This window comes from Pseudomonas sp. BE134 (assembly GCF_031456105.1).
GTDB lineage: Bacteria > Pseudomonadota > Gammaproteobacteria > Pseudomonadales > Pseudomonadaceae > Aquipseudomonas.
On record NZ_JAVDUA010000014.1, the window covers coordinates 1 to 57671 of the forward strand.

A 57671-nucleotide genomic window follows, 5' to 3' on the forward strand; every position below is an offset into this window, starting at 1 on the left:
AAGTCTCCCACGGTCCGTACTGGCTAGAGTCGGAATCGAGCTTTTAGTCCCGCCCACCCCTTCAAGTCTAAACATACAAGCGAGCCTGCTCGCGAAGAGGCCGGTAAAGGCAATACAAATCCAAGGCTTAACGCCCACCACCCAGATCCACGAAAGTCCCGGTCGCATAGGAAGCCTTGTCCGACAGCAACCATACAATCGCCTCCGCCACTTCATCCGGCCGCCCGCCGCGCGCCATTGGTATTGCCGACTCAAGCTTGCTGACCCGGTCCGGATCCCCGCTCAGCGCATGGAAGTCGGTGAAAATAAACCCCGGCCGCACCGCGTTGACACGGATGCCCTCACCCGCCACTTCCTTGGAAAGCCCAATGGTGAAGCTGTCCAGTGCCCCTTTTGACGCGGCGTAATCCACGTATTCATTAGGCGAGCCCAAACGCGAAGCCACCGAAGACACGTTGACAATGCTGCCACCCTGCCCGCCGTGTTTGGGCGACATGCGCAGGATCGCGTGCTTGGCACAGAGAATCGGCGCCAGCACGTTGGTTTTAAGGATTTTGAGAATGCGGAATTCAGACATTTCATCGACCCGGGACTTGTGCCCGACGGTGCCGGCGTTGTTCACCAGCGCCGTGACCCTCCCCAACTCGGTGTCCACGCGGTGGAACAGCGCAATCACTTCATCTTCGATGCTGACATCGGCGCGCACTGCGATGGCTTGAGCGCCCATTGCACGAACTTGATCCAGCACACTTTGCGCGGCGGACTCGTCAGACTGGTAGTTGATACAGATCCGATAACCCCGTTCGGCGGCCAACAAGGCGGTGGCGGCACCAATACCGCGGCCGCCACCGGTGATGACGATGACTTTGTCCATACGAGCATTCCCCATTCCAAGCGTAAGCTGTCTGGGTCAAGAATAACTGCCATTGCCGGCTTTTGCATGGACACACATCAACTGTTACGACTAACACCCTGCGCACCACGGTCCGCCGTAGCAGCTGTCGAGCTTGCAAGGCTGCGTTCGGCTGCGAAGCAGTCGTAAAACCTGCCACACGCGGTCTGTCTGAATTATCAGGCCGTCTGATTTCACGACAGCTTCGCTGCCGGACGCAGCCTCGCGTTGCTCGGCAGCTTCTACGGAGTCCGGCGGGATCTTCAGGCTGTCGCCAATTGTTCTGCGCGATGGATGTCCACCATGAAACGCGCGGCCGGCAGTGGGTGCCCCAGCAGATAACCCTGCAATGAATCACACCCCAGTTTGGTCAGGAAGTCCTGCTGCACACCGGTTTCGACGCCTTCGGCGACGATTCGCAAGCCCAGCGCCTGACCCAGTGCGACGATTGCCGAGACAATGGCGGCGTCGTCGCTGTCGTGTTCCAGGTCGCGAACGAACCCCCGGTCGATCTTCAACTCATTGGCCGGCAGGCGCTTGAGGTACATCAAGCTCGAATAGCCCGTCCCGAAGTCATCAATGGACAGGTCGACGCCCATGGCCGAGAGTTCCTGCAGCACTGTCATGCTTGCATCGGCATCGTTCATGGCGGTGGTTTCGGTGATTTCCAGGGTCAGGCTGTTGGCCGGCAGCCGATGGGTGCTCAGGGCCTTGGCCACGCTTTTAACCAGACCGGCATGGCAAAACTGCAACGCCGAGAGGTTCACCGCGATCCGCCAATCGGTGTAGCCCTGCGCATACCATTCGCGCATCTGCCGGCAGGCTTCGTTGAGCACCCACTCGCCGATAGGAATGATCAGCCCGGTTTTTTCCGCGATGTCGATAAACGTGTCCGGCAGCATCATGCCCCGCGTTGGGTGCTCCCAACGCAGCAGCGCTTCGGCGCCTACCGGGCGGCCATTATTCGCATCGAACTTGGGCTGGTAATAGAGACTGAACTGGTCCTGATCGAGCGCATTGCGCAGGTCTTGCAGCAATTGCAGCTGCCTGCGCGCGTTGCTGTTCATCGAGGCGTCGAAGAAGCTGTAGCCGTTTTTCCCGGAACCCTTGGCGTGGTACATCGCAGCGTCAGCGTTCATCAGGAGGTCTTGGGCAGTCTGTCCATTGCCTGGGTACAGCGCGATGCCGACGCTGGCGGAAATCTGCAAGTCATGTTCAGTCACCCGGAACGAGCGAGCAATCAAACCGACCTGACGCGCCGCCAGGCCCAGCGCGTCATCCGGCTCGGCGAGCCGCACCAGCAGGACAAACTCATCCCCCCCGATGCGCGCCAACGTGTCTTGACAGCGCAAATCCTCTCGCAGGCGCACCGCGACTTCACGCAACAACTGGTCGCCCATGTGGTGGCCAAAGGCGTCATTGACCGGTTTGAAACCGTCCAGATCGATGAACATCAGCGCAAAACAGCCGCCCTGTTCCTGCACATTGGACATTGCCTGTTCGATGCGATCGGCCAGCAACACGCGATTGGGCAAACCGGTCAGGGGATCGTGCAAGGCCAGTTGGGTCAGTTCGCGGTTGGCCTCGGTCAGCGAGCGCGCGAGGTCAGCGGTGCGTGCTTCCAGACGCGCATCGAGCACTGACGTCAGCAAGGCGATGCTCAGCACCGCCAGCGTGGTGATCAGCACCAGATTGTCCAGGCCTTTGCCGCTCAAGCCGCTGACCACCGCCCCACAGAAACTGCCGTCCGGGAAGCGCGCAGCCGCCATACCGGTGTAGTGCATGCCGACAATGGCGATGCCCATGATCACTGCAGCACCGCACCGGAACAGGGTGACATGAGGCGAGTGCTGTCGCAGGCGGAAGGCGATCCAGAGTGCCGCACCCGATGCGCCCACCGCTATCAGCAGCGAGGTGCCGAACAGCGTCGGGTCGTAATCGATACCCGGCTGCATGCGCAGGGCGGCCATGCCGGTGTAATGCATCGCACTGATCCCGGCGCCCATCACCAGCGCGCCAAACACCAATTGCCAGGCCGGCAGCCGTGGCTGGCTGACCAACCACAGCGCAAAGCCGCAGGAGAGGATTGCGGTCAGCAGCGATAGCAACGTGATGGTGAGGTCGTACCCCAGGTCCATCGGCAATTTGAATGCGAGCATGCCGATGAAGTGCATCGACCACACGCCAATGCCCATGGCAAGGGCGCCACCCGCCGTCCACAAATGCACCGCCCGGCCTTTGGCCGTGGCAATACGTCCGGTCAGGTCGAGCGCGGTATAGGAGGCGAGAATCGCGACACAGAGTGAAATGATAACCAGGGTGGGTGAATAGCTACCGATCAGCATGAGACTTCTCACGAGCGCCCGCCGTACTGCGTCCTTTCTCAGGGGGCAAATGCCGGCGATTGTACTGATTGCGCTGAAGAACGCACTGACAAAATAACCAAAACGCCATCAAGCCGATGAAACGCTTGTTTGATCCCCTGCGACCAGCACATTCCCGTGTAGCAGCTGCCGAGCAGCGCGAGGCTGCGCAGCAGGCGTAAAAACCTGAAAACGCGGTCCTCCTGAAAGACCAAGTCGCCTGATTTCACGACAGCTTCGCTGCCGAACGCTGCCTCGCGCTGCTCGTCAGCTGCTACAGGGCACCGTCCCAGCCGCCACCCAGCGCGGCGATCAATTGCACACTGGCAATCAACCGGCTCTGCTGAAGATCCAGCACGTTGCGTTCGTTACTCAACGCCGTGGCCTGGACCACCACCACATCCAGATACGCAATCAAACCGGCCTTGTACTGGTTCTGGGTCAGGCGCAACGAGATACGTGCGGCGTCCAGTGCTTCCTGGCGCACGCCGGCTTCGTCTTCCAGCACCTTGAGCTGCACCAGGTAGTTTTCCACTTCACGGAAACCGTCGAGCACGGTCTGGCGGTACTTGGCCACCGTCTCATCGTAAGCCGCTTCGCTGCGATCGACTTCTGCCGAGCGCTGGCCGCCATCAAACAAGGTCATGGCCAGTTGTGGCCCGACCGACCAGAAGCGGTTGGGCACGCTGATCCAGTTGGACGAGCTGCTGCTGCTATATCCGCCGTTCAGGCTCAAGGTGAAATCCGGGTAATAGGCGGCCTTGGCCACGCCAATGTTGGCGTTGGCCGCCATCACCGAACGCTCGGCGGAGGCGATGTCCGGACGACGCTCCAGCAATTGCGAAGGCAGACCCACCGGCACTTCGGGCAAGGTCGGGATGGTGTTGGTTTCCGCCAGGCTGAACTCGGCCGGGGGCAGCCCGATCAACACGGCGATGGCGTTCTCGAACTGGGCGCGCTGCCAGATCAGGTCAACCATGTCGGCCTGGGTGCTTTTGAGTTGAGTCTGCGCCTGGGCCACCGCGTCTCGCCCGGAAACACCGGCGCGGTATTGGTTTTCGGTCATGGTCAGCGAGCGCTGATAGGCCACGACCGTCGCTTCCAGCAAGCGTTTCTGTCCGTCGATCACGCGCAATTGCAGGTAGTTCTGCACCAGTTCGGACTGCTGACTCAAACGCATCGCGGCCAGGTCGGCAAAGCTTGCCTGGGCGTTGGCGGTGTCGGCTTCAAGGCCACGGCGCAATTTGCCCCACACATCCGCTTCCCAACTGACCCCGGCCTGGGCAGTGTAAGTGTCACGAATACCGCTGGAGGAACTGGTCAGGCTCGAACTGCTGCTGCCGGTGCCCTGGCTGGAGCGGTTTTTGCCGACGGTCAAATCCACCGTGGGGAAAAACGCCCCACGCGCACTGCGCACCAACGCCTGAGCCTGACGGTATTGCGCCTCGGACTGGGCGACAGTCTGGTTGGACCGGTTCAGTAGTTCGATCAGGCCGTTGAGCTGCTGATCGCCATACAACTCCCACCAGGCACCGCGCGCCAGGGAATCACTCGGGCTCGCCTGACGCCAGCCTGCCGCTTCCTTGTATTGCACCGGCGCGGCCGCTTGCGGGCGCTGATAGTCCGGGCCGACAGCGCAAGCGCTGAGCATCGCCACGCACAGCGCCAGGCTCAGCAGGCGCGGGCCTCGTACGGCGGCCAGCGGGACGGCCAGATGGGTAAGCGAACGGTCAGTCATAGCGGAGTTTCCAGAGCAACATCAGTGCGCACCCCACGCCATTTATTGAAACGATGGCGCAGGTTGTCGAGATAGAGGTAAACCACCGGAGTGGTGTAAAGGGTCAACACCTGGCTGAAGATCAGCCCGCCAATGATGGTCAAACCCAGAGGCTGGCGCATTTCCGCACCTTCGGCACGGCTCAGCAGCAACGGCAGGGCTCCAAGGATCGCTGCCAGGGTGGTCATCAGAATGGGACGCAAACGTTGCAAGCAGGCACTGCGAATCGACTCCAGCGGTACCAGGCCTTGGTGCCGTTCGAGTTGCAGCGCAAGGTCGATCATCAGGATGGCGTTTTTCTTCACCACGCCGATCAGCAAAAACAGGCCCAGCAACGAGATCAGGCTGAACTCGCCGCCCAACACATAGATCGACAGCAAGGCGCCGACCCCGGCCGATGGCAACGTCGACAGGATGGTCAACGGATGGATGTAGCTTTCATACAGCACACCCAGCACCAGATAGACCGCCAGCAGCGCGCCGAGAATCATCCATGGCTGGCTCTTTTGCATCGCGGCGAACGCATCGGCGGTGCCGGCCATTTTCGCGATCACTTCTTCGGGCAAGCCGAGTTTGGCAATCGCCCGTTCGATGGCCGCAGTGCCCTGCTCCACGGTCACCCCTTCGGCCATGTCAAAGGACAGGCTTTCAGAGGCAAACTGGCCTTCGTGGCTGACCCGATCGTTTTCCAGGCTGGCTTCGTAATGGGCGATGGTCGACAACGGAATCCGTGCACCGTCGGCAGTGATCACTTGTACTTGCTTGAGCGTAATCGGGTCCTGGGCGTATTTCGGGTCGACTTCCATTACCACCTGATACTGGTTGAGGCTGTCGTAAATCGTCGAAATCTGCCGCTGGCTGTAGGCGTTGTTCAGCACCGAGGTGACCATGGCCATGTCCACCCCCAGTCGCTTGGCCTGATCGCGATCGACAATCAGTGTCACCTGCTGGGCACCCCGGCCTTCCCGGGCGTCAACCGCCGTCAATTCCGGCAACGCCTTGAGCGCGGTGACCACTTTCGGGTACCACTCACGCAAGGCACCCAGATCACCGCTTTGCAGGATGTAGGAATACTGCGACGAGGTCTGTTCGCGACCCCCGCCAAATTGCAGGTCCTGGTCCGCCATCAGCATCAGCTGTGCGCCGGGAACCTTGGGCATTTCCTTGCGCAAGCGTTCGATGACTTTCTGCGCGGAAATGTTGCGCTCCTTGATCGGTTTCAGGCGAACCAGCATGAAGGCATTGTTGGTGCCGTTGGTACCACCGATGAACCCCGCAACGCTCTCCACCGCGTCGTCCTTGAGGGCGGCACGGCGGAAGATTTCCATTTTCGGCTGCATCACGTTGAACGACAGACCGTCGTCCCCGCGCACGAAACCAATCAGCTGACCGGTATCTTGCTGAGGTAAAAACGTTTTAGGAACAACCACATACAGCGCAATGTTCACGCCAATCGTCACGAGGAGGCTGAGCAAGGTCAGACGACGGTGACGCAATACCCAGTCGAGGCTGGTCGCGTATTTGCCCACCATCCAGTCGTTGGCGCGCCGACTCCAGCGCTGCAAACGGTTTTCCTGACCCGGCGTGTGCGGCTTCAGCCAACGGGCGCAGAGCATCGGCGTCAGGGTCAGCGAGACCACCAGCGAGACCACGATGGATGCGGCCAGGGTGATGGAAAACTCGCGGAACAGGCTTTCGATGATCCCGCCCATGAACAGGATCGACAGGAACACCGCCACCAGCGAGACGTTCATCGACAGCAAGGTAAAGCCGACTTCCTGCGCACCGAGGTACGCGGCTTTCATCGGCGGCACGCCTTCGTCGATGTGCCGGGAGATGTTCTCCAGCACCACGATGGCGTCGTCGACCACCAACCCGGTGGCCAGGATCAGCGCCATCAGCGACAGGTTGTTCAGCGAGAACCCGTAGAGGTACATCACCGCAAAGGTGCCCACCAGCGACACCGGCACCGCCAGCGTCGGAATCAGCGAGGCGCGGAAGTTACCGAGGAACAGGAACACCACCAGAATCACCAGCGTCACCGCGATCAGCAGGGTCATTTCCGCTTCATGCAGGGTCGCCTTGATCACCGGCGAACGGTCCATCGCCAGGTTCAGCTTGACGCTGGCCGGCAGCACCGCCTGCAACGCCGGCAACTGTGCCTTGATTTCATTGACCGTCTCGATGATGTTGGCGCCGGCCGCCCGGTTGATCACCAGCAACACCGCCGAGTCGTCGTTGAAGAAACCGCTGTTGTAGCGGTCTTCGACACCGTCGCTGACCTTGGCCACATCCTTGAGGCGCAGGGCTGCACCACCGTTGTAGTGGATGATCAGCGACTCGTAATCCTTGGCCTTTTCCAGTTGATCGTTGGCCTGGACCTGCCACAACCGTTCGCCGTCTTCGACCGAGCCCTTGGGCCGGCGCACGTTGGCATTGGCGATGGTGTTGCGCACGTCGTCCAGGGCCACGCCGTACTGATTGAGGGCTTGCGGCTCAAGCTCGATACGCACCGCCGGCAACGAACTGCCGCCGATCTGCACTTCGCCCACGCCCTGCACTTGCGACAGGCTCTGGGACAGGATCGTCGAGGCCAGATCGTAGAGCTGGCCTTTTTCCAGCACGTCCGAGGTCAGCGACAACACCATGATCGGCGCCTGGGACGGGTTGACCTTTTTGTAGGTCGGCATGCTGCGCATCCCGCTCGGCAGCAGGTTGCGCGAGGCGTTGATCGCGGCTTGCACTTCCCGGGCGGCGCCGTTGATATCGCGGTCGAGGTCAAATTGCAGGATCACCCGGGTCGAGCCCTGGCTGGAGCGGCTGCTCATGGTGTTGACCCCGGCGATGGTGCCGAAGGATCGCTCCAGCGGCGTGGCCACGGTCGAGGCCATGACTTCCGGGCTCGCACCGGGCAGGCTGGCCTGCACCACGATCACCGGGAAATCCATCTGCGGCAGCGGCGACACCGGCAACAGGCCGAAGCTCACGCCGCCCAGCAGCATGATTGCCAGGCTCAGCAACATTGTTGCGACCGGGCGTTTGATGAAAGGTCCGGAGAGGTTCATGACTGTTCTACCGCATCCACGGCTTCAGACTTGTGGCCCCAACGCCGACCGAGACGGTCGAAGTACAGGTAGATGACGGGCGTTGTGAAAAGCGTCAGCACCTGACTCAGGAGCAAGCCACCGACCATCACCAGCCCCAGCGGTTGACGCAATTCCGCGCCGGAACCGGTGGCCAGCATCAGCGGCACGGCGCCAAACAACGCGGCCAGGGTGGTCATCAGGATCGGCCGGAAGCGCAGCAGGGCCGCCTGATAGATCGCCGTCTCCGGGTCCACGCCCTGATTGCGCTCAGCGTCGAGAGCGAAGTCGATCATCATGATCGCGTTCTTTTTCACGATACCGATCAGCAAAATGATGCCGATGATCGCGATCATGCCCAGGTCATTACCGCTCAGGATCAACGCCAGCAACGCGCCGACCGCCGCCGAGGGCAAGGTCGAGAGGATGGTGATCGGGTGGATGTAGCTCTCGTACAGCACGCCAAGCACGATGTACATGGTCACCACCGCCGCCAGAATCAGCAGCAAGGTGCTCGACAGCGACGCCTGGAACGCCTCCGCCGCGCCTTGGAACTGGGTCTGCACACCCAATGGCATGCCAATGTCTTTCTGCACTTGGTCGATGATCTCGACCGCATGCCCCAGCGCCACACCCGGTGCCAGGTTGAACGACATCATCACCGCCGGAAACTGGCCGATGTGGGTGATCGCCAGTTGCGCCTGACGCTCTTCGATGTGTGCCAGGCTCGACAGGCGTACCTGCCCGCCGTCAGTGGTTTTCACGTGAATCTGGTTGAGAGCATCCGGGCCGATCTTCTCCCCGGACTGCGATTGCAGGACCACGCGGTACTGGCTGGCCTGGGTGTAAATGGTCGAAATCTGGCGCTGACCGAAGGCGTCGTACAGCGCATCGGTGATGTTTGCCACCGACACCCCGACCCGTGAAGCGGCATCGCGGTCGATCACCAGATAGACCTGCAAACCCTTGTCCTGCAAATCGCTGGCTACATCGGTCAGTTCAGGTCGCTGGACCAGCGCTTCGACAAGACGGTTGCTCCACAGGCTCAGCAACTCGGCATCTGGCGACGACATGCTGAACTGGTATTGCGTGCGGCTGACGCGGTCTTCGATGGTCAGGTCCTGCACCGGCTGCATGAACAGGCGGATGCCGACCAGCTTGTCCAGCTCCGGTTGCAGGCGGGCAATGACTTCGGTGGCGCTCAGGTCACGGTTGCTGTGGGACTTGAGGTTGATCAGCAGGCGACCACTGTTCAGCGTCGAGTTGTCACCGTCGACACCGATATAGGACGACAGGCTTTCCACCGCCGGGTCGGCGAGGATCACCTTGGCCAGCTCCTGCTGACGCGCGCTCATCGCCGCGAAGGAAATCGACTGCGGCGCCTCGGAAATGCCCTGGATCACCCCGGTGTCCTGCACCGGAAAGAAGCCCTTGGGCACCGCCATGTAAAGCACCACGGTCAACGCCAGCGTGCCGACCGCCACCAGCAATGTCAGCGGCTGGTGCTTGAGCACCCACTGCAATTTGCGTCCGTAGGCGGTGATCATCCAGTCAATCCACGCGCCGCTGGCACGGTAGAAACGACCCTGCTCTGCTTCCTTGGGTTCACGCTTGAGCAAACGCGCGCACATCATCGGCGTCAGGGTCAGGGACACCACCAGCGAAATCAGAATCGCCACTGCCAGCGTGATCGCGAACTCGCGGAACAGTCGCCCGACCACGTCAGCCATGAACAGCAGCGGAATCAGCACCGCGATCAGCGACAGGGTCAGGGAAATCAAGGTGAAACCGATCTGCCTGGCGCCCTTGAGCGCCGCGTTCAGGGGGCTGTCCCCTTCTTCGATAAACCGGGAAATGTTCTCCAGCATGACGATCGCATCGTCCACCACAAAACCGGTGGCGATGGTCAGGGCCATCAGGGTCAGGTTATTCACCGAGAAGCCGGCGAGGTACATCACGCCGAACGTGCCGATCAACGACAACGGCACGGCAATCGACGGAATGATCGTGGCGCTGGCGCGGCGTAGAAACAGAAACGTGACCATCACCACCAATGCGATGGCGATCAGCAATTCATGCTGCACATCCTTGACCGAGGCACGAATGGTCTGAGTGCGGTCGGTGAGTACCGTGACATCGAGGCCGGCCGGCAGGTTGTCGGTGATGCTCGGCAGCAACGCCTTGATCCGGTCGACCACCTCAATCACGTTGGCCCCCGGTTGACGCTGTATGTTCAGCAACACCGCCTGGTTTTCATTGGCCCATGCCGCCAGACGTTCGTTCTCGGCACCGTCGACGATTTCCGCGACATCCTTGAGCCGCAACGGCGCTCCGTTGGCGTAGGCCAGAATCAGGTTGGCGTAGTCTTTGGGGGAGGTCAGTTGATCGTTTGCGTCGAGCATCGACACCCGGGTGGGGCCATCGAAGTTGCCTTTGGGCTGGTTGACGTTGGAGGCCCCGATCAGTGTGCGCACATCCGACAGGTTCAGACCGTTGGCCGCCAGGGCCTCGGGATTGACCTTGATCCGCACCGCCTGACGCTGGCCACCGGCAATGCTGACCATGCCGACGCCGCTGATCTGGGCGATTTTCTGCGCCATGCGCGTGTCGACCAAATCATTGAGTTTGGGCAGCAACATGGTTTTCGAGGTAATCGCCAGGGTCAGCACCGGGGTGTCCGCCGGGTTGACCTTGTTGTACACCGGTGGCGCCGGCAGGTCCTTGGGCAGCAAATTGGTCGCCGCGTTGATGGCGGCTTGCACCTGCTGCTCGGCGACGTCCATGTTGATGTCGAGGCTGAAGCGCAGGGTCAGCACCGACGCGCCGCCGGAACTGGTCGAGGCCATCTGGGTCAGGCCGGGCATTTGCCCGAACTGACGCTCCAGTGGCGCCGTGACCGCGCTGGTCATGACATCCGGGCTGGCGCCGGGATAGAGCGTCATGACGCGAATCGTCGGGTAATCGACCTGAGGCAACGCCGACACCGGCAGCAACCGATAGGCGATCAAACCGGCCAATACAATGGCCAGCATGCTCAGGGTCGTGGCGACCGGGCGAAGGATGAACAGCCGCGAGATGTTCATGCGCCGCCCTTTTTCGCCTTGTCGGCGGCCGCCGGCTGTGTGGAATCCGCCGCCGATTTACCTTGCAGGTGCCCGGTCGGGGTGGACGGCACGTCCTTTGGGTCATTGACCACTTCGACTTCGCTGCCCTCCTTCAAGCGGTCGGTGCCTTCCAGCACCACACGGTCCCCGGGGGCCAGGCCTTCGGTAACCACGGTGTTGAGCCCGTCGCTGGCGCCGACTTTCAACTGACGGATCGTGACCTTCTTGTCGCCGTCCAGCGCATAGACGAAGGTACCGTTGGTGCCAAACTGAATCGCCGCCGACGGTGCGAGCACCACACCCTTGAGGGTGTCAGCCAGCAAGTGGACGTTGACGAACTGATTGGGGAACAGCGCTTGATCGCGATTCTCGTAGCGCGCCTTGAATTTCAGGGTGCCGGTGGTGACGTCAATCTGGTTGTCCAGGCTCTGCAACACGCCAGTGGCTTGCAATTGGGTGTCGCTACGGTCCCAGGCTTCGGCGGGCAGTTTGGCGCCTGTGCGATAGCGGGCCAGCACCACGTCGAGGCTGTTTTCCGGCAAGGTGAAGGCGACGCTGATCGGCTGGGTCTGGGTGATGATCGCCAGCGCCGTGGTGTCGTTGGCGGCGACCAGGTTGCCGACGTCGAGCTGGCGCAGGCCGACACGCCCGGTAATCGGTGCACGGATCTTGGTGAATTCGAGATTGAGCCTGGCGTCGTTGACCGCCGCCTGATTGGTCTTGACCGTGCCCAAGTACTGACCGACCAGCGCTTCGGCGGTGTCCAGGGTTTGCTTGGCGATACTGTCTTCCTTGAACAGCCCGCGATAACGTTCGACATCAACCTGGGCGTTTTTCAGTTGCGCCTGATTCTGCAACAAGGTGCCCTCGGCCTGGAGCAAGGCGTTCTGGTACGGACGCGGGTCGATTTCAGCCAGCAGATCGCCAGCCTTGACCATCTGCCCTTCTTCAAAGGATATCTTGATCAGCTCACCGCCCACCCGGCTGCGCACATTGATGGTGTTGAGCGCGGTGACAGTACCGAGTGCCTTGTAGTACAGCGGGAAGTCACCCTTGACCGCAGGCGCCACACGCACCGGCACCGGGCCGGTCGCCCCGCCGAAACCCGGACGCATCCCCCCCGCCTTGCCGGCACGCCCGGCCACGGCTTTCTGCCCGGCACCCTCCGTGTGAGCAGCACCGGTGGGCCAGAATTTCCAGCACACGCCAGCGATGACCAACAGGACTAGCAGGCCGAGCAGCCAGCGACGAGGACTACGAGAAGCGGAGGATTGCATTGAATGATCAACCATTGGGCGCGTGGGCTTGTTTTACATGAGGCTGAACGATAAGCACTGGCGGGCATTAAGCAAAGCGGCTTTACCGGCAATTTACCTTGGGCTTACGTATCAGGAGTTCTATCTAAGACACTGAAGCACAAATGAAAACGGCCTGGACAGGGCCAGGCCGTTAACAATTGTAAAGGCTGTGCTTATTTCAGAACGGAAAGCGCCGCGTCGTAATTCGGCTCCTGGCCGATTTCGCTGACCAGTTCGCTGTGCAGCACGTTGTCGTTTTCGTCCAGTACCACGACAGCACGGGCGGTCAGGCCTTTGAGCGGGCCGTCAGCGATGGCAACGCCGTAGTTCTCGATGAACTCGGCACCGCGCAGGGTCGACAGGTTCTGCACGTTTTCCAGACCTTCGGCGCCACAGAAACGTGCCTGGGCGAACGGCAGGTCAGCGGAGATGCACAGCACGACGGTGTTGGCGACATCGTTGGCCTGGGCGTTGAACGTGCGAACCGAAGTCGCGCAGGTCGGGGTGTCGATGCTTGGGAAGATGTTCAGCACTTTGCGCTTGCCGGCGAAGTTCGCCAGGGTCACGTCAGACAGATTGCCGGCAACCAGGGAAAAGGCTGGCGCCTTGGAACCGGCTTGTGGCAGTTGGCCGTTGACTTGAACCGGGTTGCCTTTAAGAGTGACTTGAGCCATGAACGGAGTCCTTCTGAACGTTGTGGTAAAGAATCTCGAAGAGCTGGAAGTTAACCACGAAATGGCCCGGCGACCTATGGCCAGATACAAATCGTGAAGTGTTGTCGATTTGGCCTGTCGCCATTCGACCATGTAGTGAATCCCCCACCTCCAACGGAGATAACACCATGCGATTCATGATCATCGTCAAAGCCAGCCAGGATTCCGAAGCCGGTGTGATGCCAAACGAAGAACTGCTGCGCGCCATGGGCAACTACAACGAAGAACTGGTCAAGGCCGGCATCATGATCGACGGCGAAGGCCTGCACCCCACCAGCAAAGGCACGCGTGTGCGTTTTTCCGGGGACAAACGCACCGTCATCGACGGCCCGTTTGCCGAAACCAAGGAACTGATCGCCGGTTACTGGATATGGCAAGTGAAGTCGAAACAGGAAGCGATCGACTGGGTCAAGCGATGCCCCAACCCGATGCCGGGCACCGAGGCTGAAATCGAGATTCGCCAGGTGTTCGAGGCAGAGGATTTCGGGGCCGAGTTCACCCCCGAACTGCGGGAACAGGAAGAGCGGATTCGCGCGCAGGCGAAAAAACGCTGAGCACGACCTAAATGAGGGAGCGAGCCTGCTCGCCCCCACCTGGGTTCAGTTGATGACTTGATTCCACCTTTTCACGACCCTCATTTGACAGATGCCCGGCATCCGTCAAAGCTGCACTCAGATTGATCGCGCGCCTTAAGGCAAACGCACCTGGACTACGGAAGTCGTAATGCCGAAGCATAAAAACAACGCAGTAAACCCTGATTCGAAACCGAACCCGATCAATCGTTACCTTTTTCCCGTGACCATCAGTGCCTTGCTGCTGGCGGTCATTGCTATCGGCTGGTTTCTGTTCAGCAGCACACCGGCACCGCTAAAACCCGTGCCCGTCAGTCCCCCTGCCGCGCAACCGGCCAAACCCCAACCGGTTGCAGTGACACCGGCGAAGATGGTCGATGAGCAACAATGCCAAGGCTGCCACAGTGAGCAGGTCAAGGATTGGCAAGGCTCCCACCACCAATTGGCGATGCAGGAAGCGAATGCCGAGACGATGCTGGGCGACTTCAATAACGTCACCTTCAAAGGCGAAAACGAAACCACCGTTTTCTCGCGCAAGGGCGATGCATTCTGGGTCAACACACCGGGTATCGACGGCAAGAACGCCGACTTCAAAGTGGCTTACACCTTTGGCATCGCACCGTTGCAGCAATACCTGATCGAGGTCGGCGAAGGTCGCTTGCAACCATTGGGCGTGGCCTGGGATACCGAAAAACACCGCTGGTTCCACCTCTATGCGGGCCAGGGCGTGAACTTCAAGAACCCGCTGCACTGGAGCAAACCGAGCCAGAACGCCAATTTCATGTGCGTCGAGTGCCACACCACGGGCTACAAACGCAATTTCGATGCCGCCAAAAACACCTACGACAGCCAATGGAACAGCCTCGGTGTCGGCTGCCAGGCGTGCCACGGCCCGGCCTCCAATCACCTGGAATGGACGGCGAAAAAAGGTGATTTGATTCATGCCGGTTTTGCAATCGACCTCAAGGGCAAGAACGCAACTGTAGAACTGGAAACCTGTGCCCGCTGCCATTCGCGCCGCGCACCGCTGAGCGATGGCTACACCCCCGGCAAACGCCTGATGGATGACTACCTGCCAAGCGCCCTGACCCGCGAGTTGTATGCGCTGGACGGCAAGATCAAGGACGAAGTGTTTGAACACGGCTCCTTTGCGCAAAGCAAAATGTTCGACAAAGGTGTGCGGTGCAGCAATTGCCATAACCCGCACAGCAACGAGCTCAAGGCACCGGGCAACGGCGTTTGCCTGCAATGCCACAACACGGCGGGCAAAACGGCGGTGGAAGGCGTCAATGTCAAAGACCTGCAAGCGAAAGACTACGACGCTGTCGAACACACTCGCCACGCTATGGGCCAACCGGGTTCGCAATGCGTGGATTGCCATATGCCTGGCAAGTTCTACATGGGCAATGATTTGCGGCATGACCACAGTTTCAGCATTCCCAACCCGGAACGAGCGAAAAAACTCGGCACGCCGGATGCTTGTCTCACTTGCCACACGGGCAAGGACGGCGACAAGGTCACCGAGCAGTTCAAACTGTGGAACGGCGCGCCAACCGCACAGGCCGCGCGTTATGACGAGAGCCTGTGGCTGGTTCGAAACGGCCAGCCCGGGGCCGCACAAGCCTTGTATGAGCAGCTGCAACGCAGCAATTTGCCCGCGATTCAGCGGGCCACTTTGCTCGCCGAACTGGCGCTGTACCCGAGTGAACAGGCGTTGAAACTGGCCACCAAGGACTTGAGCAACCCGGCGCCACAGGTGCGTGAAAGTGCCGTGAGGGCCATCAGCGCGTTCCTGCCGCCCCCCGAACGCGCGCCGCTGTTGTCGCCTTTGTTGACCGACCCGGTAATGGCTGTACGGATCGCCGCTGCTCGGGATCTGTTGGGTGTCGCCGGCACGGGATTGGGCAGCGCCCAGGCGAGCTGGAACGCGGCCATCGGCGAGTACGAAGCGGCCCAGATGAGCCTGCTGGAACGGGCCGAAGCCAACCTCAACCTGGGCATGTTCTATCAGGCCAGTGGCCGCAATGACGAGGTCGAAAAGTACCTGCGTACGGCCCTCAAGCGCGATCCGGACTTCTACCCGGCGCTGGTGTCGCTGGTGCAATGGCTGGAAGCCAATGGCCAACGCCAGGAGGCGCAGGCGCTACTGGCACAAGGTGTGAAAGACCACCCGGACGCCGCACTGTTGCAGTACACCCAAGGTTTGTCGCTGGTACGTGCGGGCAAATCGGACCAGGCCATGTCGGCATTACGCAAAGCCGCGCAACTGGAACCGCAGAACGGCCAGTACAGCTACGTGCTGGCGGTGGCGTTGCATGACAGCGGCAAGGTTGCAGAAGCCTGCGAAGTGCTGGAGCGCTTGCTCAAAGTGCAGCCGGTCAACCGCAATGCGCGGCTGGCGTTGATCCAATACTACCTGGGCAATGGGCAGGAACCGAAAGCGCAGGTGCTGTTGCAGGCCTGGAAGAAAATGAACATGGGGGACCCGGCGCTGAAATAACGCGGTCTGTAGCAGCTGCCGAGCCTGCGAGGCTGCGTCCGGCGACGCAGTCGTCGTAAACCCGGTGGACGCGGTTTCCTTATAAACCGCATTGTCTGATTTCACGACGACTACGTCGCCGGACGCAGCCTCGCGAGCTCGGCAGCTGCTACAAAAGCCGTGTGATCACCCCCATCCCCTATAGGAGCAGCTCGGCTCCTACAAGGTTTTGGGTCAGTCCGGGAGGACTTGGCCGCGATCGCGGGGGATCAGGCTTTGCAACTGCTGCGCCAGAAAGTTCGCATCGAAGGCAAAGGTGTCCGGATCCTTCAGGCCATTGGTCTTGCGCCACTGCCAGCTAGTCGACGGCGGCAGGCAAACCAGCGAAACACTGCCATAGCGTGCGGCCGTCAGCCCCATCACCGCCAAAGAAATCTGACCGCCCGCGCCCATCACATCCGGCACGAACTCCACCGGCTTGCCGGCAATGACAATGGACAGTTTCTCGGTCTTGAACGGCGACGTCTCGACCGGCACGCTCGGCCCTGAAGCGACATAAGCCTCGCGGCTCACCTCCAGCAGATTCGGCGCCTGGACCGGTTCCAGCCAATGCTGGATCTGATCGAACAGCTCACCAATGCGCGTCGCCCACACGGTCGATTGCGACTCAAACGTCTGCTTCTTGTGCGCTTCGCTTTCTGCGTAGTGGCGAAGCATTTCGCCCAGTTGTTGTACGTCGTCCATTGCGGTGTTCCTTTGGTTGGAGCGGTGCTGCGGAACTTCATCATGGCAGATGACGGCCGCCGACGTACGACAAAGCTGCCAGGTGGGTGCGCCCTGACCGTGAGTCAAAACGACGAGCGGTTACATTCAAGGGGCGTAACTCACTTCGACCTGTCAGATGTGACAGTAGCCGACACTCACCTATAAGGTGTTTGATGATCCGGCAGTTGACGTTACGAGAAAGCCCATTGCCGTCAGCAAAGGATCGCAATTTCATGAGTAGCCAGACTTTAAAAATATACAAGGTCCGCATACCGCTGTGGACGAGGCCGGTAATTCATGCCGACAAGCCCGAGGGTGGCATCGGGCTTTTCATTCTCACACCTGACGTCGTTTTAGGCGTTTTAGTCGTTCAAGTAGTGGTCGATCCTTGGCTCAATATGGATAAATACGACACAGCGGCGTTGTTTGTGAATAACGAGTCCACGCCCGCCGCCACCAAAATCATTCAGCCAGGTGAAGAAAACAAAAAGTTCTCACTGTTTCTACCGGTCGCCCGCTTGCAGGACGGTATCAACCGGATCCGTTTGAGGGTCAAACGGGACAGTCAGGACGAGGAAACCTCGGAGGACCTGGTTGTTCTCTTCAACACACCTCGCCCCGGTGGCGATGTGACGGGGACTGGGGACAATCTCAACCTGGTCATGACACTACCCGCTGATGTCATCGACAAAGGTCTGGATGCCGATCGAGTCGCCGAAGGCGTAGAGGTCAAACTGAAGTACGTTTACATGCGAGCGCACGACAAAATCACGCTCGATTGTGATGGTCACACGGTCCTGCATACAGTGACAGCGGCACAAGCCGCTGCCGGCACAATCGTGTTGAAGCTTTTTGCAGAGGCATTCAAAACGGATAACCCTCGATTTGCCATGCGCTTCAGGGGCGTGGATCAAATCGGCAATTCATCAGGACCGCAGGCGATCTGGTCACCGACTACTCACATAGACGTGCACATCCGACAACCCGCTCTGGATCTGAAACCGCCCAAAGTGCTGGAAGCCAAGGAACTCGACGGGACCCGATTGAACTTCGAAAAGGACTTCTACGAGGCCAACTTTGCCACGGTAGAGGTTGATTTCACCGGCTCCGCCCTCGGGCAAACCGTCAAAGTCTATTGGCTCGGGCGCAATTCGACTTATGGCAGCGAGATTCAAACCGTCGCCTATGCAGGACAGGTACTGAAATTTCTGGTCCCGAGGCTGGAAGTGGTTGATTGCATCGGTAGCGGTGCGCAGATCAGTTACACCGTGAGGCTGCCTGGTCCCACCGAGCCTCTACCCTCCAAAGACCTGCGCATCACAGTCACCGCGCAAAAACATCGTCTACCGGAACCGACGCTGAGTCCGGACAAAACTAAACTCAGGGTTTACTACCCAACGCTGGAAGGCACTTACAGCGTGCGTATGGCCCTATTTGGTATCACTACTCGCTACGGCGATGAAGTCCCCATCACCCAGCTATTACAAACCGATCTGCCCGTTCCATCGGCATGGATAACAGAGAACCGGGGTAGATCCGTCATGTTCAATTACACCCTGAAAAGGACAGACACCGCTGACCCCATTATTTTTTCATGGTGTTTAAGAGTCGCTTTATAGCTGAGCAGCTGATTTTAGTTAGATTCACCGCCCCCTCAAAACAGATCACCCAGCCAAGATAATTACACGACAATCGACAGGGAGTTTTGTCATGCACAAAATAATTGGATTGCTTCTATTCGCATTGGTGGTGGGATGTAGCCAAATCGATCACCCCCCGGCCGATGTAGGCGGAGCGTTCAGTGGGGGAACTACTCAAGATGGGCCGGTTATTGCGGCTCAATTAACGACGCTTTATGGCAGAACAGTAGCGAACTGCAACAACTCCGACTCTCAACCTGCTTTCCTGTGTTCAGGGGTCACATTGAGAGTGACGGTAAAAGACCCCGCCAACACCTATAAAGTCTGGGACCCAAGCCCGACATCCATTAAAAGCGGCGGTGTTTCCTTTTCTCATCTACGGGCAGATGCGAATTTTGGTCGATTGGCATGGGGCTATGGCAACGGTTATATCCTGTACCCCATATTCGAGACACCGACTGACAAAACAGATCTGGACTATCTGTGTTCTTACCCCTTGGATGGATGGACGTGGCACCGAAGTCAAACATCCGTCTGCGTTCCCCATCGCGACTATCCCGCTCAGAGTCAACTTTGCCAGAACGCGGGCGTGACCACTGCCGAACAATGGCTGGCCGTCTGGAATATCCCGGGTGGCAATCCGAATCTGCGGCAATGCGGTTTCGACATTACCGATGAACGCAATGCCCTGGCAGGACCCGCGTTTTATCAATCCCTGCGTGCAAAAACCCTACTGGGTATTACAGGGTTTAACGGGCATAACGAAGTCATCATAAAAACCTGGGCACCCGGACGCCCCAATACGTTTCCCATCATGGCGTTCTTTTACGTCTACGGCGGTACAAACCCGAAACCGCTCGCCGACGCGCAATATAACCAGCGGGATTTCTACAACTCCACCAACCCGAAAATTGTGGTTCCCATTATCCGCCTGACGCCCGCGAACAGCCCCACGGGGACCGCCACCTTTCAGTATGCCGCAGTGGATCAGGCAGTGACTCAATGAACGACCCCGTGCATTTATCACTGGCACGCTTCGCGAAATAAATCGACACTCTCCTGCCCGCCTGCAACGTTAATACAGGCAATGACAAAGGGAGTGTTCAATGCGCACCATCGGCCTTATCGGCGGTATGAGCTGGGAGTCCAGCGCCGAATATTATCGCCTCATCAACCAGCAGGTTCGTGATCGTCTCGGGCCGTTGCGTTCGGCGCAGTTGCTCATGTTCAGCGTCGACTTCGGTCCTGTCGAACAGGCCCAGCATGCCGGGCACTGGGACGATGCGGCGGCGATTCTGGTGGATGCGGCGCGGCGGTTGGAAGCTGGTGGCGCCGAGTGTGTGGTGCTGTGTACGAACACCATGCACAAGGTGGCCGGGCAGATTCAGGCTGCGATCACTATTCCGTTCCTGCACATCGCCGACCCGACCGGCCAGGCAGCCGTGGATGCCGGTGCGTTGAAAGTCGGTCTGCTCGGAACCGCGTTTACCATGGAACAGGACTTTCTCAAGAGCCGTCTGAGCGCGATGGGGTTGACCGTGCTGGTGCCTGAAGCCGAGGAACGCCAGGCGGTGCACCGGATCATCTACGACGAGTTGTGTGTCGGGGTGATCAGCGAGGCGTCGCGCAAGGTCTATCAGCAGGTGATCGAGTCGCTCTCCCGGCGCGGCGCCCAGGCGATCATCCTCGGCTGCACGGAAATCGGCCTGCTGATCAAACCCGAGCACAGCGCCCTGCCCTTGCTCGACACCACCGAACTGCATGCGCAGGAGGCGGTGGCGTTTGCATTGGGCGACTGAGTCACGGCATGGCGAGCACCCATGCAGGAGTGAGACCGGCTTGCCGGCTATCGCGGACTAACATTCAAAATAGATGTCGACTGATACACCGCTATCGCCGGCAAGCCGGTCTCACTCCTACAATTGATCGCGTTCAATTCTCGAACCACTCCCGGCGCTCATTGAAGGTGTTCTGGATCAGTTCGACGATCATCTGCATCTCCGTCTGCCCCTGTGATACAGCACTCACCGCCATCCACACCTGACGCTGCATCGGCTGATCGAACAGCCCGGGCAACGCAATCAGCCCACGGTCGAATTGGCTCATGTAACGGGGTAACAGCCCGATGCAGGCGCTGCAACGGATCATCTCCAGCATCAGCGCATAGGAGTGCAATTGCGCCACGCCGGCCAGGCGCTGATCCACCACGCTGTTCCACGGGCGAAAACTCTCGACCTGACGATCGTGCTGCCATTGCACCAGCATGAAGTCGGCCAGGTCGTCGAGGTTGTCCGGTCGTGCGGCGACCCGCGAATAGCGCTTGGCGATGTGCGGCAGGTAGTCCAGTTGTGCCAGAGGCTGCGGTTCGCTAACCGCAAAACCCGGACCTGGCAGCGGCGAATCAGTGCCGGCCAACCACAGCACCACATCGGCGCTGACCGCTTGCAGGCTCAGCTCACTGTCGAGCGTAATGATGTCCAGCCGCACGCTGGCGTTACGACGCAACAACGCGACCAAATCACGACCGAGAATGTCGTGCAGGATCGACTCGGCCACCGCAAGGCGAATCAGCGGTTGCTCGATGACCGACGCCGCGCGCTCATGCGCCAAGGCAATCAACTGTGCCTGAAGCGCCAACCCTTCACGACTAAGGGCCAGGCCATTGTCGTGATGATTGAACAGCGAACAGTGCAATTGCGCCTCAAGCTGCGCCAGGTGTTTGCGTAATTGTGTGGATTTGATATTGAGGCTGCGAGCGGCCTGCATGAAGCACCCGCAACGGGCGCTCACCCGGAAGGACTGCGCCAGCACGGGATCGATGTTGGCGGCAAAAGTAGACTCCATGAGTGACATCAATGACTCCTTGTCGATCTATCCTTGAAAGCTTCATCCTGCGCAGGGTTTATGAACCTGATGTGACACCGGGCGCGGAAAATTGATTCAGCCGCCAGGGGTTTGCCGAAAACTCACCGCCAGACGATTCCAGCTATTGATGGTGCTCACGGCAATCGTCAAATCGACCAACTCCGATTCGCTGAATTGCTCGCGGGCCCCTGCGTAAACGTCATCCGGCACATGGCTTTCGGAGAGCAGCGTCACGGCTTCAGTCCAGGCCAGTGCCGCGCGCTCGCGCGGATTGAAAAAGCCGCTGTCGCGCCACACGACGATCGAGTACAGGCGCCGGTCGGTCTCGCCGAGGCGCCGTGCGTCCACCGAATGCATGTCGGTGCAGAACGCGCAGCCGTTGAGCTGCGACGCGCGGATCTTGATCAGGTGCACCAGCGCGGGTTCGATACTGAGGTCGCGGGTCAAGGCCTCCATGGCGATCATCGCTTTCATCGCTTTGGGCGAAGCGCTGTAGTAATCCAGACGGGAACTCATGGGGCGACCTCGCGGATCGAATAGTAACCTCCACGTTAGGCTCTGATGCACCCACGTTACAGAGCCAATTCAACGATAAAGCCAGGGACCATTCGGCAACAGACCAATCCGGGGTATTTGGCCCACGCAACTTCTGCACAGTCACTCATACGGGTAATCTGGCGCGACGCACACGCGCCTCAATTGTTGCAGGAGCCTCGCCGGTATGGAACTTCATGTCGTCATCAACGGCCGCAAGGACCTGGCAGGCCAGTTGTACAACCAACTGCGCAGCGCCATCGAATCCGGGCGCCTGGCCGCCGGAACACAGCTGCCGCCCAGCCGCTTGCTAGCCGAACAGCTGGGGATTTCGCGCAAGACCATTTCCGACACGTACTCGCAGCTGACCTACGAAAACTTCCTCACCGGGGTGATCGGCAAAGGCACCTATGTGAATGCCCGACCGTCCAAAATCACCCGTAAACAAAGCCATTCCGAGCTGGCGAGTTTTGAGGTGATCGAATCCTGGCGCAATCTGCCGGTGTTCCTGCGTCATCCGACACTGGAAGGGTCGCTGCGCTATGACTTCATTGGCGGTGCCGTCAGCAAGGGCCAATTCCCGCAGGATGACTGGCGTCGCTGCACGTCCCACGCCTTGCGCCAGATGGCCGGCTCAAAAGGCCTCTACAGCTTGCCCGAAGGTCTGCCGGCGCTGCGCAATGCCATCGCCCGGCATATCGCGTTTTCCCGTGGAGTCAATTGCCAGGACGAAGACGTGGTGGTGTGCAATGGCGCGCAACAGGCGCTGGACCTGATTTCCCGGGTGTTGACCCGCCCCGGCAGCATCGTCGCCATGGAAGACCCCGGCTACCCGCCGGCACGCCTGTTGTTTGGCTCCCACGGCGCCACGGTGTTCGGCGTACCGGTGGATGCCGAAGGCATTCAGGTGGATAAAATCCCCCTCGGCACGCGGCTGATTTACGTCACACCGTCCCATCAGTTCCCGCTCGGCCTGCCGATGAGCCAGGAACGCCGGGTAGCGTTGCTGGAGCGAGCTTATGAACTGGGCGCGATCATCATCGAGGACGATTACGACAGCGAATTTCGCTACGAGGGCCGTCCTGCCGACTCACTGCAAAGCATGGATGAACGGGGGATCGTCGCGTACGTCGGGACTTTCTCGAAAACTCTATTGCCGGAGTTGCGCCTCGGCTATGGGATTTTGCCCCCGGCGATTCTCGAAGCAGTGATCCGGGCCAAGCAACTCACCGACCTGCACACCTCCACACTGCCTCAGTGGGCGCTGGCCAAATTCATTGCCGAAGGCTGCCTGCTCAAGCACATCCGCCGCTGCCACACGATCTATGCCGGGCGTCGCGAACGGATTCTGGCGCGCATGGCGGGCGACTTATCGCCCTGGTTCGAGCCGGTGCCGTCCACGGCCGGCTTCCACCTGGTGGTGATGTGCAAAGTGCCTGTCGATCTCGCCTTGGTGATCGAATTGGCCAAAAAGGTCGAAGTCGGGCTCTATTCCATCGAGGCCTTTTACTTCCAGCAAGCGCCGCAGGCCGGGCTGTTGCTGGGTTTTGGCGCCATTGAAACCCTGGATATCGACACCGCTCTGGACCGTTTGCGTGACATTCTGCAGCAGGTGGCCTGACGGATTGGTCTGCGGTTTTACCGGGTATTTGGCTATTGGCGGTCCGGGGAAGCAGGCCTATCCTGCCTGAGCGTTATCCCTCAATGAGCAGGATTCGTCCGGCCTGATTCAGGAGTGTGAGCAATGTCCAACGAAGTGATCAATACCGTAGAGGTACAGGCCGTCGCTGGCCGCTCGGATGAACTGGGTAAGCAACTGCAAAAGATTGTCGAAACCCTGCGCGAATTACCGGGCTGCGACTCCTACATGGTCGACCGCTGCCCCGAGGACACCAACCGCTGGACCGTCAGCGCCCACTGGCAATCGGAAGCGGCCATGCAGCAGCATTTCAATTGCCCTGAAGTCCAGGGTTTTATCGGTCTGATCGACAACCAATTGGCAAATGCCGTGGATTTCAACAGCTTCCCGATTCGTTAAAACGCTCTGTAGCTATCAAACCCGCAAGACTGCGTCCGTCTCGTAGCAGCTGTCGAGCAACGCGAGGCTGCGTCCGGTCGCCCTGCGGCGCGTCAGGAAAACCGCGTTGCAGGGTTTACGACGACTCCGTCGCCGAACGCAGCCTCGCTGGAGCTCGACAGCTGCTACAGACCGAACGCAGCCTCGCGTTGCTCGACAACTGCTACGACGAGCGAGGTGTTGCATTGGTCCCCTCAGCTTCCCGAATATTGGCTGTTTGATTGCCCTGTCCTGCGGACTATCGTTGCTCCTGACGATAACCACCGCAGGTAATAATCCATGAAAGCTTTGCGTTTCCTTGCTGCCCCGCTCACCGCCCTTGCCCTGAGCGTTTCGGCTGCTGCCATTGCTCACGACGGCCCGTCCGAAAAGGTCACGGTGCTGCAAGATCAAATGCTGAAAAATGTGCCTGGCAAAAAGGCGTTGATGATCGAAGTCGATTACGAGCCCGGGCAATCGTCCATTGCCCACAAGCACGAAGGCACCGCCATGGCCTACGTGGTATCGGGGGAGATTGTTTCCCAGGTCAAAGGGGAACAGCCCGTCACTTACAAGGCCGGCCAGTATTGGTATGAACCGGCGGGATCGGAACACCTGGTGTCAAAAAACACCAGCACTACCAAGCCTGCCAAACTGCTGGTGTTTATGGTGTTGTCTCCGGATGAAAAAGTGTTGATCCCATTGGAAAACTGATGCCTGTACGTACAGCTATAAATAAAACGGCTCGAACTTCGATTTCGGGCCTTTTTATTTCTCTACGCAATCAACCGCCTCTGTTTAAACCCAATAAAACTATTCACCTCCCGAGAAACGCGCATTTTTGCCATTTAATTCAGCAAAGACAGGTTTAGTCTGGATTTACCGCTGGATAACACCGGCACACTCACTTTCCGACTCAGGCTGTTTCACGGGAGTAACACCATGAAACTTGCGCTTGCCAGTACCCTGACGATGACCGTTGTTTTAACAGGCTGCTCGATCCCCACCGCACCAAGCGCTGTATCCCCACTGGAGGGCATCTTTACCCAGCCCGTTGGCCGCAGCAATGCCACGCTCATTCCTAATGGCAGTAACGTCGCGCTGGGCATTGTCTACAGTCAAAATACCCAGACCAATCGGGCCTACCTCCAGGACTACCACGCCAACGCCGGCACCGGTTTTGGCCAGAGCTTGCTGGTTCATTCGATTCATGACGCCTTCGTGAACACTTCCAGACCCGACCTCGCCGTGGATTGGGTCAAAGCGTCGTTGCAGCGCCAGTTCGGCTCGGTCACGGTGTATCCGGACATGCAAAGCCTCAAGGCTGCGAAACCGGATGTGGTTGCCATTGTCGACAGCCGCAGTCAATTGATGACCTCGCGCAGTTCGGATTTAGAGGCTCACGTCAGCGCAGATTTCTATGACGCTAACTTGAATTATATTGGCACCGCACAAGGGCATGACGCCAAAGCGCTGAGCCCTCTTTGGGCGGACTTTGAACCGAGCGCAGATATAGTGGCGGATATTAATGAGCAACAGAATGTGCAAGTTCGAGCGTTGCAAAAGTTTGACCAGTCGCTCACTAATTTAGTGGCCAACCCGACAGACAAAGTGGCGATGATCACTCGAACAACTAGCATTGTGAGATAGCGGCATCGGACCACACCATCGCGGGTTTGCCCGCGATGGTGTCACGTGGAAAAGAAGAGGCGAATCCTCGTCCGGCCTAATTACTAACGCTGCGAGCCAACAAAAACAACTGTCAACTCTGACAGTAGACAGCTTGTTGTTCGGGTCCTCAAATATCCAAACTGCGCTTTCAGCCAATGTCGCTCTCCAAGCTGCCGCTTTACGCAGACACCAAGAATTCATTCAAGGAGTCGTCAACATGACTAGCAAACAATCACTCACTTCCTTAAATATTCTGGATCCTGACTTCGGCCCCGAAGGCATTGGGATCACCTGGATCAAATACCCCAACGCAGGCACAGGCTTTGCCAGAGGTATTACTGTCGCACCGGACTACAAACTAGTAATCGCAGCAGGATCTGGACTCAATTTTTCAGTCGTGCGCCTGAACGCGAACGGCACACAAGACACCACCTTTGGTCAGAACGGCACCGTCACCGGAAAGTTCGCTGACGGTCATCAGTCAGGGGGCACCAGCGTCAGCGTGCTTAAAAACGGCAACATCCTGCTTAGCGGATTTTACGAAGAGTATGAGTACGCACCCTCGAAACGTGGGCTTGCCCTGTTTGACGATAAAGGCAATTTCGTTGAGGAATTTGGAGAAAAAGGTGTAATCGTTGTCCATCCTATTACCTCCGTCAAATTTCAGTTGCCTGAAGTCAAGGACGAGGCAAAGAGTAGATCTGCTTCGAGCCAAAAAGGCTTTTCCGTGGAACTACCCGACGGAAAACTAATGACTTTCAGCAACCATATGAATAGCTTCGCTGATAAAGTTGGTCTGCTGATGCGCCTTGATAAAAACGGCGCAATTGATACAACGTTCGGCGACAGCAAGGGTTACGTCACTGTCCAGTACACCGCTCACTATACTTCGGTGGGCTCATTGACATGTCTGAAAAACGGGACGTTTGCAATCGGAGGATTGGTAAATCGAGACGGGAAAAACCTGGGAATGATCGCGCTATACAGTGCCGATGGGGTCCCAGTAAAAACCTTCGGCTCCAATGGATTTATTGTATTTGATTCCTTTGGATCAAAAGGCGAGATTTTTGACATTGTAGAAATGCACGACGGCAACATTTTAGGTATTGGCAGCACTTATGACGATACTTTTGATGGCTTACTGGTCTGCCTGGACTCGACCGGCAAGTTTGTAGATACATTCAATGGAGGCAAACCAGTTGTGACTCCCATCCCCGAAGCAAAGGGAGGAACTGCATGGCTGTCTGGTGCGCAACGACCAGATAAGAAAATCGTGGTGATCGGACCAACTTATGGAGAGCAAAACTCAACAACCATCATCGCTCAATTCCTGCCCAACGGTGAACCGGACAAGAGCTTCGGCGATGGTCAGGGGAAGTTCGTTGTTGATTTAACTGATGTACTCGACATGGGAGTGTCCGTGGCAATTCAAGGCAATCAACTAGTCGCATCTGGCACGTCCTTACCCCATGAGGATGGAATCCGACCCTTCGCTTTCCGCTGTCTGCAGTGAATGACGAGTATTGCCTGCAAAAAAAACCCGCATCTCTCGATGCGGGTTTTTTCCATTCAGCGCCTGATCAGGCCGCCGGTTCCAACTCTTCGCTGACAGTAGCCGTGGTAGTCACCACCGCTTGCCCACTCAAAGCCAGATCCAGCAACTCACGGTTGGCTACCGCGTACATGGCGTAGTCCGTACCGCTGGCGGCACGCAGTTCCACCAGCATGGCGCGCCAGCGTTCGATCATGCCTTCGTGCGCTGCCATCCACAGCGCCAGGCGTGTTTCCACGTCCTGAGTGCCGTCGCCCTGTTGCAGGACGGAGATGGTAATCGCACGTTGTTGCCAGTCGACGTCATCACGGAACGCTTCACGGGCCAGGGCCTGCCAGTTGTTTTCAACCGGCAGAGCGCTGATCTGTTGCAGGTACCAGGTGATGTCCAGCGCGCTGCCGACGGCGAAGTAAGCCTTCGCGACGTCTGCTGCGTTCTGACCGGTGACGTCCGACGCTTCGATGATCGGCAACAAGGTGTACAGGTGGGTGGTGCCTGCAACCATGCGCGCCAGCAACTCAGGTACGCCAGCCGCGACGTAAGCCTGATAGCGGGTCTGCCAGCCTTCGCGGGTCGGGCCTTCCAGCAGTTCGTCGAGCTTGAGGCCCAGCGCTGCCAGATGTGGACCGAAGTGCGCGACGTCACGAGCGGCGTTCTGCTCGTTGCGACGGCTGCGCAGGAACCAGCGCGTGGCGCGGCGGCCCAGACGCATCAGCTCGTCCATCAGCTCCAGTTGTACGTCGGCGGAAACCTGATAATCCAGGGCTTCGATCTGACGGAACCAGTGCGGGAGATGGAAAATGTCACGCACGATCACGTAGGCGCCCGCCACGTTCGCCGGGCTCATGCCGGTCGACTCTTTGAGTCGTTGAACGAAGGTGATGCCCATGTGGTTAACCAGGTCGTTGGCGATCTGGGTGCTGACGATTTCGCGCTTCAGACGGTGACGGCGCATGGCTGCCGAGAACTTGCTCACCAGGGTCGGCGGGAAAGCGGTTTCCATGTCACGGGTCAGGTAGTCGTCATCCGGCACCAGGGAGTTGAGCAACTGCTCCTTGAGGTCGATCTTGCTGTAGGAGATCAGCACCGAGAGCTCGGCACGGGTCAGGCCGTGGCCATCCGCAACGCGCTCGTTGATCGCTTCTTCCGCCGGCAGGAACTCGATGGCACGATCCAGCTTGCCACGGCTTTCCAGATCGTTCATCAGACGCTTGTATTCAGCGATACGCGGCAAGGCACGACGCGCCGCCAGGGACAGGGCCTGAGTCTGCTTGTAGTTGTTGCCCAGCACCAGATTGCCGACTTCGTCGGTCATGCTCGCCAGCAACTGGTTACGTTGCTTGTCGGTCATGTCACCGGCGTGAACCACTTCGTTCAGCAGGATCTTGATGTTTACTTCGTGGTCGGAGCAGTCCACACCACCGGCGTTGTCGATGAAGTCGGTGTTGGAGCCGCCGCCATTGAGACCGAATTCGACACGACCCAGTTGGGTCATGCCGAGGTTACCGCCCTCGCCCACGACTTTGCAGCGCAGTTCGTTGCCGTTCACGCGCAGTGCATCGTTGGCCTTGTCGCCCACATCGGCGTGGCTTTCGCTGCTGGCCTTGACGTACGTACCGATACCGCCGTTCCACAACAGGTCTACCGGTGCCTTGAGCAAGGCATTGAGCAGTTCGGTCGGGGTCAGCTTGTCGGCCTGAATGTCGAAGCGTTCTTGCATCTGCGGGGAAATCGCGATGCTCTTCGCGCTACGGGAGAAGATCCCGCCGCCTTCGGACATGATGCTGGTGTCGTAATCCGACCAGGCCGAGCGCGGCAGGTCGAACAGGCGCTGACGCTCGGCGAAGCTGCTGGCAGGCTCCGGATTCGGGTCGATGAAGATGTGCAGGTGGTTGAACGCAGCCACCAGTTGCAGCGTCTCGGACATCAACAGGCCGTTACCGAATACGTCACCGGCCATGTCGCCGACGCCGACCACTGTGATGCTGTCTTTCTGGACATTGATGCCGCGTTCGCGGAAATGACGTTGAACGCCGACCCACGCGCCCTTGGCGGTGATGCCCATCTTCTTGTGGTCGTAACCGGCCGAGCCGCCCGAGGCGAATGCATCGCCGAGCCAGAAGCCGTAGTCGATGGCAATACCGTTGGCGATGTCGGAGAAGGTCGCAGTGCCCTTGTCCGCTGCAACCACCAGGTACGGGTCATCGTCGTCATGACGCACGACGTTGGCCGGCGGAACCAGCGCGCCGTCCTTCAGGTTGTCGGTGATATCCAACAGACCCGAAATGAAGATGCGGTAGCAGGCGATGCCTTCGGCCGCGATCTCGTCACGGCTGCCGCCCAGAGGCAGGCGACGCGGCAGGAAGCCACCCTTCGCGCCTACTGGCACGATGACCGAGTTCTTCACTTGCTGGGCTTTTACCAGGCCCAGGACTTCGGTGCGGTAGTCTTCTTCACGGTCGGACCAGCGCAGACCGCCACGCGCCACGTTGCCGAAGCGCAGGTGCACGCCTTCAACGCGAGGCGAGTAAACGAAGATTTCGAACTTCGGTACAGGCTTTGGCAGCTCTGGAATCTGGTGCGGGTTGAACTTGAAGCTGAAGTACGACTTGTTATGGCCGTGGGCGTCAGTCTGATAGAAGTTGGTGCGCAGGGTGGCCTTGATCAGGTCCAGGTAGCGACGCAGGATGCGGTCTTCGTTCAGCACCTGGACGTCGTCCAGTGCGCTCAGAATCGCGTGTTCCAGACGTTGCTGCTTGTCTTCCAGATCATCGCCCGACAGCTTGCGCGCCAGGTAGAAACGGGTTTTGAACAACCGGGTCAACTCGCGAGCGATGTCGGTGTGGTTGTTCAGGGTGCTGGCGATGTAGCCCAGGTCGAAGCCCAGACGAATCTGCTTCATGTAGCGCGCATAAGCACGCAGCAGCGCCACATCGCGCCATGGCAGGCCCGCGGTCAGTACCAGGCGGTTGAACGCATCGTTCTCGGCATCGCCACGCACGATGTGGACGAACGCGTCCTGCAAGGTGTCGTTGAGTTGCTGAATGTCGAGTTCCAGGCCTTCGGCAGCCGTGAACGCAAAGTCATGGATCCAGAACTCGCGGCCACTGGTATGGCGCAGGCGATACGGGAATTCACCCAGTACGCGCAGGCCGAGGTTTTCCAGGATCGGCAACACGTCGGACAGCGCCAGCGGCGTATCGGCGTGGTACAGCTTGCAGTGCAGCATGCGCTGGCCGGACACCTGACCCAGTGGCTGATAGAAGCTCATCACCAATGGATTTTTTTCGTTCAGGCTCAGCAGGTGTTGCATGTCGACCACCGCCGAGTGGGCGGCGAAACGCTCGCGGTAACCGGCCGGGAAACCTTTCGGGAAGTCAGCCAGCACGTTGGTGCCGCTCGCCTCGCCGAAACTTTCAACCGTCAGGCTGGCGTAATCGTCCTGCCAGCTGCGGCAGGCCTGCACCACTTCTTTTTCCAGCAGAACCGGGTCGATGTCGATGCGGTTTTTCGGGTCGACGCGCAGGATCAGTTGCACGCGGGCCAGTACGGATTCGGAGAAGAATGTCCAGAACTCGCAATCCGAGGCTTTCAGGCGATCCATCAGCACTTGCTGGATCTTCTGGCGCACTTCGGTGGAGTAGATGTCGCGTGGCACGTAGGCCAGGCAGTAGCAGAAACGGCCGTACGGGTCTTTGCGCAGGAACACGCGGATCTTGTTGCGTTCCTGAATCTGCACGATCGACATCACGGTGCTGAACAGTTCGTCGACCGGGGTCTGGAACAGGTCATCGCGCGGCAACACTTCGACCACCTGCGCCAGCTCCTTGCCCAGGTGAGCCTTGGCCTGGAAACCGGACCGGCGTTCGATTTCTTCGACCTTGCGGCGGATGTACGGAATAACCCGCACACTCTCGCCATACACCGAAGAGGTGTACAGGCCCATGAAACGGCATTCCTTGATCACGTTGCCGTCGGCATCGATTTCACGGATCGATACGTAATCCGGGTAAGCCGGACGGTGTACACGGCTTGGGTGCGCAGCCTTGGCGAACGACAACAGGGTCGGTTCGCGCAGGTAGTTCACGGCGTAGTCTTCGATGCGCAGGTCATCGTAGGTCAGGCCGGTGCGCAGCAGTTTGGTCAAGCCCAGGAAGGAGTTCTGGTCGTAGACGATGTGGCCGCCGTCGGCTTCATCGCGAACCACGAATTCTTCGTAGCCCAGGAACGTGAAGTGGTTACCCACCAGCCATTCCAGGAAGCTTTTGATTTCGGCTTTTTCTTCAGGGTCGACCGCGAACTGGCTGTTGTCCAGGCCAGTGAGAATTTGCTGGACCTTTTCTTTCATCGGCTCGAAATCGGCGACCGCGACGCGGACTTCACCGAGCACCTGTTCCAGCTCTTTGCTCAGGACATTGAGCTCGGCCGTGTTGGCGCAACGGTCGATTTCCAGGTACATCAGCGATTCTTGCAGAATGCCTTCGCCCTGGGTGCCTTTGGGCAGGATTTCCAGCAATTCGCCTTTGCTGCCGCGACGCACGCTCAGCACGGTGGTTTGCAGGGTATGAATGCTGTAGCCGCGACGGTTCAGCTCGGTACGCACCGAGTCCACCAGGAACGGCAGGTCGTGGTGCAGCACTTCGACCGCGGTGTGGGTCGACTGCCAGCCGTGGCGTTCGTAATCAGGGTTGTAAACGCGCACTTGTGGTTGCGCGTGATCGAAGCGCTCAAGCAGGCGCCATGCAGAAAGGGTGCAGCCGGCGAGGTCGGACAACCGACGTTGGGTCAGCTCGTCGAGGGAAATGATGCCGAAGAATTGTTCAGCAAACAGCGCCACTTGTGGCAGTGCCTGTTCACTGATGTGCTGTGCCAGTGCCGCTTGCAGTTGGTGCTGGAAGTCGGCTTTGCTGGCTGCGGTGAAGAACGCCATCTGTGGTACTCCGCTTGGGCTTGTTATTGATGGAAGCGTCGCGTGCAAAACCCCTTGCGGGGCGATCCGTCACCCTGTTCCTGATTCTCGGGCAGAGGAAACAGGGGGACAGGTGGGTGAAGCTGGACGAGACACTCGGGTCACATTCACCTTCCATGAATGGGCATCTGCAAAAACGACTGGACTGCGTGCAGCGCAATGCCTTTACAGGTGCTCATCCGTTGCGCAGCTTAACGAGTGCGGCAAGGCCCATGCTTGCGGTGCTGCGACATATTCGGTCATCGGTACGCAGCTGGCGGCACGCGCCATGAACAACACTAGCAGCCGTAGGCAAAACCGGGCGTTTTATCCCCGGTTTCCGGCACTCGCGTGCCAGAAATGACCAGTAACACTTCCAGTGTCCACGCCCCTCCTCTGACACTGATCCGAGCAGAAATTCCCTTGTGCTGGCAGAATTGCGTTTTGTTCGTCTTCACCATGCTCGCCGAGCCAGGAATTGCCCCATGCAAATGACCACCGCCCTCTTGATTGTGAACCCTTGCGATGACGAGGAAGACAACATGGCCATGCTCTGCTGCCACAGCGATCAGGGCGAGATGTTCCTGATGACCCGCTACCCGGACGAGGACGAACTGGAAATCACCCTCGACGACGAGCCTTCAACGCTGGACGGCGTAAAAGTCACCCTCAGCCCTACCCGCCTGCTGATCGAAATCGCAGCGGCGGATGCGGATGTGCTGAAAGGGGATGATTCTCTGGAAATCATTCACAACACGGATGCGGGTGATTTGGCTGAAGTGGAAGAAACCTTGCAGAACATCCTCAAGGGGACGGGTACCTATATAAGCCAGCTCTAACTATCAATGTGTCTGTGCCGGCCTCATCGCGAGCAGGCTCGCTCCCACAAAGGAATCGAGGCGGATGCAATTTCTGCATCCACTGGAGATTACCTGTGGGAGCGAGCCTGCTCGCGATGAGGCCCTCAAAACCGCCACAGGGCCCGTGCCCTGCAATCTTCGAAAAGTTTTGCCAATCATTTCCCGCACTTTGCACAAAATGCCGTTAGTCGCCGCCCCCCGCGATGGATTAAAGTAACGCCCCCGGCCCAAGCGTTATTCGAACGCCTTCGGCCACCTTCTCCAGGAACAGTCATCGATGGAACATCGTGAAGCGCTGCTCGCGCTGCGAACCTTTCTTTCAACGCAGATTCTCGGCCAGGAAAAACTCATCGAGCGCTTGCTCATCGCGTTGCTTGCCGACGGCCACATGCTGGTCGAGGGCGCTCCGGGCCTGGCCAAGACCAAGGCCATCAAAGAGCTTGCCGAAGGGATCGAAGCACAGTTCCACCGAATCCAGTTCACCCCCGACCTGTTGCCTGCCGACATCACCGGCACGGAAATCTATCGCCCGGAAACCGGCAGCTTTGTCTTCCAGCAAGGCCCGATCTTCCACAACCTGGTGCTGGCGGACGAAATCAACCGCGCCCCGGCCAAGGTTCAGTCTGCGTTGCTGGAAGCCATGGCCGAGCGTCAGGTCAGTGTCGGGCGCAGCACCTATGAACTGTCGCCGTTGTTTCTGGTGATGGCGACGCAAAACCCGATTGAGCAGGAAGGCACTTACCCGCTGCCCGAAGCCCAGCTCGACCGTTTCCTGATGCACGTGAAAATCGGCTTCCCGGACGCGGCGGTTGAACGCAAGATTTTGCAACAAGCCCGTGGTGAGGCCCTGCACGGCGAAACCAAACCGGAACGCCGGGTCAGCCAGCAGGCTATCTTCGCCGCGCGCAAGGAAATCCTCGGTCTGTACATGGCCGACGCCGTAGAGGAATACCTGGTGCAACTGGTCATGGCCACGCGTAACCCCGGCAAATTCGACCCGGAGATGGCCGACTGGATTGCCTACGGTGCCAGCCCTCGCGGTTCCATCGCGCTGGACCGTTGCGCCCGGGCCCACGCCTGGCTGGCCGGTCGCGACTTCGTCAGCCCGGAAGATATTCAAGCCGTATTGTTTGACGTATTGCGCCACCGCATCATTCTGTCCTTCGAAGCCGAAGCTGCCGGCATCGACCAGGACCGGGTGGTCCAGCGGATTCTCGACGTCGTAGCCGTCGCTTGACCCCGATGAACGCCACTCTGCCGCCCGAGCCGGGCATCCGTGTCAGCCTCGCCGAGCTGATCGAGATGCGCCATCGCGTGCGTGAAGTGCAGTTGTTTTCCACACCCAGCCAGCGCAGCCCGCTGATCGGCCTGCACCACTCCAAATTCCGCGGGCGTGGTGTGGACTTCGACCAGGTGCGGGTTTATCAGGCCGGTGACGATGTGCGCACCATCGACTGGCGCGTGACCGCCCGAACGCAAGAGCCGCACACCAAGCTGTTTCATGAAGAGCGTGAGCGGCCGATTTTCATCATGGTCGAGCAAAGTTGCCGGCTGTTTTTCAGCTCGGGCCTGATGTTCAAATCGGCACTCGCCGCCCAGGCCGCCAGCCTGATCGGCTGGGCCGCGCTGGGCCATAACGACCGGGTGGGCGGACTGGTGTTCGGCGACAACGAGCACTACGAAATCAAGCCCCGGCGCAGCAAACAAAGCCTGCTGCAATTGCTCAACCGACTGGTGCGCGTCAATCAATCGTTGCACACCGAAACCGAGCAAAACCGCGACTCCCTCAACCTGGCACTGCGTCGGGCGCGAGAAGTGTTGCGGCCCGGCAGTCTGGTCATCGTGATCTGCGACGAGCGCGCCTTGACCGACGGTTCTGAACAGCAACTGAGCCTGTTGTCGCGCCATTGCGACCTGTTGCTGTTGCCCGTGTCCGATCCTCTGGACCACGCCCTGCCCGCCGCCGGTTTGCTGCGATTTGCCGAACGTGGTGCACAACTGGAGCTCGACACTCTGAATTTCGACCTGCGCCAGACCTATCGCGCACAAGCCGAAGCACGCATCGCCCGTTGGGAATTGCTCGCACAAAAACTGCGCGTATTGCTGATGCCATTGAGCACTCAGAGCGAGATGGTTGAGCAACTGCGCGAGTACCTGAACCCACAAAAGCCGGGGAAAGGTCGATGAGCAGCCTCGATCAACTGCAGCCCCTGATCACCCCGCCCCCCATCGAATTCTGGCCTCCGGCGCCGGGCTGGTGGTTGTTACTGTTACTGCTGCCGCTGATCGGTTTGGGCCTGTGGCGAATGCGACACTTGATGGCACGCAAACGTCCCGTCGTTCGTGCCGAACAGCCACTGGACCCGGTGCGCGTCGCAGCGCTGGCCGAACTGGCGCGGATGCCCAAGCCGTACGACGGCGCACCGGCCGGCGCCTGGTTGCAGCAGCTCAATGGTTTGCTCAAGCGCCTGTGTCGCAACCATTACCCCTACAGCCAGAGCCACACACTCAACGGGCGCAAATGGCTGGCGTTTCTCGACAATCGCTGCCCGGCGGCCGGCCTGACACGCTGGATGGTGCTGGTTGAAGGTGCCTACAAACCCGAATGCAAACTCGACGACAAGGCCATCGCGGGCCTGACCCAAGCCGTCGACACCTGGATTCGCAAACATGTTTGAGTTCGCCTGGCCGTGGATGTTTGCCTTGCTGCCCTTGCCTTGGCTGATGCGCGTGCTATTGCCAATGGCCGACAGCGGCGAGCCGGCGCTTAAAGTCACGTTCCTGAACGACCTCGAAGGCCTGACCCGCCGCCGCGCCCGGGCAAACCTGCCGGCTTGGCGCCAGCAGGCACCGTTCGTGCTGCTTTGGCTGTTGCTGCTGATCGCCGCCGCACGCCCCCAGTGGCTGGGTGAACCGCTACCGATTGCGGCCAGTGGCCGCGATTTGCTGGTGGCGGTGGACGTGTCCGGCTCGATGGATTTCCCGGATATGAAGTGGCAAAACGAGGACGTCAGCCGCTTGAGCCTCGTGCAGCATTTACTCGGTGATTTCCTGGAAAACCGCGATGGCGATCGGGTCGGCCTGATCCTGTTCGGCAGTCAGGCGTACCTGCAAGCACCACTGACGTTCGACCGGCACACCGTAAGGGTCTGGCTGGACGAAGCGCGTATCGGCATTGCCGGCAAGAACACCGCCATCGGCGATGCCATCGGCCTGGCGCTTAAACGCCTGCGCCTGCGTCCGGCCCAGAGTCGCGTACTGATTCTGGTCACGGACGGCGCCAACAACGGCGGCGAAATCGACCCGCTGACCGCTGCACGTCTGGCCGCTAACGAAGGGGTGAAAATCTACCCCATCGGCGTTGGGGCCAACCCGGAAGACAGTGGCACCCTGAGCTTTCTGGGCGTCAACCCGAGCCTGGACCTCGACGAGCCGGCGCTCAAAGCCATCGCTGAAGCCACCGGAGGCCAGTACTTCCGCGCCCATGACGGCAACGAGCTGCAAACTATCAAGGACACCCTCGACAAACTCGAGCCCGTCACGCAGCAGCCCACCCAGGCCCGTCCGGCCCAGGCGTTGTATCACTGGCCGCTCGCGTTGACGCTGTGGTTGAGCATGCTGCTGGTGGTGCGCGAACGCTGGCCGGACAACCCGCTGCACCGCCTGTTTACCAAGGATCTGTTCTTGCAATCGCCCCTGCCTGACTGGCGCCAGCGACTCAATCGCCTGCGCCTGCGGAGACGCCGATGAGCGTGCTCTGGCCTTTCTGGTTCCGCCCCTGGTGGCTGCTGCTGTTGCCTGTGCTCTGTTGGCTGCTGTGGCAACTCTGGCACCGGCAAAAGCGTGCAGGGCGCTGGCAGATGATTCTGCCGCCCGCCTTTCACGCCGCGTTGCTCAGTGGCGGTAACGGACGTGACAGCAAACTGCCCTGGATCGTACTCGGGCTCGCCTGGCTGCTGACCGTTCTGGCGCTACTGGGGCCGAGTTGGCAACGGGTCGAACAGACCAGTCAGAAACCGGCCGACCCGCTGGTGGTGGTACTGGAACTGACCCCGGAAATGCTCGCCACCGACGTGGTGCCAAACCGGCTGGAACAGGCGCGACGCAAGCTGTTTGACCTGCTGCAAGTGCGCAGCGACTCCCAAACGGCCATCGTCGTCTACTCCGGCAGTGCACACACATTGGTGCCGCTGTCGGATGACCTCTCGACCAGTGGCAACCTGCTGGACGCGCTGAAACCTTCGCTGATGCCTGAGACCGGCCATCGGGCCGATCTCGCCGTGAACAAAGCCCTTGCCTTGCTCAATCAGGCGGCTTTGGGTGATGGGCGGATTCTGCTGATCGGCTCCACCCTGACCGAACAGGAACGCCAAGGCATCCGCCAGGCACTGGACAGGCATTCGACGCAGTTTTTGATGCTCGGCATCGGTACCGACGAAGGTGCCCCGGTCGCTCAGGAAGACGGCAGCTTCCTCAAGGACAATGAAGGCGCAATTCTGGTACCGCGCCTGGACAACTCAAGCCTCAAAGCCTTCGCCAACGATCTTGGCGGAGAGTATCGCCAGGCACGGCTGGACGACACCGACCTGCATGCGCTCGGCCTGCTCGATGGCCCGCGCGCACTGCGCAATGATGGGCAAATGTTGCGCCTCGACACCTGGGCTGACCAAGGTTACTGGCTGTTGCTGCCGCTGTTGCTGCTGGCGGCGTGTGCCGGTCGGCGCGGCTGGTTGTTCTGCCTGCCGCTGCTGTTTGCGCTGCCGCAACCGAGTTTCGCCTTCGATTTCGAAGACTTGTGGTTGCGCCCTGATCAACGGGGCCTGCACTTGCTCAAGCAAAACCGCCCGGCCCGGGCCGCGCAGTACTTCCAGGACCCACAATGGCAGGGTGTGGCGCTGTATCAAGCCGGTGACTACAGCGGCGCCGCCCAGCGGTTCGCCGAAGGCAGTGACGCCCACGCCCACTACAATCGTGGCAACGCCCTGGCCAAAAGCGGGGAACTGGAAGCCGCGCTGGACGCCTACGAACAGGCGCTGGAGCTTCAACCGGATTTGCGCCCGGCCCTGACCAACAAAGCGCTGGTGGAAAGTCTGCTCAAGCAGGAACTCACCCCGCCGCCGGTTGAACCGGACACCACCGATGATAGCGAGGCGCAAAACGCCGAGCAGGAACAGTCACCCGGTGCGGCCACACAACCGACGAGCAACGGCGATCCCAAAACCGATGCCGAACAGGCCACACCGGACACCGAACAACAGGCCACAGCGCCGCCGAAACCGGGTGCCAATGAAGTCCCGGGCAGCGAGTTGGCAGACGAGCAAAGCACCAGGCCACCGCAGCGCCCGGCCAGCAACACGATCGAAGGTGAACAGCGTCAGGCGCTGGAGCAATGGCTGCGCAAGATCCCGGATGATCCGGGCGAGCTGCTCAGGCGCAAATTCTGGTACGAACAGCAACAACATCAGGATCAGGGAAAAACTCGATGACCCGCTTCACCTTCTACATTTGGGCCCTATTGTTCTGCGCCGTTCAGACCCAGGCGTCGGAGCTTGTGGCCAATGTCGATCGCAGTCGCCTGAACTCCGGCGAGACAGTCGAATTGACCCTGGAATCCAGCGACGTGACGCAGTTTGGCAAGCCGGACCTGACGCCACTGGAGCCGCTGTTCGAAGTGCGCGGCACCCGCCAGGTCAACCAGTTGAACACCCTCAGTGGCGACAACCGCGCGACCACGCGCTGGATCATTACCTTGCTGCCCAAGGCAAATGGCAGCGTGACCATTCCGTCATTACAACTGGGCGAGGCGCAGAGCCAACCCATTACCGTGCAAGTGGTCGAGGGTGAAAGCCAGGACACCGCGAACCGGCTGGCCCCGGTGTTTATCGACGCCAGCCTTGATGAGACCAGTGTTTACGTGCAAGCCCAGGCAGTCTTGACCTTGCGCATCTACCATTCCGTGTCGCTGTACGACGACAGCAGCCTGACCCCATTGCAGGTGCCTGACGCGCGTATCGAACAATTGGGCGAGTCGCGCACCTACGAAAAAGTCATCAACGGCCTGCGCCATGGCGTGATCGAAATGCGCTACGCGATATATCCGCAACACAGCGGCGAACTGGCCATTCCGGCGCAGATCTTCAGTGCCACCCTGGTCGATACCCAGCCCGCGCAGGACGCCGCCGCCCAGGTGCCGAAATCCGGCAAACTGATGCGTGTCAGCTCCACGCCAATATTGCTGACAGTCAAAGCCAAACCCGACAGCTACCCGGCCGACCTGCCCTGGCTGCCGGCCCGTAGCGTGACGCTGAGCGAAAGCTGGAACCCGGAGCCGGACCACGCACAGGTGGGCGACTCGCTGACCCGCAGCCTGATCCTCAAGGCTGAAGGCCTGTCCAGTTCGCAACTGCCGCCGTTGCCAGCCACTGACGTCAACGGCTTGCGGCGCTATCCGGACCAACCGGTCCTGAGCAATCAGAGCACTGAACGTGGGCTGATCGGCAGTCGCGAAGACCGCGAAGCCCTCGTTCCCACCCGCAGCGGTGCAATCGAGTTACCGGCGGTAGAGGTGGTCTGGTGGAACACCTTCGAAGACCATCTGGAACACAGCAGCCTGCCGGCCCGCACCCTGCAGGTCGCCAACAACCCGAGCATGGTGGTCGACACACCCGCCGCGAGCCCTCAAGTCAATTCCACTGCCGACAACGAAACCCTGCGGCGCTGGAAACTCAGCACTCTGATCCTCGCCTGCACCACCGTGCTGGGGTTCGGTCTTTGGTGGCGTGCCCGCCGGCAACCGGCGATCTCGCGTGCCACGCAGACCGGCCCGAGCCCGCGCACCGTTCTCGACGACCTCAAGCGCGCCTGCCTGGCGAATGACTCACACGCCACCCGCCAGGCGCTCGACGCCTGGGCCCGGCAACAGCCGGAAACCCTGGCCGACATGGCCGCCCGCTTCGTGCCACTGTCCGATGCCCTCGACGGTTTGAACGGCGCGCTCTACAGCGAAACCGGCCAGCACTGGCAAGGCGAAGAACTGTGGCGCGCGATCAAGGCAATTCCGATTGCCGAGCGGGTTCAGGATCCGGTGGGTGATAGCGGGCTGCCGCCGCTTTATCCGAAATGAATCCCTCTAAATGTTGAGATGAAACTCAGCGTCCAGATGAATCGCCTGTAAAAAAGCGCTGTCATGAGAGACGACTATCAATGCCCCTTGGTACTGATTGGGCATCTGTTCCAGCGCAATTTTACTGGGCAAGTCCAAATGGTTGTCCGGCTCGTCCAGCAACAGTAATTGCGGGGGTCGCTGTGCATACAGCTGCGCAGCCAGAGCAATTTTCAGGCGTTCTCCACCGCTTAACTGGCAGGTCTTGAGCATCGCACGATCCGCATCAATCCCCATCTGGGCCAGGCGGGTCCGTGCCTCGGCCTCGGGCAACTCCGGATTACTCTCGTAGAGCCATTTCACCGCCGTGCGTTCCGGATACTGCAAACCGGCGTGCTGATCCAGACAGCCGACATGGCAACTGCGGATGAGTTCGCCTTCACGCGCTGGCAGTTGGCCGGCGATCACTCGCAACAGGGAAGACTTACCACTGCCGTTGGCGCCCAGGATGGCCATGCGCGTGGGGCCCGTCAGCGTCAGATTAACCGGCGCCGCGTAACCGAATGGGAGAATGACGTCGTTGAGCTGCACAATCAGCTTGCCGTTGGGCACTACGCTTTCCGGGGACAACATCATGCGTTGTATGTCCGGCGCACACCGCGCACGAGCCTCGGCGATCCGTTGTTGCTGCTGCTCCCGGGCCACTTGTTGATTGAGGCGCAACTTTCCCTGACTGTTTTCACTGCGCTCTTTCTGGGCATTGGTGATCAGCTTGGTCTGATTGCCGTCACGAGCCAGACGGTCGCCGCGCGCATTACGCCGTTGCTGGCGCTCCATCTGCACGACCATCTCACGTTGCTCTCGTTTGGCCTGAGCCCGTTCCCCTTGCAATGCCGACTGGAACGACTGCTGTTCCTGCTCGCGTGCCGCCGCATACTGACTGTAGTTGCCGCCATAAACTGCCAGCCCCAAGGGCGAAAGCTCGACGATTTCGTTCACGTGCTCCAGAAGTCCGCGGTCGTGGCTGATCAACACCAGGCCGTTGGGCCAGCGATTGATCTGCTGCGCGAGCTTTTGTTGCTGATCAATATCCAGGTGGTTGCTGGGCTCATCCAGAATGAGCCAGTCGGCCCGAGATAACCACGCTCCCATCAGCGCCACCCGTTGCCGCTCGCCACCACTGAGTGCGTCGGTGCGCGCGTCGGCATTCAAATGACCCAGGCCAATCTGCTGCAGTTCTGCCTCAAGGCGTGTGGCGCAATCCCATTGGTCGACCGCCAGCGAATGGTCGTCATCGTCGACGCTGCCTTGGGCTATGCGCTCCAGCGCCGCCAGAATATGGTCGACCCCGGCCAGTGCGGCAACGCTGGGATAGCGCTCCGGTTCCAGTAACTGCGCCATGGCGTAAACCCGCCCTTCTCGACGGACATTACCGCTGGTGGGCAGTTGCTCCCCGGTCAGGAGCCGGCCAAGCAGGGATTTGCCACAGCCATTGGCGCCGACGATTCCCGTGACCCTGGTACTGAAGGTGTGGTTCAAGTGATCGAACAGCACCCGCCCGTCGGGCAGGTTGAACGACACTTGGTCGAGTTGAAGTGATCGTTGGGTCATGACGCTTCCTTAAACAATCGGCCCGATAGGCACTGAACAACTCCCTGATGGTGCACAACAGCACCAGACGTTTCGCTGGCAAAGGTACATCGATCACGCGCACCGCGTCGAAATCGAACCTGACCGGATGAGTCATCCAAAATTCGGAGACCCAACGCCAGTTGCCCCCGGTGTTTTGCCTGTAACTTTTATCTCTGGAGTATGCCTCGTCAGGTCCGAGCCCTCGACAGCCACCCTGCATAACGGACTCGTCCTACGCCAAACAACGATCTGTCTGACTGCGCCAATTTGACGATCCACGCAAAGTCCCGTGCCTTCCGATAGACACTGGGACATGTGGATGTTCAATGCTGCCAAACCCGTCGTATTCAGATTCGACATAGATGGTTTCCTCCACGACCTTCAGGTACTGGAGTTCCGTGCCAAGGAGCGACTCAACCAGCCTTACGAAGTCAAACTCGAGTTGGTCAGCGAACGTCCCGACCTGGACCTTGAGTCGCTGCTGCATCGCTCGGCGTTTCTGAGCTTCGGTCCTGACAGCAGCGGCATCCACGGGCAAGTCTATCAAGTCGCCCAAGGTGATTCCGGCACACGCCTGACCCGCTATCAAATGACCTTGGTGCCTCATGTCGCCTATCTGGCCCATTGTCATAACCAACGAATTTTTCAGAACCTGAACGTGCCGCAAATCATTGCCAAGGTGCTGAAAGATCAAGGTCTGCAGGCCAATACCTGGCGCTTCCAGCTGAGCGCCGAGTACCCACAGCGGCTCTATTGTGTCCAGTACGAGTCGGACCTGCACTTCCTGCAACGGTTGTGTGAGGAAGAAGGTCTGCACTTTCATTTTCAACATGGCCCCGATGGTCACGTGCTGGTGTTCGGCGACGATCAGACCGGTTTCTCGAAACCCCACCAGTCAACCGCTTACAGGCCCGACAGCGGTATGGTCGCCGAAGACCCCGTGATTGATCGTTTCAACGTGAGTCTGCAAATCCGCCCGACCCACGTCAGTCGCGGTGACTACGATTTCGAGAAGCCGCGCCTGAAACTGGAAAGCGGGGCTAAAACCCTGCAACTGCCGCACCTTGAGGACTACCGTTTTCCAGGTCAGTTCACTCATCGTGAGCGTGGTAAACAACTGGCCAATCGGGCCTTGGAACGCCACCAGGCCGATTATCGGCAAGCCAATGGCCGCAGTAATCAACGCCACCTGCGTTGCGGCCATTTCGTTGACATGTTCGAGCACCCCCGCGCTTCCTGGAATGGTCTGTGGCTACTGACTGGAGTCGAGCATGTTGGGCTGCAACCCCAAGTGCTTGAGGAGTCGATCACCGATGCCAGTCCACAGGAAGATTTCAGCCAGGGCTACCGTAACCACTTCGTCGCGACACCTTGGGACGTCATATTCCGACCGGCTCTTGAACATCCCAAGCCGCGGATAACGGGCAGCCAACATGCCATCGTCACAGGCCCGCCCGGTGAAGAAATCTACTGCGATGAATACGGTCGGGTAAAGGTTCAACTGCCCTGGGACCGGGAGGGCCAGAACAACGAACAATCGAGCTGTTGGCTGCGCGTCGCTACTGGGTGGGCCCACGACCGATATGGCAGCGTACTGATCCCCCGGGTCGGCATGGAAGTGCTGGTCGGCTTCACCGAAGGTGATCCGGACAAACCTTTTATCCTCAACTGTCTGCCCAACGCCTCGACGCCGGTGCCACTGGACCTGCCTGCCGAGCACACCCGCAGCATTTTTCGCAGCCAGAGCAGCCCCGGTGGCGGCGGTTACAACGAGCTACGCATTGAGGACAAAAAGGGTGCCGAAGAGATTGCCCTGCGCGCCCAGCGTGATTTCGTCCAGTTGGTCCTCAATGACGAACGTATTCAAGTCGATAACCAGCGCACCGTGGTGGTCGGTGGCATCACCAGTCACGACCTGCGTGGCGAAGAACAGCACCTCACCCACGGCAATCGCCTGACCGAACTGAAACGGGACGATCACCTGTTGATCCATGGCGATCAACATATCCGCGTCACTAGTCAGCGACTCAGCGCCACGCAACAGATTCACCTGAGTGCCGGGCAACAAGTCGTCATCGATGCCGGAGCGCACCTGACCATCAAGGCTGGCGGCCAATGGTTGACGCTTGGGCCCGAAGGCATTTTCAGCAGCGTGCCGATTCTAGAGGGAGGTGCCCCGGCCGTGGGAATGGCAGCCGAGCCGCTGATGCCTGGAGCCTTGCCCTTGCTGAAAGTGACGTTCGATACGGCACAGCAGCGCCAGGCGTTGATTTCAACCCGCGCCTCGCGCTGCCTGATTTGCGAGGCCGCCCAAGCATGAACCTTCCGACCTCTCTGCCTGAAGACCTGCCCTGGAGCGAGCAACAGGCTTTCCTGCTGCTGGACGGCGCGACCTTGAGTGATTTGCCGAAGCGCTTGAAACAACTGAATTCCGGCGCCAGCACCGTCGCGCTGTATGACTGCCCGTCGTTTACTGCGCTGCGGGATATCTCACCGCTGTTGGTGGCCGTTCAACAACCTGACGAGCCACTTGTTCAGTTTTATCTGGAGTACGCACACGAGGAATCGAGCGTGCTGTTGTTCAGCCGGGACTCGGCGCACGCCGTCGCTGAGCACTTGCGCAAACTGCTGACGGTTGAGTTGCCAGAGGGGTTGCCGGTCTTGCTGCGACTGGCTGACGCTGCCGTGGCGCGAATCCTGTTCGGTAGCGGCGATCAGCGATTGTTTGGGCCACTGTCCTGCGTGGTGACCGCCGACGGTGTCGAGGTTAATTGGCAACAGCACCAACCCCGCCTGGCCGAGTGCCCCGAATTGCTAACGCCCTATCGCCTGAGCGCTGATCAGAATTTGGCGTTGGACCACGCTGATCGGCGCCGAGTATTGCTCGAACTCGACGCTCATCTGCTCACGCACTTCCCCGAACACCATGGCGGCGAAACCGTGGCCGAACGCTGGCCAATGCTCGAGCAACTGGAGGCTGAGGCCAGCACGCTGGGTTTGAGCAGCCAGTCCGAATTGTTTTATTACGCCAACGTCATGGCCTCGCTGGATGGCTCATCGCTCGATCAGCACCCGCACATCAACCGATTGCTGCATACACCATCGCTGCAATCCCCCGGCGAGCGCGTGGCGCTGGCCGCTGACCTCGCCCACCTGTGGGCCAGCCAACGAGGCCACCCATGACTTCACCCGCCAACCTCGCCGCCGCTGCGGCATCCAAATCCCCCGTCGGCTCTCTGGGTGCCTGCCCCTTGCGTCAAACCCATGTGCAGTTGTTGCCCTTGCGTTACGGGGTGGTGGAAAAGCCCCTTGACCCGAGTACCGAACTGAAGCTGCCGTATGCCCTGACGACCCGTCCGCTGGGCATTCGCCTGCTGCGCGATGGCTGGTTGTACTTGATCGACAGCGTGACTGGCCACTTGCACGAATATCAGGTACTCAACGGACTGGTCAGCGCCTTGCTGCACAAGGGCGCCAAGGTCGACAACGATCAACGCACGCCCATCGAAGAGCGTCCTGCACTGGTGTTTTCGAGGCGCAGCACCTTGCACGTGACCTTCGCCGAAGTGCAGTGGACGGCGGCCAAATGCGCGCAAGTGCTCGACAGCCGTGACGAACGCGAGCACTTCATGCAGGCCGTCGAACTCGGCCCGGTGCATTGCCAAACCGGTGGCGAGCATCTGCTGACGGTCGAGCAAGGCAAACAGTGGCTGGCAGAGATTGCGACCGATCCGGCACGGCAGGTGCAAGCGGCACAAGACCGCGTGGAACAGGAAACCGAGTCGCCGCCGGACGCCGTTTTATTGCCGACGGTGCACGTCAGCGATGCCCCCGAGCACGAACGTGAACCCTATTTGTGGGAGCAGCCGCAGCGCTTTCGCGAGGCGCACATCGGTGAGTTTCTCGGGCGGGTGCGCCCGGCTTATCAGGACGACACGCTGTTCCTCGTGGTCCACGACGACCTCGGCGTATTGCGTGATCTGGCCGAATATCAGGACACTGTAGTCGGCTGGGTCGACGACTGGAGCAATGCCGACCACAACGAACGCGATTACCTGTTGGCCTGTTATATCCAGTCCCTGAGCCAGCTCAGCCCGGCGGATATCGGTAATCTGGCCGAGGCCAGCGACGATCCTCGAGTCCAGGCGCTTTTTGGCGATCTGGAACAGCTGCCGGAGCCGGATCGTGAGCACACCCGCAAAGCCTTGCTGGATTACCTGAACAAGGGCGGCAAGGTCGAGTCGCTGGACGCTCCCGTGCCCCCGGCACTGGAGCAAGCGCGTAAAGAAGCGCATGCCGAAGCGTTCAAACTCGCCAAGTACCAGGGCGCCACACCCGACTTCACCGCCCATAGCCGCGCCAGTGACGAGGCAGACCGCCGTTACTACGCTCGCCAACATTTCAAAGTCGCGCCCGACGAATTCGTCGAACGTCACCTCGATACCTTGATAAAACTCAGCCAAGAGCAAAACAAACGCATCATCGATGTGCTCGAAGGCTCCAGTTTCAGTGGCAAACGCGGGGTCAATGATTTCATCGACCGTCCGGCCATGGACGCTGCACTGTTTCAGCATCGCGACGACCTTGGTCGCTGGAACCGCTTGCTCGAGCGCATCACCGCCGACCGCAACCTGCTGGTGGGTGCCGGTCGCTTCCATCGCTCGGCCTGGTATTACGACGCGCAGGATCAACAGCAACTCCACCAGGCCTTCTCCGCCGAATACGCCTGTCTCAAGGACATCTGCCGCAGCGACCATGCGAGCGAAAAAATGCTGGGCTTTCTGGAACAACACCCGGAATTGACTCGGCCACTGTTCTACACCTTGCCCCTGCGCCTTCAGCCAGAACGGGCCGCGCAATACGCCACGTTGTTCAACGCCGGCATGGGGATGTTCAACAACCTGCCGCACTGGCTGGGCGAACTGCAGAAAATCGAACAAGCGCACCTGCCGGCTCTCGACGACTTGCCCGAACACACCCGCGCCGTCGCGGACGCGGCGCAGCACAGCCTCAGTCCCGCGCTGAACTTGGGCCTGAGCCGGGCGCTGGAAGGGTTTGACTTGTCGGGTGAAAAAATCCCTGACCTAGACGAACTGTTTCGACGCCTGCCCAAAGCCTTGTCGGGGCGGATACTCGATGCGGCGAAAACCACCGGGGTGACCTTTACTGTCGCCAGCCCGGCGGAACAAGCGGCGCTGCAAACCAACCTCAAGGAACTGCTCAGGGAGCGCGATTACCTGAAAACCCTGACCCGTGAACGCAACCAACTCACCCACAACAAAAGCCGGGCGGGGCACAAGACGCCACGGGCAGTGGAGTTGCAGGGTGAGATCGTGCGGGTACGCGGGCAGTTGACGCAACTGGAAGGCCGGTTGGCCGGGGCGTTGAGCCCGATTGCGGAACTGCCGGATCAGTCGGCGCGTCTGTACGGCGCGACGCCGGCTCGGGCGGGGGTGACGGTAGTGTTTCCGCCGGCGCAGCAGTTGGAGGTGCGGAGTTTGTTGAAGGATATTCGGCAGGGGGTTAGCTCGGTGCCGAATGGGAAGTTGATTCGGAGCGAAGGGATGGGGTTGTTGGTGTTTTTGGTGCAGGGGGTGAATTTGGTTTCGGTCATCAGGGAACTGACCAACCAATCCAGGAACAAGCGAGTCTGGATGCCCGTTTTTAATGCAGCGATGACCACCGGGGCCGCCGGGTTCACTGCGGCGCAAAGTCTCGCCGATACAGCGTTAAAGGCACGTAGCGCTGCACTCGTCGCGGGACTTCAACACCACGCCTTGCAGAATGTGCATGTGCAGATGGGCAAGCTGCATGTTGGCTTGGGTTTCTTTACTTACCTTTTTGGTTTTGCATCTTCAATGGTCAGCCTCATCAACCACCACCAGAATTGGCAACAGGCGACGCGTAGCGGGAATGCTGCAGCGCAGAATAGTGCAGCGCTCGCGACAGCGGGGGCGGCCGGAATGACGACCGTCAATGCCTATGGTTTGAGTCACACCGGTCGTGCTGCATTTAACGTGTTGATCGCAAAAAACACTGCTGCAAGAACGGCCGCGTGGGCCGCTGCGGGTACCCGTCTCTCAACCGTATTCTTCCGCTTCAATCTAGCCGGCGCCCTGTTCACCATTTTGGAATTGGGCGGAACCTGGCTGTACAACCGCTACAACCTCAGTGCCCATGATAAATGGCTGAAAACCACCCCCTGGAGCCTGGACTCCGAGACACGCGGCAACCATACCCTGGATGAATATCAGCGCTATCTGGCCTATTTGCTCAACGCCCCGTACGCGCAACTGGGTCCGAATGACCATGACTCGTGGCTGAAAAACTTGCTGCTAAAAGCCCAGCCCAGTGACATTCACTTGGTGCTGCCAAGGCTCAAACTCAACGATTTTCAACCGCCTCTTAGCGGACACCCGACTCATCGCCTGGGGATCGGCGCCCACCGCATTGCCATTCCCCTCCACAGCCGTGGCACGCCGCGAGAACGCAAGGACGTCATCAGTGAGGAAGTCGCAAACAGCCTGCGCATCGTCCAAACAGGACCCGATCGGCTGGTGCTGTGCCTGCAATATCCCGTGGATCCTGACGCCGCATTTACCCCTGCGTCCGAAACACTGGAGCTGGCCGTCTGTATCCAGACCTTGAACGCCAACGGCGCGTGGGTTTCCCACATTCGGGTCATTCACCTGAACCCTCGGGGTGACGGCCGCTTTCCGGCTTTGTCCCCTCAATCCGTTACCGAGCATCCGCCCATGTTGCTGGTTGAAACCCATTTGCTGGAGTTGGCCGACCATGCCGCACAACCTTGATAAGCCGATGCCTGCGCCGCACCTTGAGCAACCCCGAAAAACCGGAGATGTGGAGCCGTTTCCCAGTGGGAAAATCACTTATCTCGCGCCGTTGCCACTGCCGACAGCGATGCCGCCGCATGGTCCGCATATCGGGGATCTGAATGAGGTGTACATGGACTTTGGCTTGGGATCGCCCCAAGTGTTTTCATGGCAGCTCATATTAGGCGGGCCATTCAGCGGTGCCTTCTCGATCGCATTTTTGATACCTCTATTTGTCGGCTTCATGTTCTTTGTGTTCGGGATGGGTTGGGACGATATTTCTCATGCCATAGAAGGGGTTTTCAATGAGGCCTACGGAATAGCCCTGATAACCGGTTTCTCTGCCTTGACCATCCTCCTCTGCACTTGGCACCACACCCACAACATACGCGCCGCCATCATCCCCACCCGCTTCAACCGCCAACGCCGCGAAGTCTGCTTCATGCCCGAAGACGCCACCGAACCCGTCTTCGTCCCCTGGGAATCCCTCTCGGCCTGGGTTATCGAAGCCCAAGGCGCCACCCAGTACGGCATCCACCGCCAATACGGCATGGGCATCGGTTTCCAGCACGGCGAGACCCTCACCAGCGTCGAATTTCCCTGCTTCGGTCTTTCCCCGGCCATCAGCCACTGGGAAGCGATTCGTGGCTACATGGAATACGAAATCCACGACCTCAAATCCATCCAGGACCCACAAGACCTACAAGACCCAAACGACCCGCCCCACGAAGGCTTGCACACTTTCCACAACGCCCGCGCCCGTATGCACCAGCAAATCCGCGACGGCCAACGGGGTCGAGTGTCCGGCTTCTTCTGGTACCTGTACCACGTGATGACGCTTTGGACCTTGCCCAACCACCTGACCGAATGGGAAATCCGTCGCCTCAAGGAAAAGGGTCAACAAGCGTTGCCCGAGGCAATGCGTGAATGGTCAGAACCGCTGCCGAAGGAACGGTGGGCCAAGCCGAGCGAAGCTCTGCTGCGCATGAGCGCACAAGTCCGCGCCGTGCACAAACGTCAGCCACGGCGACCGATCACCGAGATTTTTGCCGAGGTGCAGCGGTTGAACCCGACCGACAAGCGCCGGGCATGACGTGTTTTCACAGCAGATTGCTGGGGTCGCTTCGCGACCCAACGGGGCGGTGTTGCATTCCGACAAGCCCCCTCGCCACAGATAAGCCCCAAGCCACGAAAATAGTGCTTCGCCACAACGAGACTGTTTGCCAGTAAACTCCCTCCCCTTTAGCCGCCCTCATTCCCCCCGCGGCCATCACCTTATTTCCAACGGAGTACGCCTTGCGTCTGTTCCACACCTCCGACTGGCACCTCGGGCAGAATCTGCACGGCCAGGAACGCGATTTCGAGCACGCCTGTTTTCTCGATTGGCTGTTGCGCCAGCTGAAGCTGGACCAGCCCGATGTGCTGCTGATCGCCGGCGATATCTTTGACACCGTCAACCCACCGGTCAAAGCCCAGGAGCGCCTCTACGATTTCATCGTCAGCGCCCACGAGCAGCAACCCTTGCTGACCATCGTGATGATCGCCGGCAACCACGATTCCGGCTCGCGCATTGAATTGCCCGCGCCGTTGATGCGCCGCTTGCGCACCCATGCGCTCGGTCGGGTGCTGTGGCTCGATGACGGTCAACTGGATGCCGAACGCCTATTGCTGCCGTTGCCCGATGCCAGCGGGGAGATTGCCGGCTGGTGCCTGGCGCTGCCGTTCCTGCGCCCTGCCGAAGTCACCGGCGCGCAGTTGGGCGACAATTACTTGCGCGGGATTGGCCAGGTTCACGAATGGCTGATCGAAGCGGCCAACGCCAAGCGCACACCCGGTCAGGCGTTGATTGCGATCAGCCACGCGCACATGGCCGGTGGATCCGTATCGGAAGATTCCGAGCGCAGCCTGATCATCGGCAACGCCGAAGCCCTGCCTGCCAGTCTGTTCGGGCCGAGCATCAGTTATGTCGCCCTTGGCCATTTGCACAAACCGCAGAAGGTCAACGGCGAAGAGCGCATCCGCTACAGCGGCTCACCGATTCCGCTGTCGTTCTCCGAGATCGGTTATCAGCATCAGATTCTCGACATCACGCTCGACGGCGAGACCCTGGTCAGCGTCGAGCCGAAGCTGATTCCACGGGCCGTCAACCTGCAACGCATCGGCCCGGCGCCGCTGGCCGAAATCCTCCTGCAACTGGCCGACCTGCCCAACATCGACTTGCTGGCCGACATCCAGCGCCAGCCGTGGCTGGAAGTCCGGGTGCGGCTGGACGAGCCACAACCCGACCTGCGCCATCAGATAGAAACCGCCCTGCAAGGTAAAGCCGTGCGCCTGGTGCGCATCGCCGCCGAATACGCTGGCAATGGCAGCCGCGAGGGTGTCGATGACGGCACTACCCTCGTGGAACTGGACCAACTCACGCCTCAGGAATTGTTCAGCCGCGCCTGGCAGGACAACTACGGCAGCGAGGTCGATGAGCAAACGCTGAAGGACTTTGCCGAGCTGCTACAAGACGTGCAGATGGAGAGCGAACAACCATGAAAATCCTCGCGATCCGCCTGAAAAACCTTGCCTCCCTGGCCGGGCCCTTTGAGATCGACTTCACGGCAGAACCCTTGGCCAGCGCCGGTCTGTTTGCGATTACCGGACCCACCGGTGCTGGCAAAAGCACCTTGCTGGATGCCTTGTGCCTGGCGCTGTTTGGCGCGGTACCCCGCCTGAGCAATGCTCAAGTGTCTGCCAAAGCGCCGGACGCCGATGGCGAAATCAGCACCGGAGACCCGCGCACGCTGCTGCGTCGCGGTACCGGCGAGGGCTACGCCGAAGTGGATTTCGTCGGCATCGACGGCCGTCGCTATCGCGCGCGCTGGGAAGCCAATCGCGCCAGGGAGAAAGCCGGCGGCAAGCTGCAAGCCAGTCGCCAGAGCTTGCGGGACATCGATCAGGATCAGCTGCTGGCCAGCCAGAAAGTTGAGTTCAAGACCCAGCTCGAATCCGTACTGGGCCTGAACTTCGAGCAGTTCACCCGCGCCGTGCTGCTCGCCCAGAGCGAATTCAGTGCATTCCTGAAGGCGAACGACAACGAACGCAGCGAACTGCTGGAAAAGCTCACCGACACTGCGCTCTACACACGCCTGGGTCGCCGCGCGTTCGACAAGACCAAAGAGGCGCGTGAAGCGCACAAGCTGTTGCAGGACCAGGCCACCGGCGTGACGCCGCTTGCGCCCGAAGCCCGCGCCGAACTGGATGAGCGCTTCAATGAGGCCCAGCAGCAACTCAAGACGCAGCAAGCGCAGCTCAAGCAGCTTGAGCTGCAACACACCTGGCTCAAAGACCTGCGCCAGTTGCAGGACGAGCAACTGAGCGCCACTGAACAATTGACCAGCGCGCAGCAGCATTGGGACAGTCTGGTCGGCGAACGCCTGAAACTCACGCGTCTGGAACAGTTGGCCCCGCAACGGCATCAATTTGCGCGCAAGACTGAACTCACCGCGCAGCTCACCCCGTTGGCTGCGCAGATTCAGCTACACACGCAACAGCAACAGGAACTCACTGAGCGCCAGACTCAACTCGAACAGAGCCTGAGCAGCGCCCATACCGCTCTGATCGAGGCGCAAAACCAGTACACCCACAATGCGCCATTGCTGCGCCAGGCCTTTGAAGCACAAAGCACCCTCGCCCGTCTGGTCAAGGACACGAGCCTCAGTGCCGATCTGAAGCAGCAAGCCGAACTGGCCTGCACTCAGGGCCAGAGCACGATTCAAGGTTTGCTTGATCAGCAAAAAATGGTTGCCGAACGCCTGCAACGCATCGCCGGGGAGCTTGAACTCAGCACACCTCTGGCACCGCTGAGCGAGGCGTGGAACGCCTATCGCGATCGCCTGCAACAGCTGATGTTGATCGGCAATCGATTGAACAAGGGGCAGGCCGAACTGGCGACCCTGGAACAAAGCGCAACTCGCGCAGCCGAAGAACTCACCGCGCAAAAACAGCAGCTGGAAGTGCTCTACAAAGAGGCTGGCGCTGAACCCGAAGCCGTGGCTGAACAGATCCAGTTGCTCGGCAATCTGTTGCAGGACAACCGCAAGCAACTACGGGCTTTCGAAGAACTGACACGGCTGTGGGCCGGCCAGCGAGAACTGGACACCCGCAGCGCGCAGCTTCAACAACGCCAGTTGAGCGCACAGCAACAACGCGATCACCTGACCCAGGACGGGGTAAAAACCAGGAACGAACTGACCGTCGCCGAACAGACTCTGACCGTCACCCGCGAACTGCTGGAACGTCAGCGACTGGCCCGCAGCGCCAGCGTCGAAGAACTGCGCGAGCAGCTACAGGACGATCAACCGTGTCCCGTTTGCGGCAGTCCCGATCATCCTTATCACCAGCCCGAAGCGCTGTTGCAAAGCCTCGGTCGCCATGATGAAAGCGAGCAGGCCAACGCGCAGAAAGCCGTCGACCAGTTGAAAGAAAAACTCACTGACCTGCGCGCAGAAGTCGGCGGCATGATCGCTCAGCAAAAAGAGCTGTTACAGCAGCAAGAGCAGCTCGCCACCCAGCAACAAGCCTTGACGCCTAGCCTCGAAGCGCATGCGTTGTCGACGCAATTAATGGCTCAGGACGCGAACAAACGCGATGCCTGGCTCGCGCAGCAAAACAATCAGTTGAATCAGAGCATTAGCCAGGACGAACAGCGCCAGACCGCCCTGCTCACCTTGCAACAGGACGCCGCGCGCCTTCAGCAACAACTGCGCAGTGCCGAAACCGCAAGCCAGCAAACGGCGCAGCACTTGAGCAACCAGCAACGCGAGTTGAGCAGCGATCGCCAGCGCCTGGACGAAGAACTGACCGCGTTCAGCACCCTGCTCCCAAGCGACACGCTGGAGGCTTTGCGCAACGAGCCCGCCGCGACGTTCATGCAGATCGACCGGCAGATTGCCCAGCGCCTGGAGCAACTCGATCAGCAACGCGATGAACTTGGCGACCAGCTGCGACGTCAGCAGGCGCTGGAGAAAGAGCAGGACCGCCAACAGACCCGCGTTCAGCAACAGGATGCCGCCCGACAGCAGTTCGATGCCCTCGCCGCGCAACAGCAGGCCTGTCAGCAAACCCTGACTCAATTGTTGGGCGAACACGCCAGCGCCGAGCAATGGCAGCAGCAACTCGATCACGCCGTCGAACAGGCACGCACGGCCGAATCGGCGGCCAATCAGGAACTGCAAACCGTGCGCACGCACCTGGTGCAATTGGCGGCCGAACTCAAGGCCCGGCAGGAACGCTCACAGGCACTGGAAACCGAAGACCGCGAGCTGAGCAGCAAGATCGCCGATTGGCGCGCGCAGCACCCGGAACTGGATGACGGTGGTCTGGACGCGTTGCTGAGCGTCGACGATCAACAGCTCGGCGAACTGCGCCAGCAATTGCAGCACAGCGAAAAAACCATCGAACAGGCCAAGGTCTTGCTGCAGGAGCGGGACAAGCGCCTGCTCAGTCATCAGGCGCAACACAACGGCCATCTCGATGCCGAACAACTGACCACCGCGCTGGCCGAACTGCAAAACCTGTTTACCGCCAGCGAACACCGTTGCGCCGAGCTTCGCGCTGAACAGGCCGAGGATCAGCGCCGGCAAAATGCCAATCAGGCCCTGGCCCGGCAGATCGCCGACGCCTATACCGAGTACCAGCGCTGGGCGCGTTTGAGTGCTTTGATCGGTTCGGCCACCGGCGACACCTTTCGCAAGATCGCCCAGGCCTACAACCTCGACCTGCTGGTGCACCATGCCAACGTGCAGTTGCGGCAACTGGTACGCCGCTATCGTCTGAAACGCGGCGGCAGCATGCTGGGGTTATTGGTGATGGACACCGAGATGGGCGATGAGCTGCGTTCGGTGCATTCATTGTCTGGCGGCGAAACGTTCCTGGTGTCACTGGCCCTGGCCCTGGGCCTGGCATCAATGGCTTCAAGCACGCTGAAAATCGAATCGCTGTTCATCGACGAGGGCTTCGGCAGCCTCGATCCGGAATCCCTGCAACTGGCCATGGACGCGCTGGACGGTTTACAGGCTCAGGGCCGCAAAGTCGCGGTGATTTCCCATGTACAGGAAATGCATGAACGGATACCGGTGCAAATTCAGGTCCGTCGCCAAGGCAATGGCCTGAGTACCCTGGAGGTGAAATGAATACGTTGTATTCCTTCCGCCGCTGCCCGTACGCCATGCGTGCGCGAATGGCCCTGCGTTACTCCGGCGTGCCGGTGAACATTGTCGAAGTCAGCCTCAAGGCCAAACCCGCAGAGATGCTGGCGCTGTCAAGCAAAGGCACGGTGCCGGTGCTGAGCGCTGATGGCCGGGTGATAGATGAAAGCCTGGCCATCATGCAGTGGGCGTTGGTGCAAAATGACCCGCAGGACTGGTTGCTCAAGGATGATCCCGCCGGACAAGCGCACATCGCGGACCTGATCGAGTCGAACGATCAGACCTTCAAAGTGCACCTGAATCGCTACAAATATGCCGAACGTTATCCCGAGCAACCGATGGAGTTTTATCGAGCCGAAGGTGAGGTGTTTCTGCGCCAGCTTGAGGAGTTGCTGGAGGGGCGCGACTACTTGCTGGCGGCGCATCCAAGCCTGGCGGATATAGCGCTGATGCCGTTCGTGCGGCAGTTTGCGCATGTTGATCGCGAGTGGTTTGCGCAGACGCCTTATGTGCGGTTGCAGGACTGGTTGCAGCGGTTTCTGGAATCGGATTTGTTTACTGGCGTAATGCAGAAGTAACTGCATCGATCCCTGTAGCAGCTGGCGAAGCCTGCGTTCGGCTGCGAAGCAGTCGTAAATCCTGCTTACCCGATTTGTCTGAAATACCGCATGCGCTGATTTTACGGCTGCTGCGCAACCGAACGCAGGCTTCGCCAGCTGCTACAGGTGCGTGTGATTCAGGCAAACACTTCACACATCTGCAACACCGAGCAATCCACCTGGAACGGCCCGAAGAAATCATGCTGGCGTTTAATGGGCGGATTTCCCGCCAGCAACCCGAGCGCCTTCTGCGTTTCAATATTCCGTGCGAGGCTGTGATTGGCTTCGATGGCGCGAGCCAAGGAACCTGCAGAGGCCTGCCCGATGCCCAGCAACGAAGAGCCGTTGGTGATGAACGCCAGGAAGGCAACTACCCAAAGTCTGCGCCCTTTCATGCCCCGACCACTCCCACCCGTTCTGCAGGCTCGCCCACGGCGTTTTGGGCGCGGTGTTCGAACTGGATGGCGGGATAAGCGACTTGGATCGGTGAATCTACGGTGCGCTGCGATTGAGCCGAAAGGCTGACGACCAGCACCAGGATCATGTACAGACCGATGGCCAGGTAGGCGCCGTGTTTGGCAAAAGTGAGGATTGAGCTGGCCATGATGTTCTCCGAGGGCATGTTTCGATGCCCACAGGATCAATCAAAAAAGCCGGGGTAACCACTCAGGGTTATCCATAGTGACCATCAGCTTCGTTGATCATTAAGCCAGTCTATTTCAGTCTTCGATAAAACTCATCATGCGTTCGCGGGCCGCGTCCGGCTCGTCTGGAACGGGCTGGACATCCGAAAGTATGGGGGTTGAATACAGAAAAAGAAGAACCACAGCCACACGCATCGCCATGTTGTCGATCCTTGTTATTAGAGTTGGAATCAAAAACCGAGCGCCAAATCTAAACTCGTGGCCTTGTGATATCAAGGCATACGTGGATGGCAATGTGATGCTGTCGTAAACGCGTTATGCAGGAGCGACATCACTCAGGTTTCTCAACGCTTTTCAGCTTGATCGACGCAAATGACTTCGCTCCTGCATAACAGGTGCAGGCTTTGAATTTCAGGCTTGGGTTTTGTGATCCAGGGCGGCATAGAACTTGGCGCTCTGTTGCAGGTATTTCTGGGTGTAGCTCTGAGCGTGGGATTTTTTGTCGCTGATTTCGACGTTGGCACTGGCTGGCAGAGCAACGGAGGCGGAGATGGCAGAAGCGGCGATGACAGAGAAGAGGTTGAAGTTCATGGCGGTATTCCTCGCATTCAGTTGGCTTGCTTGCCCGGTGGGGCCGTGAAGCAAACTTAACCTTCGAAGGTCCGCGCCTTGAAATGCTTTGTAGCATTAGCAAATATCAGCGTCATTAATACAAGGATGCAGGCCCCATCAACCGGGGCCTGCGGCCTATTGACGCAGCAGAAACCTGACGTCGCTCGGCGCGTCCATCGGCAATTTCTGCACGGTGTTCCCCAGCAGACCGGTCTTGGCGTCACGTTCGACGACAACAACCTGGTTGCTCTTCTGATTGGCGATCAGCACGAACTTGCCACTGGGGTCGAGGCTGAACTCGCGCGGATGATCCCCTTCCACTGAACGTCGCTGCAGTTCCTTGAGGTGACCGGTCGCAGGATCGATGGTAAACACCAGCAATTGATTGGCGGTGCCACGGTTGCTGACATAGAGGAATTTGCCATCCGCCGAAGCATGCAGTGCTGACGCCGCTTTATCGGACGTGGGCTGGCCCGCCGCAAGGTCGACCAGTTGCGTTTGCTCAAGCTTGCCATCTTGGTAATCGAACACCGCCACCTGCGCACTCATTTCCATGGTCAGCCAGGCATGTTTGCCGTCGGCGCTGAACAGCATATGACGCGGCCCGCTGCCTGGCGGCAACTGCACGGACGCCGGTGTGGCGGGCGTCAACGGCAGGTCCGGATTGGCCTTGGGGTCGAATCGGTAGACAAAGACCTTATCTGCCCCCAAATCATTGGAGAACACGTAGCGGCCGTCCGGCGAGGACACCGTCGAATGCACGTGCGCCGACATTTGCCGCTCGGGGTTGACCCGACTCGCCGGATGACTGCTGATCTGCACCACGTTTTCAAGTTTGCCATCAGCACCCACCGGCAACACCGCGAGAGTGCCACCCGGATCT

Annotated in this window: 41 protein-coding genes (1 of these 41 running past the window's edge); 24 read left to right on the plus strand and 17 right to left on the minus strand. The window is 59.6% G+C overall.

Annotated features, from left to right (window positions below):
- Positions 1-127: 127 nt before the first annotated feature.
- The 7 genes from J2Y56_RS13380 to tpx form a co-directional block, all read right to left on the minus strand.
- Entirely contained in the window at positions 128-874 is a 747-nt protein-coding gene (locus J2Y56_RS13380; protein ID WP_007948717.1) for an SDR family oxidoreductase, read from the minus strand.
- 281 nt (positions 875-1155) lie between these two features.
- Entirely contained in the window at positions 1156-3237 is a 2082-nt protein-coding gene (locus J2Y56_RS13385) for a bifunctional diguanylate cyclase/phosphodiesterase (protein WP_007948718.1), read from the minus strand.
- 292 nt (positions 3238-3529) lie between these two features.
- Complete coding sequence (locus J2Y56_RS13390; RefSeq protein ID WP_007948719.1) at positions 3530-4993, minus strand: efflux transporter outer membrane subunit; 1464 nt, start codon at positions 4991-4993, stop codon at positions 3530-3532.
- On the minus strand, positions 4990-8097 hold the full coding sequence (locus J2Y56_RS13395) for an efflux RND transporter permease subunit (protein WP_310350601.1): 3108 nt from the start codon (positions 8095-8097) through the stop codon (positions 4990-4992). Before J2Y56_RS13395 ends, J2Y56_RS13390 begins: the two co-directional genes overlap by 4 nt.
- Positions 8094-11198 carry an MdtB/MuxB family multidrug efflux RND transporter permease subunit gene (locus tag J2Y56_RS13400; protein ID WP_310334406.1) on the minus strand — a complete coding sequence of 1035 codons (3105 nt, stop codon included), beginning with the start codon at positions 11196-11198 and terminating at the stop codon, positions 8094-8096. The genes J2Y56_RS13395 and J2Y56_RS13400 overlap by 4 nt, the downstream gene beginning before the upstream one ends.
- Positions 11195-12511, minus strand: a complete 1317-nt coding sequence (locus tag J2Y56_RS13405) for an MdtA/MuxA family multidrug efflux RND transporter periplasmic adaptor subunit (protein ID WP_033049713.1) — start codon at positions 12509-12511, stop codon at positions 11195-11197. The genes J2Y56_RS13400 and J2Y56_RS13405 overlap by 4 nt, the downstream gene beginning before the upstream one ends.
- 179 nt (positions 12512-12690) lie before the next feature.
- The gene (gene tpx, locus J2Y56_RS13410) at positions 12691-13191 is read right to left on the minus strand and encodes a thiol peroxidase (protein ID WP_007948723.1); all 501 of its coding nucleotides are present in this window, start codon (positions 13189-13191) and stop codon (positions 12691-12693) included.
- Positions 13192-13358: 167 nt separating this feature from the next.
- Here tpx and J2Y56_RS13415 point away from each other — a divergent pair, with 167 nt between their 5' ends.
- Both J2Y56_RS13415 and J2Y56_RS13420 read left to right on the plus strand, forming a co-directional pair.
- Entirely contained in the window at positions 13359-13784 is a 426-nt protein-coding gene (locus tag J2Y56_RS13415; protein ID WP_310350604.1) for a YciI family protein, read from the plus strand.
- Between the two features lie 169 nt (positions 13785-13953).
- Positions 13954-16302 carry a tetratricopeptide repeat protein gene (locus tag J2Y56_RS13420; RefSeq protein WP_310350606.1) on the plus strand — a complete coding sequence of 783 codons (2349 nt, stop codon included), beginning with the start codon at positions 13954-13956 and terminating at the stop codon, positions 16300-16302.
- Between the two features lie 213 nt (positions 16303-16515).
- Here J2Y56_RS13420 and J2Y56_RS13425 read toward each other — a convergent pair whose 3' ends face one another.
- On the minus strand, positions 16516-17025 hold the full coding sequence (locus tag J2Y56_RS13425; RefSeq protein ID WP_007948030.1) for a hypothetical protein: 510 nt from the start codon (positions 17023-17025) through the stop codon (positions 16516-16518).
- Between the two features lie 254 nt (positions 17026-17279).
- Here J2Y56_RS13425 and J2Y56_RS13430 point away from each other — a divergent pair, with 254 nt between their 5' ends.
- The 3 genes from J2Y56_RS13430 (at position 17280) to J2Y56_RS13440 (ending at position 20485) form a co-directional block, all read left to right on the plus strand.
- Positions 17280-18665, plus strand: a complete 1386-nt coding sequence (locus tag J2Y56_RS13430; protein WP_310350610.1) for a hypothetical protein — start codon at positions 17280-17282, stop codon at positions 18663-18665.
- A 91-nt stretch (positions 18666-18756) separates the two neighbouring features.
- Positions 18757-19692, plus strand: coding sequence for a halovibrin HvnC (locus J2Y56_RS13435; RefSeq protein WP_310350612.1), 936 nt, complete (start codon positions 18757-18759; stop codon positions 19690-19692).
- 100 nt (positions 19693-19792) lie between these two features.
- Positions 19793-20485, plus strand: coding sequence for an aspartate/glutamate racemase family protein (locus J2Y56_RS13440; protein ID WP_310350614.1), 693 nt, complete (start codon positions 19793-19795; stop codon positions 20483-20485).
- Between the two features lie 133 nt (positions 20486-20618).
- On the opposite strand, the gene J2Y56_RS13445 is transcribed toward J2Y56_RS13440, so the two are convergent.
- Positions 20619-21539, minus strand: coding sequence for a LysR family transcriptional regulator (locus tag J2Y56_RS13445; protein ID WP_310350617.1), 921 nt, complete (start codon positions 21537-21539; stop codon positions 20619-20621).
- An 87-nt stretch (positions 21540-21626) separates the two neighbouring features.
- On the minus strand, positions 21627-22067 hold the full coding sequence (locus J2Y56_RS13450; protein ID WP_007948035.1) for a carboxymuconolactone decarboxylase family protein: 441 nt from the start codon (positions 22065-22067) through the stop codon (positions 21627-21629).
- 205 nt (positions 22068-22272) lie between these two features.
- Here J2Y56_RS13450 and J2Y56_RS13455 point away from each other — a divergent pair, with 205 nt between their 5' ends.
- The 5 genes from J2Y56_RS13455 (at position 22273) to J2Y56_RS13475 (ending at position 27325) form a co-directional block, all read left to right on the plus strand.
- Positions 22273-23706 (plus strand): PLP-dependent aminotransferase family protein, encoded by a 1434-nt coding sequence (locus J2Y56_RS13455; protein WP_310350619.1) that lies wholly within the window; start codon positions 22273-22275, stop codon positions 23704-23706.
- Between the two features lie 123 nt (positions 23707-23829).
- Positions 23830-24123: an antibiotic biosynthesis monooxygenase family protein gene (locus J2Y56_RS13460; RefSeq protein ID WP_310350620.1), complete on the plus strand. Its 294-nt coding sequence runs from the start codon at positions 23830-23832 to the stop codon at positions 24121-24123.
- Positions 24124-24441: 318 nt separating this feature from the next.
- Complete coding sequence (locus J2Y56_RS13465; RefSeq protein ID WP_310350622.1) at positions 24442-24855, plus strand: cupin domain-containing protein; 414 nt, start codon at positions 24442-24444, stop codon at positions 24853-24855.
- 228 nt (positions 24856-25083) lie between these two features.
- A complete protein-coding gene (locus J2Y56_RS13470; protein ID WP_310350625.1) occupies positions 25084-25791 on the plus strand; it encodes an ATPase in 708 nt (235 codons plus the stop codon).
- A 238-nt stretch (positions 25792-26029) separates the two neighbouring features.
- On the plus strand, positions 26030-27325 hold the full coding sequence (locus tag J2Y56_RS13475) for a hypothetical protein (protein ID WP_310350626.1): 1296 nt from the start codon (positions 26030-26032) through the stop codon (positions 27323-27325).
- A 67-nt stretch (positions 27326-27392) separates the two neighbouring features.
- On the opposite strand, the gene J2Y56_RS13480 is transcribed toward J2Y56_RS13475, so the two are convergent.
- On the minus strand, positions 27393-32294 hold the full coding sequence (locus J2Y56_RS13480; RefSeq protein ID WP_310350628.1) for an NAD-glutamate dehydrogenase: 4902 nt from the start codon (positions 32292-32294) through the stop codon (positions 27393-27395).
- Between the two features lie 503 nt (positions 32295-32797).
- On the opposite strand from J2Y56_RS13480, the gene J2Y56_RS13485 reads away from it, so the two are divergent.
- The 7 genes from J2Y56_RS13485 to J2Y56_RS13515 all read left to right on the plus strand — a co-directional run bounded on the left by J2Y56_RS13485 (position 32798) and on the right by J2Y56_RS13515 (position 40295).
- Entirely contained in the window at positions 32798-33151 is a 354-nt protein-coding gene (locus J2Y56_RS13485; protein WP_310334392.1) for a hypothetical protein, read from the plus strand.
- A 298-nt stretch (positions 33152-33449) separates the two neighbouring features.
- Positions 33450-34409 carry a MoxR family ATPase gene (locus J2Y56_RS13490; RefSeq protein WP_007948046.1) on the plus strand — a complete coding sequence of 320 codons (960 nt, stop codon included), beginning with the start codon at positions 33450-33452 and terminating at the stop codon, positions 34407-34409.
- Between the two features lie 5 nt (positions 34410-34414).
- Positions 34415-35359, plus strand: coding sequence for a DUF58 domain-containing protein (locus tag J2Y56_RS13495; RefSeq protein ID WP_310350630.1), 945 nt, complete (start codon positions 34415-34417; stop codon positions 35357-35359).
- Positions 35356-35850 carry a DUF4381 domain-containing protein gene (locus J2Y56_RS13500; RefSeq protein ID WP_310350633.1) on the plus strand — a complete coding sequence of 165 codons (495 nt, stop codon included), beginning with the start codon at positions 35356-35358 and terminating at the stop codon, positions 35848-35850. Before J2Y56_RS13495 ends, J2Y56_RS13500 begins: the two co-directional genes overlap by 4 nt.
- Positions 35843-36922 (plus strand): VWA domain-containing protein, encoded by a 1080-nt coding sequence (locus J2Y56_RS13505; protein ID WP_007948050.1) that lies wholly within the window; start codon positions 35843-35845, stop codon positions 36920-36922. Before J2Y56_RS13500 ends, J2Y56_RS13505 begins: the two co-directional genes overlap by 8 nt.
- The gene (locus tag J2Y56_RS13510) at positions 36919-38658 is read left to right on the plus strand and encodes a tetratricopeptide repeat protein (protein ID WP_007948051.1); all 1740 of its coding nucleotides are present in this window, start codon (positions 36919-36921) and stop codon (positions 38656-38658) included. Before J2Y56_RS13505 ends, J2Y56_RS13510 begins: the two co-directional genes overlap by 4 nt.
- Entirely contained in the window at positions 38655-40295 is a 1641-nt protein-coding gene (locus tag J2Y56_RS13515) for a BatD family protein (protein ID WP_007948052.1), read from the plus strand. The genes J2Y56_RS13510 and J2Y56_RS13515 overlap by 4 nt, the downstream gene beginning before the upstream one ends.
- A 6-nt stretch (positions 40296-40301) precedes the next feature.
- Here J2Y56_RS13515 and J2Y56_RS13520 read toward each other — a convergent pair whose 3' ends face one another.
- Entirely contained in the window at positions 40302-41885 is a 1584-nt protein-coding gene (locus J2Y56_RS13520) for an ATP-binding cassette domain-containing protein (protein WP_310350636.1), read from the minus strand.
- A gap of 340 nt (positions 41886-42225) precedes the next feature.
- Between J2Y56_RS13520 and J2Y56_RS13525 the strand changes: the two genes are divergently transcribed.
- From J2Y56_RS13525 to J2Y56_RS13555, 7 genes are all read left to right on the plus strand, one after another.
- Entirely contained in the window at positions 42226-44226 is a 2001-nt protein-coding gene (locus tag J2Y56_RS13525) for a type VI secretion system tip protein VgrG (RefSeq protein ID WP_310350639.1), read from the plus strand.
- Positions 44223-45089 carry a DUF4123 domain-containing protein gene (locus J2Y56_RS13530; RefSeq protein WP_310350642.1) on the plus strand — a complete coding sequence of 289 codons (867 nt, stop codon included), beginning with the start codon at positions 44223-44225 and terminating at the stop codon, positions 45087-45089. The genes J2Y56_RS13525 and J2Y56_RS13530 overlap by 4 nt, the downstream gene beginning before the upstream one ends.
- On the plus strand, positions 45086-48718 hold the full coding sequence (locus J2Y56_RS13535) for a toxin VasX (RefSeq protein WP_310350645.1): 3633 nt from the start codon (positions 45086-45088) through the stop codon (positions 48716-48718). Before J2Y56_RS13530 ends, J2Y56_RS13535 begins: the two co-directional genes overlap by 4 nt.
- Positions 48702-49832: a hypothetical protein gene (locus J2Y56_RS13540; protein WP_310350648.1), complete on the plus strand. Its 1131-nt coding sequence runs from the start codon at positions 48702-48704 to the stop codon at positions 49830-49832. The genes J2Y56_RS13535 and J2Y56_RS13540 overlap by 17 nt, the downstream gene beginning before the upstream one ends.
- A 203-nt stretch (positions 49833-50035) precedes the next feature.
- The gene (locus tag J2Y56_RS13545) at positions 50036-51280 is read left to right on the plus strand and encodes an exonuclease SbcCD subunit D C-terminal domain-containing protein (RefSeq protein WP_310350651.1); all 1245 of its coding nucleotides are present in this window, start codon (positions 50036-50038) and stop codon (positions 51278-51280) included.
- Complete coding sequence (locus tag J2Y56_RS13550; protein WP_310350654.1) at positions 51277-54918, plus strand: AAA family ATPase; 3642 nt, start codon at positions 51277-51279, stop codon at positions 54916-54918. The genes J2Y56_RS13545 and J2Y56_RS13550 overlap by 4 nt, the downstream gene beginning before the upstream one ends.
- Positions 54915-55511 (plus strand): glutathione S-transferase, encoded by a 597-nt coding sequence (locus J2Y56_RS13555; protein WP_310350656.1) that lies wholly within the window; start codon positions 54915-54917, stop codon positions 55509-55511. Before J2Y56_RS13550 ends, J2Y56_RS13555 begins: the two co-directional genes overlap by 4 nt.
- 158 nt (positions 55512-55669) lie before the next feature.
- Here the strand turns inward: J2Y56_RS13555 and J2Y56_RS13560 are convergent, their stop codons facing one another.
- The 5 genes from J2Y56_RS13560 to J2Y56_RS13580 all read right to left on the minus strand — a co-directional run.
- Positions 55670-55927, minus strand: coding sequence for a hypothetical protein (locus J2Y56_RS13560; RefSeq protein WP_007944619.1), 258 nt, complete (start codon positions 55925-55927; stop codon positions 55670-55672).
- Positions 55924-56136 carry a hypothetical protein gene (locus tag J2Y56_RS13565; protein WP_007944617.1) on the minus strand — a complete coding sequence of 71 codons (213 nt, stop codon included), beginning with the start codon at positions 56134-56136 and terminating at the stop codon, positions 55924-55926. The genes J2Y56_RS13560 and J2Y56_RS13565 overlap by 4 nt, the downstream gene beginning before the upstream one ends.
- A gap of 115 nt (positions 56137-56251) precedes the next feature.
- Positions 56252-56377 (minus strand): hypothetical protein, encoded by a 126-nt coding sequence (locus J2Y56_RS13570; RefSeq protein ID WP_007944616.1) that lies wholly within the window; start codon positions 56375-56377, stop codon positions 56252-56254.
- A gap of 210 nt (positions 56378-56587) precedes the next feature.
- Positions 56588-56767, minus strand: a complete 180-nt coding sequence (locus tag J2Y56_RS13575; protein WP_007944614.1) for a hypothetical protein — start codon at positions 56765-56767, stop codon at positions 56588-56590.
- A gap of 156 nt (positions 56768-56923) precedes the next feature.
- A protein-coding gene (locus J2Y56_RS13580; RefSeq protein WP_310350660.1) for a lactonase family protein crosses the window boundary here: on the minus strand, positions 56924-57671 show its 3' portion. 422 nt of this gene lie beyond the right edge of the window; 748 of the gene's 1170 nt are visible here — the last part of the coding sequence; its start codon lies beyond the right edge, outside the window; the stop codon is at positions 56924-56926.

Coding starts and splice junctions, on each gene's coding strand:
- J2Y56_RS13380 (WP_007948717.1), bottom strand. CDS start 874: ATGGACAAAGTCATCGTCATCACCGGTGGCGGCCGCGGTATTGGTGCC.
- J2Y56_RS13385 (WP_007948718.1), bottom strand. CDS start 3,237: ATGCTGATCGGTAGCTATTCACCCACCCTGGTTATCATTTCACTCTGT.
- J2Y56_RS13390 (WP_007948719.1), bottom strand. CDS start 4,993: ATGACTGACCGTTCGCTTACCCATCTGGCCGTCCCGCTGGCCGCCGTA.
- J2Y56_RS13395 (WP_310350601.1), bottom strand. CDS start 8,097: ATGAACCTCTCCGGACCTTTCATCAAACGCCCGGTCGCAACAATGTTG.
- J2Y56_RS13400 (WP_310334406.1), bottom strand. CDS start 11,198: ATGAACATCTCGCGGCTGTTCATCCTTCGCCCGGTCGCCACGACCCTG.
- J2Y56_RS13405 (WP_033049713.1), bottom strand. CDS start 12,511: ATGGTTGATCATTCAATGCAATCCTCCGCTTCTCGTAGTCCTCGTCGC.
- tpx (WP_007948723.1), bottom strand. CDS start 13,191: ATGGCTCAAGTCACTCTTAAAGGCAACCCGGTTCAAGTCAACGGCCAA.
- J2Y56_RS13415 (WP_310350604.1), top strand. CDS start 13,359: ATGCGATTCATGATCATCGTCAAAGCCAGCCAGGATTCCGAAGCCGGT.
- J2Y56_RS13420 (WP_310350606.1), top strand. CDS start 13,954: ATGCCGAAGCATAAAAACAACGCAGTAAACCCTGATTCGAAACCGAAC.
- J2Y56_RS13425 (WP_007948030.1), bottom strand. CDS start 17,025: ATGGACGACGTACAACAACTGGGCGAAATGCTTCGCCACTACGCAGAA.
- J2Y56_RS13430 (WP_310350610.1), top strand. CDS start 17,280: ATGAGTAGCCAGACTTTAAAAATATACAAGGTCCGCATACCGCTGTGG.
- J2Y56_RS13435 (WP_310350612.1), top strand. CDS start 18,757: ATGCACAAAATAATTGGATTGCTTCTATTCGCATTGGTGGTGGGATGT.
- J2Y56_RS13440 (WP_310350614.1), top strand. CDS start 19,793: ATGCGCACCATCGGCCTTATCGGCGGTATGAGCTGGGAGTCCAGCGCC.
- J2Y56_RS13445 (WP_310350617.1), bottom strand. CDS start 21,539: ATGTCACTCATGGAGTCTACTTTTGCCGCCAACATCGATCCCGTGCTG.
- J2Y56_RS13450 (WP_007948035.1), bottom strand. CDS start 22,067: ATGAGTTCCCGTCTGGATTACTACAGCGCTTCGCCCAAAGCGATGAAA.
- J2Y56_RS13455 (WP_310350619.1), top strand. CDS start 22,273: ATGGAACTTCATGTCGTCATCAACGGCCGCAAGGACCTGGCAGGCCAG.
- J2Y56_RS13460 (WP_310350620.1), top strand. CDS start 23,830: ATGTCCAACGAAGTGATCAATACCGTAGAGGTACAGGCCGTCGCTGGC.
- J2Y56_RS13465 (WP_310350622.1), top strand. CDS start 24,442: ATGAAAGCTTTGCGTTTCCTTGCTGCCCCGCTCACCGCCCTTGCCCTG.
- J2Y56_RS13470 (WP_310350625.1), top strand. CDS start 25,084: ATGAAACTTGCGCTTGCCAGTACCCTGACGATGACCGTTGTTTTAACA.
- J2Y56_RS13475 (WP_310350626.1), top strand. CDS start 26,030: ATGACTAGCAAACAATCACTCACTTCCTTAAATATTCTGGATCCTGAC.
- J2Y56_RS13480 (WP_310350628.1), bottom strand. CDS start 32,294: ATGGCGTTCTTCACCGCAGCCAGCAAAGCCGACTTCCAGCACCAACTG.
- J2Y56_RS13485 (WP_310334392.1), top strand. CDS start 32,798: ATGCAAATGACCACCGCCCTCTTGATTGTGAACCCTTGCGATGACGAG.
- J2Y56_RS13490 (WP_007948046.1), top strand. CDS start 33,450: ATGGAACATCGTGAAGCGCTGCTCGCGCTGCGAACCTTTCTTTCAACG.
- J2Y56_RS13495 (WP_310350630.1), top strand. CDS start 34,415: ATGAACGCCACTCTGCCGCCCGAGCCGGGCATCCGTGTCAGCCTCGCC.
- J2Y56_RS13500 (WP_310350633.1), top strand. CDS start 35,356: ATGAGCAGCCTCGATCAACTGCAGCCCCTGATCACCCCGCCCCCCATC.
- J2Y56_RS13505 (WP_007948050.1), top strand. CDS start 35,843: ATGTTTGAGTTCGCCTGGCCGTGGATGTTTGCCTTGCTGCCCTTGCCT.
- J2Y56_RS13510 (WP_007948051.1), top strand. CDS start 36,919: ATGAGCGTGCTCTGGCCTTTCTGGTTCCGCCCCTGGTGGCTGCTGCTG.
- J2Y56_RS13515 (WP_007948052.1), top strand. CDS start 38,655: ATGACCCGCTTCACCTTCTACATTTGGGCCCTATTGTTCTGCGCCGTT.
- J2Y56_RS13520 (WP_310350636.1), bottom strand. CDS start 41,885: ATGACCCAACGATCACTTCAACTCGACCAAGTGTCGTTCAACCTGCCC.
- J2Y56_RS13525 (WP_310350639.1), top strand. CDS start 42,226: ATGTTCAATGCTGCCAAACCCGTCGTATTCAGATTCGACATAGATGGT.
- J2Y56_RS13530 (WP_310350642.1), top strand. CDS start 44,223: ATGAACCTTCCGACCTCTCTGCCTGAAGACCTGCCCTGGAGCGAGCAA.
- J2Y56_RS13535 (WP_310350645.1), top strand. CDS start 45,086: ATGACTTCACCCGCCAACCTCGCCGCCGCTGCGGCATCCAAATCCCCC.
- J2Y56_RS13540 (WP_310350648.1), top strand. CDS start 48,702: ATGCCGCACAACCTTGATAAGCCGATGCCTGCGCCGCACCTTGAGCAA.
- J2Y56_RS13550 (WP_310350654.1), top strand. CDS start 51,277: ATGAAAATCCTCGCGATCCGCCTGAAAAACCTTGCCTCCCTGGCCGGG.
- J2Y56_RS13555 (WP_310350656.1), top strand. CDS start 54,915: ATGAATACGTTGTATTCCTTCCGCCGCTGCCCGTACGCCATGCGTGCG.
- J2Y56_RS13560 (WP_007944619.1), bottom strand. CDS start 55,927: ATGAAAGGGCGCAGACTTTGGGTAGTTGCCTTCCTGGCGTTCATCACC.
- J2Y56_RS13565 (WP_007944617.1), bottom strand. CDS start 56,136: ATGGCCAGCTCAATCCTCACTTTTGCCAAACACGGCGCCTACCTGGCC.
- J2Y56_RS13570 (WP_007944616.1), bottom strand. CDS start 56,377: ATGGCGATGCGTGTGGCTGTGGTTCTTCTTTTTCTGTATTCAACCCCC.
- J2Y56_RS13575 (WP_007944614.1), bottom strand. CDS start 56,767: ATGAACTTCAACCTCTTCTCTGTCATCGCCGCTTCTGCCATCTCCGCC.